Annotated in this window: 41 protein-coding genes, 1 other RNA gene and 4 pseudogenes (2 of these 46 running past the window's edge); 17 read left to right on the top strand and 29 right to left on the bottom strand. The window is 58.9% G+C overall.

Translation table 11 applies throughout. The annotated features are described in order from the left end of the window. The 4 genes in view from K0F88_RS22940 to K0F88_RS22925 are tightly spaced (at most 26 nt apart) and all read right to left on the bottom strand, a layout consistent with a single transcriptional unit that may run on beyond the window. On the bottom strand, window positions 1-2,129 hold the 5' portion of the coding sequence (locus tag K0F88_RS22940; protein ID WP_219096626.1) for an RHS repeat-associated core domain-containing protein. Its footprint begins 664 nt before the window's first position; 2,129 of the gene's 2,793 nt are visible here — the first part of the coding sequence; it begins with the start codon at window positions 2,127-2,129; its stop codon lies off the left edge, out of view. Next, a complete protein-coding gene (locus tag K0F88_RS22935) occupies window positions 2,126-6,583 on the bottom strand; it encodes a SpvB/TcaC N-terminal domain-containing protein (RefSeq protein ID WP_219096625.1) in 4,458 nt (1,485 codons plus the stop codon). Before K0F88_RS22935 ends, K0F88_RS22940 begins: the two co-directional genes overlap by 4 nt. Then, window positions 6,580-10,380, bottom strand: coding sequence for a neuraminidase-like domain-containing protein (locus tag K0F88_RS22930; RefSeq protein ID WP_219096624.1), 3,801 nt, complete (start codon window positions 10,378-10,380; stop codon window positions 6,580-6,582). Before K0F88_RS22930 ends, K0F88_RS22935 begins: the two co-directional genes overlap by 4 nt. Window positions 10,381-10,406: 26 nt before the next feature. Next, a complete protein-coding gene (locus tag K0F88_RS22925; RefSeq protein WP_219096623.1) occupies window positions 10,407-13,232 on the bottom strand; it encodes a Tc toxin subunit A in 2,826 nt (941 codons plus the stop codon). A gap of 337 nt (window positions 13,233-13,569) precedes the next feature. Here K0F88_RS22925 and K0F88_RS32555 point away from each other — a divergent pair. After that, window positions 13,570-13,662, top strand: a pseudogene (locus K0F88_RS32555) (VapC toxin family PIN domain ribonuclease); the annotation flags it as partial. A 19-nt stretch (window positions 13,663-13,681) separates the two neighbouring features. Here the strand turns inward: K0F88_RS32555 and K0F88_RS22920 are convergent. Beyond that, window positions 13,682-13,783, bottom strand: a pseudogene (locus K0F88_RS22920) (DUF3077 domain-containing protein); the annotation flags it as partial. 115 nt (window positions 13,784-13,898) lie between these two features. Then, entirely contained in the window at window positions 13,899-15,818 is a 1,920-nt protein-coding gene (locus tag K0F88_RS22915; protein WP_219096622.1) for a methyl-accepting chemotaxis protein, read from the bottom strand. Between the two features lie 261 nt (window positions 15,819-16,079). Between K0F88_RS22915 and K0F88_RS22910 the strand changes: the two genes are divergently transcribed. Both K0F88_RS22910 and K0F88_RS22905 read left to right on the top strand, forming a co-directional pair. Continuing rightward, on the top strand, window positions 16,080-16,751 hold the full coding sequence (locus K0F88_RS22910) for a histidine phosphatase family protein (RefSeq protein ID WP_094469261.1): 672 nt from the start codon (window positions 16,080-16,082) through the stop codon (window positions 16,749-16,751). A 26-nt stretch (window positions 16,752-16,777) separates the two neighbouring features. After that, window positions 16,778-17,641: a phosphatase PAP2 family protein gene (locus tag K0F88_RS22905; protein WP_094469225.1), complete on the top strand. Its 864-nt coding sequence runs from the start codon at window positions 16,778-16,780 to the stop codon at window positions 17,639-17,641. Here K0F88_RS22905 and K0F88_RS22900 read toward each other — a convergent pair. From K0F88_RS22900 to K0F88_RS22875, 6 genes are all read right to left on the bottom strand, one after another. After that, window positions 17,592-19,031, bottom strand: a complete 1,440-nt coding sequence (locus K0F88_RS22900) for a glycosyltransferase family 39 protein (protein ID WP_094469224.1) — start codon at window positions 19,029-19,031, stop codon at window positions 17,592-17,594. The genes K0F88_RS22905 and K0F88_RS22900 overlap by 50 nt on opposite strands. 84 nt (window positions 19,032-19,115) lie before the next feature. Next, window positions 19,116-19,703: a ribosomal protein S5-alanine N-acetyltransferase gene (gene rimJ, locus K0F88_RS22895; RefSeq protein ID WP_094469223.1), complete on the bottom strand. Its 588-nt coding sequence runs from the start codon at window positions 19,701-19,703 to the stop codon at window positions 19,116-19,118. 57 nt (window positions 19,704-19,760) lie between these two features. Beyond that, window positions 19,761-20,783, bottom strand: a complete 1,023-nt coding sequence (locus tag K0F88_RS22890; RefSeq protein ID WP_219096621.1) for a sensor histidine kinase KdpD — start codon at window positions 20,781-20,783, stop codon at window positions 19,761-19,763. Window positions 20,784-20,792: 9 nt separating this feature from the next. Next, complete coding sequence (locus tag K0F88_RS22885) at window positions 20,793-22,250, bottom strand: ATPase domain-containing protein (RefSeq protein ID WP_219096620.1); 1,458 nt, start codon at window positions 22,248-22,250, stop codon at window positions 20,793-20,795. Continuing rightward, a complete protein-coding gene (locus K0F88_RS22880; protein WP_257605328.1) occupies window positions 22,247-22,681 on the bottom strand; it encodes a hypothetical protein in 435 nt (144 codons plus the stop codon). The genes K0F88_RS22885 and K0F88_RS22880 overlap by 4 nt, the downstream gene beginning before the upstream one ends. Window positions 22,682-22,924: 243 nt before the next feature. Continuing rightward, complete coding sequence (locus K0F88_RS22875; RefSeq protein ID WP_219096619.1) at window positions 22,925-24,331, bottom strand: DUF2252 domain-containing protein; 1,407 nt, start codon at window positions 24,329-24,331, stop codon at window positions 22,925-22,927. A gap of 101 nt (window positions 24,332-24,432) precedes the next feature. Between K0F88_RS22875 and abiEi the strand changes: the two genes are divergently transcribed. Continuing rightward, complete coding sequence (gene abiEi, locus K0F88_RS22870) at window positions 24,433-25,071, top strand: type IV toxin-antitoxin system AbiEi family antitoxin (protein ID WP_255141981.1); 639 nt, start codon at window positions 24,433-24,435, stop codon at window positions 25,069-25,071. Then, a complete protein-coding gene (locus K0F88_RS22865) occupies window positions 25,058-25,960 on the top strand; it encodes a nucleotidyl transferase AbiEii/AbiGii toxin family protein (protein WP_094469219.1) in 903 nt (300 codons plus the stop codon). Before abiEi ends, K0F88_RS22865 begins: the two co-directional genes overlap by 14 nt. 51 nt (window positions 25,961-26,011) lie before the next feature. Here the strand turns inward: K0F88_RS22865 and K0F88_RS22860 are convergent, their stop codons facing one another. The 6 genes and pseudogenes from K0F88_RS22860 to K0F88_RS32550 all read right to left on the bottom strand — a co-directional run. Next, window positions 26,012-26,266 (bottom strand): hypothetical protein, encoded by a 255-nt coding sequence (locus K0F88_RS22860; protein ID WP_090175784.1) that lies wholly within the window; start codon window positions 26,264-26,266, stop codon window positions 26,012-26,014. 35 nt (window positions 26,267-26,301) lie between these two features. Beyond that, on the bottom strand, window positions 26,302-26,685 hold the full coding sequence (locus K0F88_RS22855) for a DUF6124 family protein (RefSeq protein ID WP_094469218.1): 384 nt from the start codon (window positions 26,683-26,685) through the stop codon (window positions 26,302-26,304). Between the two features lie 385 nt (window positions 26,686-27,070). Next, on the bottom strand, window positions 27,071-27,994 hold the full coding sequence (locus K0F88_RS22850) for a hypothetical protein (RefSeq protein ID WP_094469216.1): 924 nt from the start codon (window positions 27,992-27,994) through the stop codon (window positions 27,071-27,073). 63 nt (window positions 27,995-28,057) lie between these two features. Beyond that, window positions 28,058-28,468, bottom strand: coding sequence for a hypothetical protein (locus K0F88_RS22845; RefSeq protein ID WP_219096618.1), 411 nt, complete (start codon window positions 28,466-28,468; stop codon window positions 28,058-28,060). Between the two features lie 12 nt (window positions 28,469-28,480). Beyond that, window positions 28,481-28,924: a Panacea domain-containing protein gene (locus K0F88_RS22840; protein ID WP_219096617.1), complete on the bottom strand. Its 444-nt coding sequence runs from the start codon at window positions 28,922-28,924 to the stop codon at window positions 28,481-28,483. Between the two features lie 186 nt (window positions 28,925-29,110). After that, a pseudogene (locus K0F88_RS32550) lies at window positions 29,111-29,211 on the bottom strand (hydrolase); the annotation flags it as partial. A 332-nt stretch (window positions 29,212-29,543) separates the two neighbouring features. Here K0F88_RS32550 and K0F88_RS22835 point away from each other — a divergent pair. From K0F88_RS22835 to K0F88_RS22790, 10 genes are all read left to right on the top strand, one after another. Continuing rightward, the gene (locus K0F88_RS22835) at window positions 29,544-30,476 is read left to right on the top strand and encodes an NAD-dependent epimerase/dehydratase family protein (protein WP_010463668.1); all 933 of its coding nucleotides are present in this window, start codon (window positions 29,544-29,546) and stop codon (window positions 30,474-30,476) included. A gap of 62 nt (window positions 30,477-30,538) precedes the next feature. Beyond that, window positions 30,539-33,352 carry a bifunctional glycoside hydrolase 114/ polysaccharide deacetylase family protein gene (locus K0F88_RS22830; protein ID WP_219096616.1) on the top strand — a complete coding sequence of 938 codons (2,814 nt, stop codon included), beginning with the start codon at window positions 30,539-30,541 and terminating at the stop codon, window positions 33,350-33,352. Continuing rightward, the gene (locus K0F88_RS22825) at window positions 33,330-36,923 is read left to right on the top strand and encodes a tetratricopeptide repeat protein (RefSeq protein WP_094469214.1); all 3,594 of its coding nucleotides are present in this window, start codon (window positions 33,330-33,332) and stop codon (window positions 36,921-36,923) included. The genes K0F88_RS22830 and K0F88_RS22825 overlap by 23 nt, the downstream gene beginning before the upstream one ends. 28 nt (window positions 36,924-36,951) lie before the next feature. Then, entirely contained in the window at window positions 36,952-37,470 is a 519-nt protein-coding gene (locus K0F88_RS22820) for a penicillin-binding protein activator LpoB (protein WP_094469213.1), read from the top strand. Between the two features lie 20 nt (window positions 37,471-37,490). Next, on the top strand, window positions 37,491-38,843 hold the full coding sequence (locus K0F88_RS22815; RefSeq protein WP_176457702.1) for a PelD GGDEF domain-containing protein: 1,353 nt from the start codon (window positions 37,491-37,493) through the stop codon (window positions 38,841-38,843). After that, the gene (locus K0F88_RS22810) at window positions 38,821-39,810 is read left to right on the top strand and encodes a HEAT repeat domain-containing protein (RefSeq protein ID WP_094469211.1); all 990 of its coding nucleotides are present in this window, start codon (window positions 38,821-38,823) and stop codon (window positions 39,808-39,810) included. Before K0F88_RS22815 ends, K0F88_RS22810 begins: the two co-directional genes overlap by 23 nt. Beyond that, window positions 39,807-41,321: a GT4 family glycosyltransferase PelF gene (pelF, locus tag K0F88_RS22805; RefSeq protein ID WP_094469210.1), complete on the top strand. Its 1,515-nt coding sequence runs from the start codon at window positions 39,807-39,809 to the stop codon at window positions 41,319-41,321. The genes K0F88_RS22810 and pelF overlap by 4 nt, the downstream gene beginning before the upstream one ends. After that, window positions 41,322-42,692, top strand: a complete 1,371-nt coding sequence (pelG, locus tag K0F88_RS22800; RefSeq protein WP_094469209.1) for an exopolysaccharide Pel transporter PelG — start codon at window positions 41,322-41,324, stop codon at window positions 42,690-42,692. A gap of 193 nt (window positions 42,693-42,885) precedes the next feature. Continuing rightward, complete coding sequence (locus K0F88_RS22795; RefSeq protein ID WP_176457701.1) at window positions 42,886-43,845, top strand: enoyl-CoA hydratase/isomerase family protein; 960 nt, start codon at window positions 42,886-42,888, stop codon at window positions 43,843-43,845. Between the two features lie 37 nt (window positions 43,846-43,882). Continuing rightward, a complete protein-coding gene (locus tag K0F88_RS22790; protein WP_094469208.1) occupies window positions 43,883-44,305 on the top strand; it encodes an organic hydroperoxide resistance protein in 423 nt (140 codons plus the stop codon). A 256-nt stretch (window positions 44,306-44,561) separates the two neighbouring features. Here K0F88_RS22790 and K0F88_RS22785 read toward each other — a convergent pair. From K0F88_RS22785 to K0F88_RS22740, 10 genes and pseudogenes are all read right to left on the bottom strand, one after another. Further along, window positions 44,562-44,927: pseudogene (locus K0F88_RS22785) on the bottom strand (DUF6124 family protein); the annotation flags it as partial. Window positions 44,928-45,326: 399 nt separating this feature from the next. Next, entirely contained in the window at window positions 45,327-45,530 is a 204-nt protein-coding gene (locus tag K0F88_RS22780) for a hypothetical protein (protein ID WP_094469207.1), read from the bottom strand. A 115-nt stretch (window positions 45,531-45,645) separates the two neighbouring features. Next, window positions 45,646-46,043: a transfer-messenger RNA gene (gene ssrA, locus K0F88_RS22775) on the bottom strand. Between the two features lie 114 nt (window positions 46,044-46,157). Continuing rightward, on the bottom strand, window positions 46,158-46,409 hold the full coding sequence (locus K0F88_RS22770) for a hypothetical protein (protein ID WP_094469201.1): 252 nt from the start codon (window positions 46,407-46,409) through the stop codon (window positions 46,158-46,160). A gap of 293 nt (window positions 46,410-46,702) precedes the next feature. Beyond that, a complete protein-coding gene (locus K0F88_RS22765; RefSeq protein ID WP_219096615.1) occupies window positions 46,703-46,978 on the bottom strand; it encodes a hypothetical protein in 276 nt (91 codons plus the stop codon). Window positions 46,979-47,097: 119 nt separating this feature from the next. Next, window positions 47,098-49,917, bottom strand: coding sequence for an FAD-binding and (Fe-S)-binding domain-containing protein (locus K0F88_RS22760; protein WP_219096614.1), 2,820 nt, complete (start codon window positions 49,915-49,917; stop codon window positions 47,098-47,100). Beyond that, window positions 49,914-50,585 carry a lactate utilization protein C gene (locus tag K0F88_RS22755; RefSeq protein ID WP_094469199.1) on the bottom strand — a complete coding sequence of 224 codons (672 nt, stop codon included), beginning with the start codon at window positions 50,583-50,585 and terminating at the stop codon, window positions 49,914-49,916. The genes K0F88_RS22760 and K0F88_RS22755 overlap by 4 nt, the downstream gene beginning before the upstream one ends. Further along, window positions 50,585-52,039: a LutB/LldF family L-lactate oxidation iron-sulfur protein gene (locus tag K0F88_RS22750; protein ID WP_094469198.1), complete on the bottom strand. Its 1,455-nt coding sequence runs from the start codon at window positions 52,037-52,039 to the stop codon at window positions 50,585-50,587. The genes K0F88_RS22755 and K0F88_RS22750 overlap by 1 nt, the downstream gene beginning before the upstream one ends. Then, window positions 52,036-52,860 (bottom strand): (Fe-S)-binding protein, encoded by an 825-nt coding sequence (locus K0F88_RS22745; protein ID WP_094469197.1) that lies wholly within the window; start codon window positions 52,858-52,860, stop codon window positions 52,036-52,038. Before K0F88_RS22745 ends, K0F88_RS22750 begins: the two co-directional genes overlap by 4 nt. Before the next feature lie 151 nt (window positions 52,861-53,011). Further along, window positions 53,012-54,706, bottom strand: a complete 1,695-nt coding sequence (locus K0F88_RS22740) for a lactate permease LctP family transporter (protein WP_219096613.1) — start codon at window positions 54,704-54,706, stop codon at window positions 53,012-53,014. Between the two features lie 262 nt (window positions 54,707-54,968). Between K0F88_RS22740 and K0F88_RS22735 the strand changes: the two genes are divergently transcribed. After that, complete coding sequence (locus tag K0F88_RS22735; protein ID WP_219096612.1) at window positions 54,969-55,736, top strand: GntR family transcriptional regulator; 768 nt, start codon at window positions 54,969-54,971, stop codon at window positions 55,734-55,736. Window positions 55,737-55,866: 130 nt separating this feature from the next. Here K0F88_RS22735 and smpB read toward each other — a convergent pair whose 3' ends face one another. Then, complete coding sequence (gene smpB / locus K0F88_RS22730; protein ID WP_123405120.1) at window positions 55,867-56,349, bottom strand: SsrA-binding protein SmpB; 483 nt, start codon at window positions 56,347-56,349, stop codon at window positions 55,867-55,869. A gap of 118 nt (window positions 56,350-56,467) precedes the next feature. On the opposite strand from smpB, the gene K0F88_RS22725 reads away from it, so the two are divergent. After that, window positions 56,468-57,671, top strand: the 5' portion of a protein-coding gene (locus K0F88_RS22725; protein WP_094469193.1) for a sodium-dependent transporter. It continues 200 nt past the right edge of the window; 1,204 of the gene's 1,404 nt are visible here — the first part of the coding sequence; the start codon lies at window positions 56,468-56,470; its stop codon lies off the right edge, out of view.

Below are 57,671 nucleotides of genomic sequence, written 5' to 3'. Positions count from 1 at the left end.
GGATTCGTCCGCTTGGGAAATTGAGCTTTCAGCGCGGCCAGTTTTTCGTCCTTTGCTTCTGCCAATAGCCTTGGGGCGTCTGTCATCGAAACGGTGTTCAGGGAAAACCGGTCGTAGTAATCGAGCACTGTGGGGACGTTGACCAGGTCATCGCGCACCAGCCCCCGCGAATCGGCAAATCGCACCGGGTTGTTCCCGGCCATGCAATACAGGTTCAACCCGTCAGCCGTGCCCGCCGGGTCCGGGCTGATCCATCGTTGCAACCAGGGCGCGTAATACCGCTGGCCGTAGTAATACAGTCCGCTGGCGTCACGCTCCTTGCCCGAGTAGCGAAGGGTTCGGTAGTTCGCTTCCAGCACGTTGCGCGCCGCTCTCCACGCCGTGCCGCCAAAGGGGTAGTAACCTTCCTCGCTGATCAGCTGGCCTTCGGCATCCAGCTCAATTGTGTTGGAACCCAAGTGATCATCGAAACCGAAGCGCAACGCGTTGTTGGTGATGGCCGAAGGGGTTCCCAGGCTCCAGTGCAGGCACTGAACGTTGCAGTGGCCCGCCTGAACCGTGATGACCTCGAGTGTTTCCGAGGTGCTTTCCCGGATCTCCAGGCCGGGCAAATACACGACGTCGCGGCAACGGGTGAGTGCGTGGGCCTTTTGGGTTTGCCGTTTGCGCACGCGCTGGCCGCTGCCGTCGTAGAGGTAACTTTCCGTATCGGCCTCCTGCGCTGCACGCTCCACCAGGGTCACGCTTTGCAATTGGTTGCGCGCGTTCCACAGCAACGGTTGCCCGCTTTGCAGGGCTTGCAGATTGCCGTTGGCATCGAAGCCGGTTGCAAAGTCGGGGGGTGGATCACCTGTTTTCCATGACAACCCACGATTGCTGTCGGGGGCGATACGCAGTTCGCGGGTGTAGTTGTTGCCTTCGCGCTGATGCTGCAATTTAGTCAGGTTGCCGCGTTCATCGTAGGTGTAATGCTGGGTGAAATTGAGCAGTCGACTGCGATCGGCCGGGCTTGATAACCATTCGGGAAGCGCCGCGCGGCTGCTTGCTGCCTGCTCTTCCCGGCCCGTCGCTTTGACCAGTTGATACAGGCTGTCGTAGCCATATGTGCTGACGGGTACGACGCGTTGATTGGAATTGTGCTGCTCGGGTTTGCTGTGATCTTCGACACTCAGCACATTGCCGACAGCATCGTAGGCGTACTGCAGTTTCTGAAGAATATGAGTGTTTGCGCGCGAAATGCTTCGCTGAATCATGCGGCCGTTTTCAGGCGCGTAAACCGCCGCGCTGGTGATCTTGCCGCCCAGCACCTGCGATTCGATCTGACCCAGCGCGTTGTAGCGGACTTGATCGAAAATCAGCCTCTGTTGCGTCGTGCCACTGAGTTGCAGGGTGACATTGTCCAGCTGACCGGCGACATCGAACCCGAAGCGTTGCGTATGCCCTCTGGCGTCCGTTTGTTCGAGGACTTCGCCGGTCGGCGCATAGCGCCAAGTGGTGGTATGGCCGGTGCCGCTTTCGAGCAGACCCTTGCGGTCTTCGAGATCTTCCGGCCAGTGCGCGGCGTGCTGATCGTTCAGCAGATGGCGTATTTGGCCGAGCAGTTTTCCTGTCAGGTCATACCCTGAAAAAAGCACGCTGCCTGCCGGATCATCGCGGCGAATCAGCCGTCCACAGCGGTTGGTTTGCGCATCGTTGGTTGAGCTGCCGGCATAGGTGAAACGTTCGATGACCTGACGGGATTGTCCGGCGGACTTTTCGTGGATCGCCAGTGGGCGGAGCTGGTTGTCATAGTCGGTTTGCCAATGGCTGCCGCGCGAGTCCCACGTGTCCAGCGCCTGGCCGGCCTCGCCCCAAAACGTCAGGCGCCGGCCAGCATCGAGGCTGTCGACCAGCAGCGTAGCCCCCGACAGGCTGCTGACTTGCCTTGAGTCTGCGGTGCTCAAGCCGACCGTCGCAGTGGGCGAGTAGTGCTCAACGGCCTGTCCGCTGATGTCATGCCGGTAACGGGTTATATGGGCTTCTGGCGTGGTGAGCGATTCATTGCACAGATAGCGGACTTCGCGCAGCGCCAGTCCACGGCCGTCGACAACATTCAGGGTCGGGGTGTGGCGATGAACATTGACGCTCATTGCGCACCTCCTTGAACCGGCAGGTCGGGCTGGGTGTCGTTTTCGTCTTCGGTGATGGTGTACCAGGGATGCCAGGTGTGACGGCGTTCGTCTCCCTTGGCATTGATGACGCGAATGAGTCGACCCAAGGGGTCATGGAAATACTGATCACAGAGACTCGATTTACGCAGGGATTCGTCATTGATGTAGCGGTGCCGGTCACTGAAGTACGGCCGATAGGTTCGTGTCACCAGGCCCTTGTTGTCGTATTCGATGCGCTCGCTGACACGCCAGCGAAGGTTGACTTCGTGCTCCTGCGGTTTGTCGTCTGCCCACTTCAATGTGCCGTCTTCGTCGACCGCTAAAGCTGTTCCTTGCCCGGCTTTCTGTTTGCTTTGCAATGACCGGCCAAAGCCATCCCAACTAGCGACAACGATGCGGATCTGCGTGTTTTCAGAATCGTCGGGGTATCGATCCGACTGCAAGGTGGCGCAGTGAACCGGTTCGCGCTGCGCGCTGTCGATCTTCGTCTGGAGTGCTTGTTCATAAGGTGTTTTTTTTCTGCCGCGACGGGCCAGACGCGCGCGGGTGCTGGCGCGGATTTGCCCACCGGGCAGCAGATCCCCTTTCGCAACAGCCTCTTTGCACTCGTCCTGTTCCTGCTGGGTTGTGAGCGCCACCTGTCCCATCCAGCTGAACGCATCATAGAAATAGGCGCTGGCGACTTGCTGTAGTGCCTGCTCCGGGTTGTCGATAGCGAGGTCAGGCCGGCCGTGATAGCGACGGATATAACGTGAGAGCGGCGCGAACCCGATGGTGCCATCGGCGTTGCTTTTGAAATGGCTGATGGCGTGAACCTGTCCGAATGCATCGAACGACGCTTCCTGAACAATGCTATTGGTGTCGGTGATGCGAGTGGGCTGGAGCAGTCGGTAGTCAATGTTGGAGGCGGTGGTCGTGCAGTTGTCCGGCAGCTTGAGGCCAGTGGTCAGGCAGAAATAAGGGTCATGGGTAAAGGTGGTTGGCCCCTGTTGCGAGCTCTGTTTAACGCTCACGGGTTTGAAAAATCCCTCCAGCTTTTTGTACGTCACGAAGTCGCGTCGTACCGACCAGAGTTTGTCCTGCTTGTCCCACTCTGCGTCGCAGGGTAAGGCGATGGGCATTTTTTTATAGCCGGCGAGTTCCAGGCGTTGAGGCAAATCAAAGGACGCATCCTGCGATTTGAGTAAGCCGTAAACGTCCAGCGCCAACTCATTGAGTTCGGCTGTTTCCGTGTGATCGAGCAACGCTTCGATGCTGGCCTGCCCATCCGTAAAGGGACCACTGGCATCCGGTTTTCTATACCGTTGAAGAGACAGCCCGGTCATGACCTGTCGGGCTTTCCATGCCGCCGACGCGCTCAGTATCAGCAGCGCCTCATGGTTGATGGCCGCAGGCGCCAAGCCATCGGCCAGCGGTGCTTTCGGCAGTTTCAACGCATTGCTCCGTTGCAGATAAGGCAGGCCCAGGCGCCTATTCTGCGGGGTGTTGATGTGGATGAATTGGGCTTTATGTTCGGTCACGTAATAGAACTGTTGGGCCTCGTCATGGGCATCGCCCCAGCATTTTTTCTCCCAGGAATCGGTGAAGGGACAGGCATCGTCCGCTGTGGTGCGCCGGGCGTAGCTGATCTCCAGATGGTGAGTCAGGTAACCGTAAGCGTCCCAGTTCAGATTGACGGTGTGGGTGCAATGCGGGTCTTGCGGGAAGCGCTCGTACTGATAGTGAATCGACTCCACCAACACCGGGTGCAGGATCGAATAAGGGCTGTGCCTGCCCATGCCCTTGAGTTCATTGACCTTGTAGCGATGGTGTTGCACCGAATACGGAAACTTTGCCAGGTCTCCCTGATCCTGGCCGTAAACTTCCACCCGCAAGACACGTCCGTTCAGCGCCCGGGCGATTTCGCGCCGTCGGGCGTTCTGCAGGGTTTCTTTGAGCGGCACCGCTTTTTCGTCGCTGAAATCTCGATCATGGATAACGGGATCAACGTCGTTGCCGACGTGGAACCAGGTTTTGGTCAGTGTCGGTGCGGTCTGCGGACTGCTCGCTTTATCACTGCCCATGTCGGTTTGCACGATCAGGCCGAAGCCCCGGAATTCGCGTTCGGTCCCGTCGTAGAAACCGCGCCGATACTTGAATGTCTGGATCAGGCGATTCCCGGTGATTTCGTCGAGTCGAGTCTGCTGTTTGACCAGAAACAACGGAAACGGCAAGCGTGAAACCGCCGGTTTTTTGTTTTTGCGTAGCTGCTTTTTTTCGTCCAGCCACTCTTGTGCCGAACTGCGGTATTTGAGGTTGCCGGCAGCGCCCATGTTGTTGTTGGTCGATTGCAGCAAATAGGGTTTGGTGCTGACGAAATCGCATCGCCAATGCTGTGGCGTTGCCCCGGGTGCGCTGAAAACCAGACTGGAACAACCGAGTCCTTGCAGGTCGGTGGCGCTGACCTGGCAGAAGCGGTCATAGCGCAATCCTGCGGGCCATGGCACGTCGAACGCCGGGCTCAGACCATTGCCGCACAAATTCATGAAAATGCGCGCGCAGTGGGGTTCCAGATAAATAAGGTCGGCGCTTCCCGAACCGTCCAGATCGGCCAGCAGAAGACGTGATGCATCGAATGCTTCCAATGACAGTTCCGGTGTGGCGATCACCCGACCTTTGCCGAAGCGCCCGCGACCGAGGTTGGGCCAGCATTTCACTTCGGTACGGCGGATACGCACCAGCTGCTGTTGCCCGCTGCCCAGAATGTCGCTGAAGGCCACCAGTTCACTGGATAAGTTGCCGGGCAGGGGCAGATCATCCTCATCATCCGCGCGGTCGACTTCGGTTGCACCGGCGAAGCCCGCGCCTTTGCGGTTGGCATACAGGCGAACACTGCGCGGGCCAAGCATCACCAGATCGTTGAGCCCGGCGCCCATCAGATTGGCCAGTTGCCCTTGAGGATGGAAGAACTCGGTCGGAACGGCGTCAAGCGCGGTGAAGTTCGACCAGGTGCCGTTGGGTTTCAATGTGAAGAAACCACTGAGCCCCGGTTGTGCCAGGATCCAGTCCGGGCGACCGTCTGCATTGAGGTTGCCTAGGCACTGGCGGACGGGGCTGCGGCTGTCGGCTGACGGGATTTGCGGCAAATCGCTCAACGCCTTGTACGTGACACGATCTCCGCCGTCGTCATCGCGTATCGGCTGGCTATAGCGCCAGCTTTTGTCAGTACGGTGCAGCACGCCGGGCAGTCCTTCCCCCAGCAGGTCGACGAACTGAAAGCGCTGCTGGTGATTGAGCCCGGACAGCGCCTCGAACGGTTTGAAGCGCTGAATGTCAGGTTCTAGTGTGAAGTCGGTGTAGGTGAATTCGAGGGGCGGATGAAGTTCATCGGTGCTTTCGCCGTAAGCCTGGTTCAGCGCTGCGCTCAGGCAGCTATAGGAAGGGGGGCGGGTCTGATACTCGATCAAGGTGCGGCGAACCAGCACCGGTTCGGACCCCATGGAGGATTCGTCGGGGAAGTGATGAAACATCAGGATCTGTTGGCATAAACGTCGTGTGCTGAGTTCAAACCCATAGGCGAAATCCGAAAACGGATCGCTACGAACCGGCGATGTTTTTGTTGCCCGATACGTCGGTTTTTCATTCAGTGCGGTGCTGCGTTCGCCGTAGTCGAAAAGCAACTCGAAGTGCCAACGTACATCCTTGATTCCGCCGACTTTGCATAGGTACAACTGAGCCTCAGCTTCAAAATTGCCGTAGCTCACTCGCTCAAGGTAACGCTGGGCACGGCTGTCGGCAGGGCCCGGCGTCGAGGCCGGGTCGGCGTTGTACTCATACACAATATGCTCGCCATGAGGGTTCACGCTCTCTTCAAGCAGCCACTCGCCCACACGCGAGAGCGCATCGGGATCCGCGCGACGTGCCGATGGCGTTTTTCCGAACAGATGTTGGCTGCCGTCGGCGTTATGGATCAGCCAGAAGCCCGGTTCGTCTTTTGCGCTGGACCAATGCTCAATCTGATTGAAAGCGGATTCAATGCGCGGGCGATAACGCACGACCGTGTGTACCACCTGCTGTGTGCCGTCGCTGCACAGTGCTTGGCGGGACTGGATTGCGCCGGTTGTCCGGTTCCGTTCAGGCATAAGGACCTCGCCGTCAGGGCCGAGGAGTAAATCATCACGGGTGTAGGCCGGAGCGCCCAGCTGAGTGCGTCGTGAAATGATCGGCAGTGTGAGTTTCCAACCCAGTCCGAAAACCCCGTTGCCTTGAGTGCTGCTGTAACGCAAGGCAAGCGCCGGAGCGTATCCGCGACCGGGTGAAACGGGCAAAGCAATCTCGCAGGAAGCGGTCCCGCTTGAACCGATAGCACCCAGGCCGTTACCGATGCCTTGAATCGCCCCTCCGCCCTTGGGCAAGGTCGGAGGGGTGACAGGGAGGGCGGCGTGTTCGCTCATTGCGCACCTCCATGTACCCTGGCCGTGTACTGCACGTGCACGATGATATCGGTCAGGGATTCGAGCATGCTTTTCTGAGCAGCATGATGGGGGAATGACAACTGCCACTTGGATATCGCACCGGTGTATTCAAACGGCAGGTAGCGCTCGTCCTGGAAAGTCAGGGTGAACAGGCCGCTATCGTCGATGCCCGTCGACAGGGCGATTTGCTGATTGGCCCGCAGGCTTTTCATCGCCGTCTTGTCGGCACCGGGCATGACCACTTCGCTGTCGGTCTGGGTCAGCGTGGCACGGATATCGTCATAAGGGCCGAGGATGGCCGGCAGGGAAATGCTGATGCGCTTGATCCGGCGCAGGCAATGCCCCGGGTAATCGTTTTCAAACAGGCCCGTCGTCAATTCAAACTCGCATGAGCCCGTCTCCAGCAAGGTGGCCTTCATTCCTTTGATGGTCGTGTTGTCGGCTGCGAGCGCATCGTCCCAGGGTTTGTTGATCGATTGCGCAGGCGGAACGGTGATGTTTTCCTTCGGGTGGAGCTGGCGTAACGACACGGTCTTGCGGATTTCAAGTTCACGCTCGTTACCCAGCAACCAGGCATTTTTCATCCTCATCAAGGCCAGCTTCATGCGCTCGCCAGGGCCGAGCCCACGGTAGGTGCTGTTCCAGCTCTGGTTCTGGAAGAACGGTTGGGTGGTGACGTCGGCCGTCTCGTAGCGCCAGCTCCGTTCGGTGAACTGGCACAGGGAGAACGTCGAGTCATACACCTGGTAGTAGAAGCTGGAGAGTTGGTGGGTGAACCACTGGTACAGCTGTGAGTTGGTGAAGCGTTGGCTAAGAAAATCGTAGGAAGCCCGGGCTTGAGCCAGCGACGTCTGCGTCTGTTGCAGCAGCAGGCGTGAAGCGGTCTCTCGTTCAACTTCCACGGCCAGTTGTGCATCAATCTGGGCGATTTCGAGTGTTGCCTGGTCGCGGGCGAGGGTCCAATCCTGATGGCGGCGTCGATACTGTGCGGCACGCTCCAGGGCTTCGCCCGCGCCGTAGGCTGCGGTTGCAACCCCTTGTTGCATGGCCATCATCGCGAGCTCGCCGCCCTCCAGGCGAGCCCCACCCGTTGCCAGGCCAACTATGTTGGGCACCACTTTCAAGCCCTGACCGCCGGCATGAGCCGCATGGGCGCCGGCTTCAGCGATGCGCCCCTCCAGATGGAACGCGGCGGCCGTCACTTCTTCCTGGTTGACGACTTCGTTGACTCGCTGGCTGAAGTCATCACGGCGGTTTTCGACGATGGCTTTACTGGCCAATAACGCTTCGCGGGTTTTCTGATCGATCTTCAGCGCCTGGGTCTGCAGGTCGACCGCCACGGTGGCGATGTCCCAGAGGTGCTGTTGCTGAAGTTCCTGATAGCTGGCCTGCTCGCTGCGTTCGATGAACGACATCAGCGTTTCGCCGAACTGAATCACGGTGTCTACCGCGTTCATGGCATGGGCATGCAGGGCACTGAAACGGTAAGGCGGGATCTCCGTGCCCAGACGTTGGGCCAGGCCGGGCTCCGCAGCGCGAGAAGGATTGGCGCCGAGGTGTTTGTTTGCAACAGCGGGCGATGCGAAGAGCGCAATCCTCAGGGGGCGACCCACAATGTCGAGGTTATGCCGGAGGTTGTGCAGGCGGCTTTCGAGTTTTTCCCAGCGTGGGAGCAGCACAGGGTTGAAGGGCAAGCGTGAATGCGCTGCGTCGATCGCGTGAGCAGAATGTGAGTGGACGTAAGGGCGAACACACACTTGAGGGGCCCGCTGCGGGTCTGTCGTTGTCGGTAGGTGCTTGCCGTCTTCCCCCAGTTTTTTCTCAAACGCACGCAGTTGTGCATTGGGCTCCTCGCTAAATGCTTTCAACGTGAGTGGGGCCCATAGATCGGTTTGCCTGATATCCGGTCGCGGGCCCAACAGATCCTGGGCGCGCAGGTACCAGAGCTTCGCGTCGGTCAGGCTGTCGGGGGACAACTGGCGGTACGCGGTGTCGCCGCGATTGAGCAGAATATCGAGGTAGAGCATGTACAGGGCTTTGCGAAAGTGCACGGGATGACTCAGGGCAATCTGGTGCGGATCTTGTGGTCCCTGGAGCGCGTAGCTGGGTTGGCCGGGCCTGGGAGTGCCGGTGATCAGGGGCACCGCGTTCCAGTAGTCAGGGTTGCTGTCACGGACGGCTTTTCGGGCGGGATTGAACAGGTACTGCAACCAGCGTTCGGCTTCACCGTATTGGCGCTCCTGGTTAAAGCGGTGTGCCACCAGCCAGGGCAAGTAAAGAAACAACTCGACGAAATAGCGGCCGTAGGCGCCGTAGAAGTCCAGTTGCTCAGGTGATTTACCGCTCTCGATGGGTGGCTCTTGCAGGTGCTGGGAGGACCAGCTCAGCAAGGTGTCCATGCTGTCTTCTGCCCGCTCGATCAGGTGTCTGGCGAAGGTGATGTTCATTCGGATGGGTTGGCGCTTTTCGGACGCCGGAAATTCGATGAATTCGCTGGCACCTGATGTGTTGCCCTGGCCGGGTTTAATGCTGGGTGCTGTCGGCGAGCCAGATGCGTACCTGAACTGCAGCATTTTTTCCTTGGAATAAGGCCAGCATTCGAGAAGCTTGAGAAGGGTGCCGTCGTGATCGAGGTCCAATTTGCTACGTGGAATTACTTTTGACGTAATCAATGCATCTTTATCGATAGAGGCCCACAGGCAGAAATCGAAAAAGGGAAGACTCACATCTTCACGTTCAAACTCGCCAAGGTGTAATGCGATGCAGAGCGAGGAAGAGGATTGATCGCTGGTAGCAATGGTTCGTGTGTATGCCTTCAATTTCTGCAGGGGCATGCCAGCGGTTGTTCCGGTCGAACAGTACCCTTGCACACAGGTCTGCGGCGTACTCCAGCTCCCGTCATACTTTTTGAAACACAGGTTCAGACGAAACAAAGGAAAGGTTTTTTGCTGGTTGTCTTCGTTGCTCGCCTGATCCTGAAAGACGCATTCCGCCCAGATCACATACAAGCGCTTGTTGAACATGACCGGGCGAATGGTGTGTTCAATGGCGCTGTCTGAAACCGGCAGGTTGATGCGGTGCCAGTCAGACCACGCTTGCGGTTCCGGCGCATCGTATTGGGCCGTCCGGGAACCGGGCACGAAGGGGCGACAGGCCATGTCCAGCGAGCGCCAATACCACGTATTGGCTGCACGGGCCTTGGCAATGAAGTAATAAGTGCTGTTGGCGAAATCGTTGCCGTCGATGTAGCCGTTGACGATTTGCAGGTTGGCCACTTCCTCCAGTCTGTTCAGATAGGCCAGCACCGCCGTGTCCACGGACTCGGCCGTGAGCTGGTTGCGGTTGAGGTCGTTTTCCAGTTGCTCGAAGCTGTCGGTTCGGGTCTTGCGCAACGTTGGATCAAGGTAGGTTGCCGGGAAGTAATAAAGGCGCTGATTGGCCGCCCACGGCTGGTAGTGATGCATGACGGTGCGCCAGGTGTCGACCTGGTCGGCTGGAATCTGCGCGGTGTGATAGCCCGGTTCCATGTTGGCCAGAATGCTGTTGATGTATTGCTGAAGGCTGGCAATGGCACAGGCCACCGGGCTGGTTGGCACGTCCTGGCTGACCAGTACATCGAGCAACCAATAGTGGTAAAGGTCATCGGCCGTCTTGAGGTGCTTTTCGATCTTCAAGGTTTTCAGCGTCTGGTCTTGCGGAGCAATCGCAGACAGATAAAGCCCCAGCTGCGCATCCCGCAGGCTTTCGTTAAGTTGTTTTTCAATAGCAACAGACATGTTCATTCCTTGAGCATGTATCGGGATTAGTGACTGGCCGCCATGATGGCTTCACCGACTGTCTTCCATTGAGCTGCCGAACTGTCGCTATCGAGAGTCGCAGCGCCAAGCAGCGCGGTCGTGCCAAGCCCGGTGGCTTTGCAGGCGCTGTGACAGCGCATGACCCAATCGATGTCCTTTATTGTCTGGGCCTTCTTGAACGGCAACTGCGAGGTGAGCACGGTGACTTCAGCCGCTGTCCAATTCAGTAACTGGGCCAGACGTTCGTTGACCACGACTGCCTCGCGACCAAAGAAATTGGCGAACTCCAGGTAACTCAGCAGGTTTTCTTCTGGCTGCTGATACGTGCTCATGAAGTGGTTGAAGCGATCGAACAGGTACAAGGTTTTGAACGATAGCTTCAGCTGTCCATCCGGTGTGTCCAGCCAGCGGGCAGTGCTCAGCAGTGCGCGCAATGCCTTGTTGCTCAATTGCAATCGGACAGCGGCCTCGGTGTGGCGCAGAAGCGGATGCAATGTGCGCGCAAGCTCATGGGAGTCTTTTGAGTCCAGCGCTGCGGTGAGAATCTGATGGACTGACAAATTCGTCCATATCACCACGTCTTTGGCACAGTTCATGGGCAGGAGGAAAGTTTCCTGCAGAAACACTTCGATCAGATGCTGCTGACGATCATGGGCCAGCAAGAGAAGCTTTTTGAGTTTCAGCTTGATCTCGTCTTTGAGCTTCCGGTTTTTCTCGGGGTCGGCGTCCAGTTTGATGTGGGTGTCATCGACGACTTGGTTCAGTGCGGCGGTCAACGTCTGCGGTACATCGTGTTTGATTGAGGGGGCGAAATCTTTTACCAGCCCGTTGTCATCAAGCAGCGTATTCGCCAGCTTCGCTCGCCAATCAACTTTTCTCGGCAATGCCAGCGCCGCCCATTCTTGTGCAGTAACCACGCTCGTGCGCGTGTCGGCCCTGAGTTTGGTGAGGTACTGCTGCAAGTCCCCCAACGGATAATCGGTGCTCGACTGCAGTTCAAGAACACGTTGCAGCATGGGGATGTCGTAGGCGGACTCTTTGATCCAGCGAGTTATCCAGTCCAATTGCATCAGGACACCGAGGAGGTGATCGCCGGTTGCCAGGCTTTTGAAAGTGTTTTCCCCTCCCAGCAAATAGGCCAGCGTCGAACTTTCGCTGATCGAGAGACCGAACATTCGCGCGATGCGTGCCTGGCGATAAATGGATGACAGCGTGGGCAAATCACACTTGAGTGAACCCAGGTGTTTCTGCGTATTTTTGACGACCCGCAATAGCGAATCCTCTGTCAAAGGCAAGCCCAGGCTGATGCTCAGGTGTTGGAGAAGGGTGTGAGAAACGGGGTCCGAATTATCCGCCCGAAACGCGCGACCATCGACCATCAGCGGTGTGTCGAAGACCCTGGCCTGATTGAACACCTTGTCGAACAGAGTGATTTTATCGCCGGTCGCGCAGGGGGATACCTGGTACAGCAGCGCGCTGAATTCTTCAGCCGTGATCGAGTACCTGCGATTCAGGTAACGATAAACACCGAGGGCCTGGAGGGCGTCGCTGTCGAGTTGCATCAGGGCATTACGTGGTCGTTTCGATTCAAATGCGCCGCATAGCAGGCTGTCCAGATCAGTGAAAGAAATGTTGAGCCAGCGCTGGAGGCGAATCATTCGATGCAGGCGTTCGAGTTGGTTCTCGGTCACATTCGCGATGACCCCGGGGCTTTTTTCTGTGTCCAGCGACAGGCTTTTTTCAGTGACCGCGAGTGGACCGTTTACGTAACGGGCACCGTAGGGCTGAGAGTAGGGCGCCGCCAATAAGTAATGCGCAGAAGTGTGGGGCGCGTATTTGCCTTGCGCCAGCAATGCCTCCAGTTGCTCGGCTTTAAGTTCGGTTCGGTCAAGGAAGGGTTGTGTTTTTTTCAGGTCGGAAATGGATGTAATGCCGTAGATCTTTTCCCAGTAATAGTCTTTTTGTGTGCGCTGTTCTTCGAGGGGGAGTGTGGCGAGCGCCGCGTCTGACAGCAGTTTTTGGGCCCATGGCCGTTCTGTCAGCAACGCTTGTTGTTTCGGGCTCAGGCCGGACATCAGCCCCTGAGCCTGATCGGAGGAGGTGTTCTGCACCGTGCCAAACCGGGATCCGTAGTATTGCGTGACAGGCAGGTATTCGCTGACGAGGTAATTCAGCTCTCCGAGCATCGGTTTGTCCGCGCCCAGTCCCAGCACGCACTGATGATGGAAAAACTCGTAAGGAAGGGCAAAGGGGTAATACCGTTGCGCCAGAACGTCATAGGTCGATTTGCCTTTGTCATCGGTGGTTTTCAGCGCGTCCTGGATATTCTGGTCCAGGACCGCATTGACGATGCCGAGCATCGGTTGCGCGGTGAAGGTGCTTTGCTGATCAATCGACAGATCAGCGAGATCCGGCCGGCGTTTTCCCAGCGTGATCCGGTTGGCTTTTTCTTCCGCTGATGACGAGGCACTGGATTCCAGCCGCAGGGCAAAACGGTACAGCGCTCTCAGGTAGGCGACCGGTGAATCGATGGCGGCAATCGAATCGTTCTTGCAAGCGTCGTCCCAGTTTTCCTTGAACAGATGGGTGTAGGTGGGGCCCTGTTTTTCGACGGCGCGAATGCCCAACGGATGCCACTGGTCCTGCGCCGTTCCGTCCGACGTCCGCTGCTCCCGGTAAAGGTGGCTGATCTGGGCGGCGTAACATCTGGCGTCGTTGTAGAGCGCTGCGCTGTTGATGGCCTCGTGCGTTTTGAGACTCTCGTGAACGCTGATCGCGACGTCCAGACGATCCTTGAACTCGGCTTCGGTCATCCCGGTGATGTCGAACACCGAGGTGATTGCCGGCGAGGCCTTGAATAGTTCCGCCAGTTCTTTTGATTTGCCGTCCGGGGCGTAGGCCTCGATCAACGTATCGAGCAGAGATTTTTTTGTGTTATCGGCAGGTGTGCTGACGACGGGAGTGTCGACCATGTCGATGGGCCTCCAATGAGTGGAGATATCGACATTACGGTGTGACATGCGGAGGCGCTGTCAGCACATTCATTCGACGAGAGCCGGAAGTTTCGCCACTTGGCAGGGGACTGGGGCGGCACGTATGTAGGACTACGCCGTGGGGCTGCTAGCCTAGGACCTCGCCCCGTTATTTCGATAATCGTCGGGGATATACCAAGGCCTTGAAGCACATGCGATGGCGATGTTTGAAGAGGACTTTGCCGGAAGAATATTGCCTTTTGATGCCGCCGCGAGAGTTCGGGGCGCATATATCTGAATGCTAGCCGCTATTCTGCGACTTTCTTACCAGTCTTGGCTGGTCTCGGCGTAACCGCCTTCACTAAATCATCAAGCAGCGCTTTGCCCATCGCCGTCAAATAGTGTGCAGCCCTGTGGACACTTTGTGGGCGTTACGGGTGGGGAAATGCAGCAATTGTCCTCGTAAAAAATGACGAAGCCCTTTATTTAAAGGGCTTCTGAGGGGGGATGGATAGCTGCGGTGCTTTAGACCCTGAAATGACTCACCATCATCTGCAACTGATTCCCCAACCGCGCCAGTTCAACACTGGATGCCGCGGTTTCGTCGCTGGCGGCGGCGGTCTGTTCTGACACGTCGCGCACGTTGATGATGCTGCGGCTGATCTCTTCGGCCACGGCGCTTTGTTGCTCGGCAGCGGCAGCGATCTGCTGGTTCATCGACTGGATGTTGGACACGGTGCGGGTGATGTTTTCCAGCGACACGCCAGCCTTGCGGGTCAGGGCCACGCTGCTGTCGGTCAGGGCGCGGCTGTTGTTCATCACGTTCGACACTTGTTGAGTGCCATTCTGCAGACCGGCCACCAGGCCTTCGATTTCTTCGGTGGATTTCTGTGTGCGCTGGGCCAGGCCACGGACTTCGTCGGCAACCACCGCAAAACCACGACCGGCTTCACCGGCACGCGCGGCTTCAATGGCGGCGTTGAGGGCCAGCAAGTTGGTCTGTTCGGCAACGGCCTTGATCACGTCCATGACGCTGCCGATCTTGTCGCTTTCCTGTTGCAACACGCTCATGGCTTCGGTGGAGCGTGCCACTTCGCTGGCCAGTCGCTCGATCTGGGCGATGGCTTCGTTGACCACTTTATCGCCTTCGCGAGCCTCGCCGTCAGCGGCGGCTGCGGCCTGGGAGGCTTCTTCCGCGTTGCGCGCGACTTCCTGCACGGTGGCGGTCATCTCGTGCATGGCGGTGGCCACCTGATCGGTCTCGATTTTCTGGCTGTTGACGCCGGCGCTGGTTTGCTCGGTGACGGCGGACAATTCTTCGGCGGCGCTGGCGATCTGGGTGACGCCGTCGCGGATGCCGCTGATCAAGTCACGCAGGGTCACTCCCATGCGCGCGATGCCTTGCTGCAACACGCCGAGTTCGTCGCGGCGCGTCACTTTGACGTCCTGGGACAGGTCGCCGCTGGCGATGCGTTCGACCACGGCCAGGGTGTCGCGCAACGGGCGGGTGATCTGACGGGTGATGATGACCGCAGCAATGATGCCCACCAGCAACGCCAGCAATGTGCTGATCAGCTGCAATGTGCGCGCCTGGGCGCTTTCGGCGTCACGACGATCGAGCTGGATCTGATACAGCTGATCGCTCAGGGTCACGATCGCGGCGCCCTGGTCAGTCATTTCCTTGCGAGCCTGCACGGCATCGGTGTTGGCGGCTTTATAGGCGATCAACGCGTTGCGGTAGTTGCCAAGTGCGGTTTCCAGCTGACGCAGGGCGTCTTGCTGGGTCTCGGCGAAATGCACGTTCAGCGGTTTCAGGCTGGCAATCGCCGCATCCAGTTGGACGACGGCTTTTTGCTCGGTCTCGGCATTGGTGGTGGCGGTGTAGCCGCGCACTTCGTAGCGCGCCAGGATGAACGCTTCCTTGGCGGCGGTGACGGCCTGGAACTGTTCGAAACGCTGATCGCTCAAAGGCATTTGTTGTACGCGGGTGCTGATGACATCGATCAGCGTGCTGGCTGTTTCAGCATTGGCGCCCATGGTGTCGCGAGCGCTGTTGCCGGTGCGGTAGGCGCTGCGCATTTTGTTCAGCGACGTCTTGTAGGCGTCGATGTAAGTGCCTTGCTCTTTGAGCAGCTTGAGGTTTTCCGGGCTCTTGAACTTCGACAGCAGCGATTGTTGCTGAGCGGAAAAGGCGTCAAGGGTGGTCTGGACGTTCTGAGCGGCGGTTTCATCGCCGTTGGTCAGCATGTACTGCAGGCGAACCACACGAAGCTTGGTCAAGCCGGCGTTGAGCTGGGTGATGTCGCTCATCCAGTTGCTGCGGTCAATCAACCCGCCCAGGCTCGTCCAGCCGGTCAGGGCCAGTACGCAGGTCAGTGCCAGGACCAGGCCGAACCCCAGGCCCAGTTTCATGTTCACGCTGATGTTGCCGAACCAGCTATTCATCAAATTCCTCCAGGAACGTTGCGCTTTCGATCGTCGGTTGGCTGGAAGATTGTTGTTTTTTTAGGTGCCAGCAAGGGTGTGTAGCAGGTCTGTATCGGCAGCAATCGCGAGAGCTGAAAGGATTTTGTCGGACAGATCTGTAACAAGATTTCTGGGGCGCCTTAAGCTTTTTTTCACATGGGTTTCACCCGCTGCTGACGCGCGCGACTCTACCCTCGCGGCACCTAATGACAGTGATGCATGCCGGCGAGGCGGCTTGATGTGGAATTGAGACTGAGTCTGTTCGGGATAAAACGCTCAATTAAACTGGGCCGGTTGACCCGCTACCGAAACACGGCCGTGGTGCTGGCATCGGCGCTGCTGGTGATTCCATTGACAATCTGGCTGTTGCAGCCAGCCGCCATACCGGACTTGGCGCATGGCAATGTGGCGGGCGCACGAGCGTTGGCCGCCGACTGGGCCAAAGGCGATGTGATTGTGCTGGTGCGCCATGTCGAGCGCTGTGATCACTCGAAAGCCGCGTGCCTGAGCGGCAACGATGGCATTACCGATCGTTCGCGCAGCGTCGCGGTGAGCGTCGGTGCACGGTTTGAACAGATGGGGCTGGACAAGGCCGATATCTACAACAGTCCGATGATTCGTACGTCGCAGACGGCCAGTTACATGTTCAACAAAGTCGCGCTTGGCGAGGATTGGTTGGTCAGTTGCAAAGGCACGATGCTGCGTGATGCCTTGGCGCATAAAGTGGCGGGTCGCAACCTGATCTTGGTAACCCACAGCGAATGCATGGCGCAACTCGAGAAGGATCTCAATTTGTCCACTTCTACACTCGGCTACGGCGCTTCTCTGTTCATCTCCACCCAAACACCTCAAGCACCGCGTATGCTCGGTTTCATTGAAGCTTCCGACTGGCGCTCGGTGACCACCGAATGAGTTTTCCCTCTGGATCAGGACACACGATGCTGACTTCTTCCCGCAACCGCTTTTACTGGGCGAACTTCGGTATCCCGTTGGCCTGCGCGGCCGTGGTTTTCCTGATGTTCGACATGACCCGGATCGACATCGCCTTCAGTAATCTTCTGTTTGATCCGGTCGCCCAGATCTTCCCGCTCGACAAGGTTCACTTTTTTGAAAAGCTCACCCACAAGTGGGCGCGCATCATTCCGAACTGGACCGCCGAGATTGCCCTGATCGGCGCGGTGCTGTCGTTTGTCTGGCCGCTGATCGACATTTCAAAGCATCCGCGTCTCGGTGGTTTTCTGGAGCGGAGCAAAGCGGCGCCGGTGCTGCGATTTGCCTACGGACATCGTCGGGATTTCCTGTTCGTCGTCTTCGCGTTTGCCATTTGCACCGGTGTGATCCATTTCCTCAAGTCGCACACCAGTGTGTACTGCCCGATTGAAACGACCCTCTACGGTGGGAAGTTGCCTCATGTGGAGTGGTACAACAACTTCCAGTTGTTCAGGGAAGCCGGTGATGGCCGTTGCTGGCCGGGTGGCCATGCTTCCGGCGGCTTCACCATGCTCGCGCTGTACTTCGTGGCTCGCCGCTACCGCTGGCGCTACTCCAAAGCGCTGATGTACGGCGCGTTGCTGCTCGGTTTCGTCTATGGCACGACGCGGGTCCTGCAAGGCTGGCACTACATGTCCCACACCTTCTGGGCCGGGATCTTCGTGTGGCTGGCCTGTTTGCTGACAGCGTTGCCGTTTTACGGCCGAGCGCGACTGGAGATGCCGGTGCTGCAAAAGGCTGAAACGCCAGCCGCTGAGCCGCTTACTGATTTACAAAGTAATAAGCCTGACGCCCCACCTTCATGGTCTTGAGCACTTTCAATGGCGCGGCCGGTTCGGTTTCGCCGGACATGACCGCCACGTTGGCGGGTGAGTCCGCCAGAAACTCATGCAGTTGCGCCTCGGTGTCCAGGCCCTTGAGCACTTGCCGGGTGTAGAACACGCTGGCACCGCCCACCCGTTCGTTGGCCTGGAACAGAGCGATGTGTTGCCCGTTGGCCTGCATCGTCTGGATCTGTGCGGTCAACGGCAGGAACGACAGTTTGCGGTCCGCATGGGGCAGCGCCCATTGAGCGGCGGCCAGGTAGCTGCCAATCATCAACGCGATCACGCCAATGGCTGCGCCGCGCCGATGCCGTGCGATGTGCCCCAACAGGTTCGAGGCACCTTCGCGCATCTTCAGCCGCTCGAACAGAACGCCCGCATACTCCGCCGCAATCACCGCCGCCGCGGGCGTCATCGACATGAGATACACCGTGCGCTTGCTCGACGCCAACGTCAGCATCACAAACTGCGCCACGATCCACAGGGTGAAAAACAGCAAATAACGATTGGCCATCAGGCTTTTTCGAAAATGCCACAACCCCAGGTACACCAGAATATTCCACGGAAGAAACGCTTGGGGTAGCTTGGCCAGGTAGTAGTAGAACGGTTCGTAATGCCCGGCCTCGACGAAGGATCCACTGAAGCGCCCGACACTGTTGGTCAGCAGCACTTCCCCTACGGCCGGCGCGCCACCACGCTGATACAGCACCGCGAGCCAGATCATCAGCGGGATCAATCCAGCAAGCGTCAGTAAACCGGGGCGCAACCAGTCGGAGATTTTCAGACGCCTGTCCATCAAGGTCTCGGCCAGCAGATAGACGAAAATCACCACGCCCGGCATCGCCAGGCCCAGGACGCCTTTGCTCAATGTGGCGATAGCGATTCCCGAGGCGAACAGCAGCGCGTTGCCGGGCGCCGATTGTCGCTGCCCCTGAAAGAACGCCAGCAACGCCATGCTCACGCCGAGGGCGAGCAACGCGTCTTCACCGACGCCGCGGACATTGCTCCAATAACTGGCCATGGTTGCCAGAAAGATTCCCGCCGTCCAGGCAATCGCCCTGGGCCGGCCGAACCGCCGCAGCATCGTGTACAACAGCATCACGCTGAACAACCCGGCGAACGCCGAGGCCAGTCGCACCGCCCACGGCGTGCCGCCAAATGCACGGATGGCGCCGGCATCCAGCCACAAGCTCAAAGGTGGTTTTTCCAGAAACGGTTCGCCGAACAAACGGGGCGTCACCCAGTCGTTGTCCAGGTGCATCTGCATGGCGATCCCGGCAACCCGGGCCTCGGTGGACCCTTGAAGTTGATGATTGCCCAAGGCAAAGAAAAACAGCAGGGCAGCCAGTAGAAACAGTGAAATGGCGGGACGCGACATAGGCTTCTGGCTACCAAGCAGGTGGACCGGGAAGCCCGAGCATACGGGGCGAATGCTTAATGAAGTGTGAACGGCCGCGAAGTATTACGCGAGGCGCCTGGACCAGCGCTGTTCCGGGGTTTCAAAGCGATCGTTGATCAATGCGGTCAACACGTGATCCTGCCAGCGCCCGGCGATACTCAGGTAGGCCTTGGCGTAGCCTTCACGTTCAAATCCCAGGCGCTCCAGCAGCCGCGCGCTGCGTTCATTACCGGGGATGTAATTGGCCATGATCCGGTGCAGTTTCTGCTCATCGAACATGTAGCCGATGCCGGCTTCCAGTGCTTCCTGCATCAAGCCCTGGCCCTGACGGGATTCGTCGATGTGGTAACCGAGATAACACGCCTGAAACGCTCCGCGAGTGATGCCGCTGAAATTGCAGGCGCCGATCATCTGGCCGTTGTCCGGGTCCAGCAGCGCGAAATGCACCGCCAGGCCGGCCTCGAACGCGCTGGCTTGTACCTCAAGGCGCGGACGAATGTTTTCAGGGCTGTGGTAATCGGAGGGACGAATCGGCGACCACCGGGCAAGATGCCTTTGGTTGCGTCGGTAGAAATCGCTTTCCAGTGCCGCCTGTTCGGGGGCGAGCACCGCCAGCGTCAAGCGTTTGCAGGGCAGGGACAACAACGGCATAGGGCGCTCCGGTTCGGGGGGATCGTCGCGCAAGCATCACGTGGCCAACGGAAAAACTCAAACCGCCAGGGGCAATGTCACGATAAAGGTGCTGCCTTTGCCGTCGCCGTCACTGCTGCCGATTACGCTGCCGCCATGGGCTTCCACCAGTTCGCGCACCACCGTCAGGCCAATGCCAAGGCCTGCGCCGTTGAAGCCGACGGCATGCACGTCTTGTACGAACGGTTCGAAAATAAACGGCAGGGCTTGAGCGGAAATACCGATGCCGTCATCGCAAATGATCATCTCCAGCACGTTGTCCCGGGCAGTGACCGCAAGCGTGACATGGCCCCCGGCGGGTGTGTACTTGGCCGCATTGCCCAACAGGTTGCCGAGAATCTGCGTGAGCCGCACCGGGTCGCCGTCCACCGACAGCGCACACGTCGGCAGTTCGGCGGTGAAATGCAGTCGTCGGGTGTTCATCACCGGGCGGCACACTTCGATGGCCTCGTGGATGATCTGCACCATGTCGACGATCCGGCATTCGAGGCGCAGCTTGCCGGTGCTGGCGCGGGACACGTCAAGCAAGTCATCCACCAGCCGTGTCATGTGCTGCACCTGGCCCTCGATCAACGCCTGCATGCGCGGCAACTCTTCAATGGGCACCCGCACCAGTCGACCGGCGATCATGCTGATGGGTGTCAGCGGGTTGCGCAGTTCATGGGCGACCAGTGTGAGGATGTTGCGTTGCTGCGCCAGCGTATGTTCCGCCGAGGCTTGCAGGTTTTGCGCGCTGAGGGCGGCGATCACCAATTGTGCGTTGGCCTCGCGCATCTCCAGGAACAGGCGCTGCTCTTCTTGCGAGCGATGGGGTTTTTCCGCATCCGATTGCGCCAGCAGAATGGCCAGCACCAGTTGCTGATTGGCTTCGACCAATTGTTCGATTTGCTGGGCATCCACCAGCCGATTGTTGGTATCGCTCAATTCTTTTTGCAGCGCCGCCAGTACCGCACGCGCTTCCACGGTTTTCTGGCCAAGCAGGAACAACTCACGAGCGGCGGTGGCCATCGTTTGTGCGTTCGTGCCATTGGCCTCGGTCATGGTCCTGGTTTACACCTTGTCCTTGCTGAGCTGCCGGGTGGGCCGGCCCCCGAGTAAGCCTTCCTGATCCGGCAACATTTCGCCGATCTGCAGGCCGTTATCATCGATGCTGTACAGGCGCAATTCGTCGGAGTGGGCGCTGGCCCGAACCTTGACCACCGCCATGATGCGCAACAAGCGGCTCTGCACTTCGATGTAGCGCTGGACAATGATTGCATCGGTGAGAAACGCCGTGCCGTAAGGGCTGAAACGCAGATCGGTGTAGCGGTCTTCCAGTTCCGAGGTCAGCAACACACTGACACCGATGCTGGTCAGTGCCGTGACCATGCGCGATAGCGATTCGCGAAAGTCTTCGCGGAAGGTCGGCGCCAGCGCCAGTTCGAAACCGGACAGCGAATCGATCACCACACGGGTGGCTTTCAATCGGCGGATCTCGCTGAGCAGCAATTGCACGATTTCGTCGATGGACAGGTCCGGCGCACGGCTGTCCACCAGACCGACCTGACCGCTCTGAATCAGTCCCGCCAGAGTGGAGTTCTGGGAGTGATTCGGCCGTTGTTCAAACACCGCGATCACGCCGGTTTCGCCATTGCGCGCGCCTTCGGCCAGGAAGGTCGCCGCCAGAATGCTTTTGCCCGAACCCGACGGCCCGGCCACCAGCAACGAATAACCCCGGGGCAAGCCGCCGCCGAGCATTTCATCGAGCTGCGGCACACCCATTTTCAGGCGTTTGATCGGGAATTCCAGCGGGGCTTCAACGGGGTTGATGGCGGCGGGTGCAAACACCTTGATCCCCGACGTCGCAATACGGAAGGTATGCAGGCCTGGCAACGTCGGCTGGCCGCGCATCTTCATGATTTCCATCTTGCGCACCATGGAGTTGCGCTGAACGCTCTGACGCAGCCAGATCAGGCCATCGGCCACGGTGAAAATCGGGTTGGTGTCGGTTTCGGTGAAATATTCGCCAATCAGGAAGGTCGTCGCCTGCCAGGTGGTCATCAACATGCCCAGTTGCTGAACGAACTGTGGCAGGTTGTTGTTGGGGTTGTCCTGGGTCTGGCTGGCCAGCACCACGGAGCGGAACGAGTCGACAAATACCAGCCCCGGTGAGTGAGCCTCCACCTCGCTGACGATGCGCCGCAGCACCTCGTCCAGATTCCCCGCCAGGGTGTCGTCGGCCAGATTGATGTAGCGAATCGACTGGTTGATCGCTTCGCTGTCGAAAAAGTCGAATTGCTGCTGATAGCGCAGCATCTTCAGCGGCGGCTCGCCCAGCACGGTAAAGAACAGCGCCGGGCGCTCAGGTGTCGCCAGGGCGAACATCATCTGATGTGCCAGCGTGGTTTTGCCACAGCCAGGCGGGCCGGCGATCAGGTTGAACGAAAACTCCGGTAATCCCCCGCCCAGCACCTCGTCCAGCCCTGGCACGCCGGTGGCCAGGCGGTTGATAGTCACTTTGGTGCTCATGGCGAATTTTCCTGCGAAGGGGTGTCGCTCAAAGAAGGTTCCCACATGCCACGAAGCAAGCGTTCGGTGAGCGAGGGCCCGATGAGCGTGGACAGCAGCTCGTAAAAGGTGGTCAGCAACACTTCACCGAAAAACAGCGCATCGGTGTTGCTTTGCTCAACGATTACGGACTTGAGAGCAGTCAGGTCCATGCCGGCCGGCACTTTGTCGCAGGTGCTGGCTAAACGCGGATGAGTGGAGGCGCACAGGTGGAGGCTGCGGCGATAAAGCGCGGCAACCCCTTGCTGGCCGATGATGGGCGTGAGGGCTACATCCAAATCCCGCAAGGTTGAAATGATCGCTTGGGCGATCCTTGCGATGTCAGCGTCGGGGCCAACACGGTGCGCCAGAGAAGCTACGATCTGGCGGCTCTCTTCGCTTAGCGTGGACATGGCTAACTGATATCTGATGGACAGAGATCGATGGTACACCCAATAAGCTTGCTGGACGTGATTTGCGACAGTTTAAGGGCGGGTATTGGATTACGGGCCGCAGCTAATCAATCAAAAGGCAAAAAAAAGCCCGCGGGAGGGCGGGCAAACCGTAGTTTCTTGAATGAGCGGGAGCACTGTACCGGTTGAGGGGAAGTGGTGGGGTGAAGAAAAGTTCATGTGTGGATGGACTGCGTTACCCGCTTAGGGCAAATGATCTGCCGCAAAGTCTGCCTCGGAGCGAGCTCGTAACTGGCCCTTGCGGCAGGCCTGCTGGAATCGCTCAAAGTCTTGCTCATTGTGCGTTGCATAACTTTTCGCATACTTGAACGGCGCGTCGGCCAGCGCATCGCTCTTGCCGATGTAACCGCTGATCTGCGCGGCCTGCCCGGACGATTTGGCATGTGCGCGGGCGAGGGCGCGACCACAGACGCGGCCATACGCGGCGAAGGTGTCCGCATCGAAAGTCTCGAGTTCGGCCGAGATTTTCATGTCGCGCAATTGCCGCACGTAGAAGTGTCGACCGCTGGGGCCGGTGGTCCAGCCGAGAAACAGGTCACTGGCTGCCTGCATCAATCGTTGACCCTCGACCACCCGCTGACCGTTATGCCGTATTTTTGATTTCGTCTTCACGTAATCGGCCAGCACCGAGCGCCGTGCTTCCTTGAATTGCAGGAACAGCGGGAATTCCTGATCGTCGGTCAGCAAGACCACCAGACAACGGGTGCCAACACTGCCGACGCCCACCACTTTGAACGCCATGTCCTGGACGTGAAAACGTGAATACAACGCCCGTCGGTCAGCCAGCAGCGTGCCGGGATACTCGCGCATGAAGGCGTCGTAGATAGGCCGCCAATCCGAGTGGCGTAGCCAGTCATCATCGGCATCCAGCAATGTGGTGTTTTTGTGCAGGTGGAAAATTTCCGGCAGGTCATCGCGAATGATCAGTCGACCATGGGCGTCACGTTCGCTGATTTTCGGCAACAGTTCGGCGTGGGAACGACCCTCGGCCTTTGCGATGGCGCGTTCGATATGCTCGAGCGTTTTTTTATTCGCCTGCTTACGCAAGTCGTCGTAATGGATGGACTCGTACCAGGTTTCCAGCGAGCTTTGTTCGGCGCACTCGAGCATGGTTTCCTGATACGCGCTGACCACTTCGCGGCAAACCGTTTCTTCGACGGTTTCGCCATGACGCAAATCGCGGGCGGCCACCACGATGCTCGCCACCAGCCGTTTAACATCCCACTCCCAAGGGCCGGGATGGACCTCGTCGAAGTCGTGGACGCCGAACAACAGATTGCGTTCGGGCGTGGCGAACCCGCCGAAATTCATCAGGTGGCAATCGCCGCAGATGGGCGAGGTCAGGCCCATGTTCGGCGTGGAAGACAGGTCGTGGGCCTGCAAAAGCGCGGTGCCGCGATAGAAGCTGAAGGGGGAGACGAGCATTCGGCCGTAGCGGAGTTCGACCAGGGACTTGATTCGGCCTTCGCTTGAGGCTTTGATCAGTGGGAGCGGGTCGCGGTTGGTTTTGCCCGTGGACGCTTGGGAATTACGGGGGCAATTCTTGCGGGCGTCCTTGCCTTGCTTCAAGCGGTCTTTGAGGGTGGTCATGGGGGCTCTTTTGGTGAGAGTGGGTCTTGTGGGGATTGAGTGTAGAAGGGCTGCGAGCATCCATCCCATGCTTTCAGTGTGCTTGACTCATGGAGGCAGAAATGATTTGCCATTCCATCGGACTCAACAGTAAGTTACATAAAGTGAAACCTTCTGTAGAGTCTTTGGCTATGCATCCACACTCAAAATCCACCCAGCCAATGGGACGGCTTCTTCAAAAACTGACCAGTTTGGCCAGCGAAGAACGCTATCTGTTCACTCCGGACGATCTCAGATCATTGGTGCCCGATATTTCCGAAGGTGCTTACAAAACCTTGTTGAGCCGCGCAGCTTCGGAAGGTCATCTGGCTCGGGTGTGCAGAGGGCTTTACCTGTTTGAAGCTGCCAAACCGTCCAGCGGATTGGTGCTGTTTCATGCCGCTGCAAGGCTACGAGCCAAGGAGTTCAACTACATCAGCCTTGAAACGGCATTGAGCGATAGCGGCGTTATTTCTCAGATCCCCATCAACTGGATCACGCTGATGTCTTCCGGTCGCAGCAGCACCATTTCATGCGGGCGCTGGGGCACCATCGAGTTCGTGCACACTCGCCAGAAACCTCAGGACCTGGTTGGCCTGGTTCACTATGACGCGCGTTGCCGCCTATGGCGGGCAACACCGCAACAAGCATTGCGGGACATGAAGGCCGCGAAACGAAATATGGATTTGATCGATTGGAGCGTCGCCAATGAGTTTGTTTGATGAACTGGTAGATGAAGCACTTAAAAACAAACAGGATCTGGCGCCATTGCGGGTCGTGGTGGAAAAGGAATTGCTGCACCACGACATCATGCTTGCACTGAGCTCTGCCGGCATGCTCGCCAAACTCACCTTCATCGGTGGAACCTGCTTGCGTGCCTGCTACGGCTCAAACCGCTTGAGCGAGGATCTGGATTTCACTGGTGGCGCTGACTTCAATCGGGAGAGTCTGACTGAGCTTGCTCACGTTCTTGTCTCAACGCTGAAAACCAAATATGGCCTTGAAGTTGAAGTCGGTGAGCCCGTTCGTGAGGAGGGGAATGTTGATACCTGGAAGCTGAAGGTTCAGACCCGACCCGGGCGCAAAGACCTTCCGGCGCAACGCATCAACATCGATGTGTGCTCCATTCCGAGTTATCAGCCACAACCCATGTTGCTGCTGAATCCGTATGGCGTCGACATGGGCACGAGTGGCCTTATTTTGCAGGCAGAAACGCGCGAAGAAATCTATGCCGACAAAATTGTGGCTTTTGCTCTGCGCCCTAACCGAATCAAGAACCGGGATCTCTGGGACATGGTCTGGCTACGTCAGCAAGGTGTAACGCCGCAGCTGGATTTGATTGGGAAGAAACTCAGCGATCATCGCTGCGGGGAGGATGAATTCTTGAAATTGTTCAAGGAGCGTTCAGAGCAGCTCGATGCAGATCCGAAAGTGGTGCTCGAATTCCGCAAGGAAATGAATCGGTTCCTGCCAGCAGACTTGGTCGCGCAAACCGTTAATGAGCCGGCGTTCTGGACGTTTTTGGTCGGGCATATACGTGAGTTGTATGTGACGACGGAGAAAGCGTTGGCCGGAATTGATAGCGCTCAGGGGTTTGGTTTCAAGATGTAAAGTCCAGTAGTCATAAAAAATGGGCGATCTCAGGGAGATCGCCCATTTTTTTTATGCCGAAACTTGAGCCTGCAATCGACGGCCGACCACATCCATCAAATCGCAGCCATCGCGCAGCGAAGTCACCAACACTCGCGCCAATTCACTGTGAACACCTTCGCTCACAGCAAAACTCTCCAGCAATTGAGTCGCCGTGCGGATGCGGTAAGCCGCAGTTTCGTGCAATACGTCCAGCGGTGCTTCAGTGTCGATCAGCAGCGACGCGATGGTGCAGTCGATGCCGGTGACAGGCATGTATCGATCCATGACAAAACCTCCATTTGATAAAAGAGCGCGACCACTCAGTGGTGGCTGACGGACGAAACTTCCGACACGCCATCGGGCGGGTCGAGATTGTCCAGCGCTCGGTTTACCAACAGTTCGCCCAGCACCGCCAACTGCTGAATCGCCAGTGCCACGTTACGGCGCGAGCCTTCGAGGTCGCAGGCCAGGTCGGTGGTCATGACGTTGAGTGAGGCGAGGGTTTCGCAGGCGTGAGCGAGCAGGGTTGGCGTGTCGACGTCGGGGAGGAGGGTGAAAACGTGGCTGATGGGATCGGGGTGGTTCGGGTTGCGCAGGCGGGCGCTGATGATGCGTTCGGTGGTTTCGGAGAGTTGGCTTAAATCGGGTGCGTCTGCTTCTGAAAGTGCCGCAGATTCGGGCGGATTTGGGGTGATCTTTTTCATGATGGAGCTCCTTGCGTTGGTGGGAGCTGCCAGTCCCCTGCTGTCAAACAGGATTGGGTGGCGGCTGTACGCGGGTTGACAGACCGGAAACGCAAGCATCCAGTGCACCCGAAAGTGCCCCACGCACAGCCACCAGAACGGAACTGCACACGTGAAAGGATGCCGTTTTATCCGGAGGAGTGAAAGCTTGCGGTTCTTCAGCCTGTCAAAGCCGATCGCTGATTTGCAGCGACACCTGAAGGCTATCGACGCAGAACCGCTTCCGCCAGTTCATGAAAGCCGATACGAGTTGCGGGAAGTTTCCTAGGACGAGTACTACGTTCTTACAAAATAAGTAACTGTTCAGGGCTGTAACGATTTTGGTGTTATGCCTGAGCTGGTTTCCTCAATACTCCGTAACCCCATCCCCCCGCAAAACCCACCCAGCCTCCCCAGCCATCAACCGATACCGAACCTCGCGCATCTTCCCCGTCCTCCCGGCCCCGGCGTCCGCACTCTCATAAACCGGAAAGCGCCGCACCAGCACATTTTCCACCACCGCAAACTCATCCTCGCCCTGATAGCCCTCGGCTGCTTTTACGTCCTCACTCACCGGCGGAAGATAAATCTCGCTGAGCGATTTTTTGCGATTCGCTGAATACGCCACGAGCTCACCCGGCAACCCGCGTCCCGGTGATCGGGCAAAGACGTAAAGCTCTGGCGAGCCATCCCGATCAAGGTCCGCCACCTCGGCCCGGACGACGTTTCCCGTCAATGGCCGTGTGATGTCTGAATTATCAGTCTCCAGCCCTTGAGGCGAAATGCGCAGCACGCGGTGGTCATCGATCCCCTCCGTCGTTACATGAAACCGGATGCCCTGCAATTCCAGGGTTTGGTCAAACGGACGAGTGCTGTCCGAGGTATCAGCGGGGCTGAGGTTCAATGAAAGGCTGTAGTTCGCCACTTCATTGCGCCGGGCGGCGTTGCGCATGAGGTACACCTGAACCGTGTATTCGCCGTCGGTGGGTAACGGCCCCATGAAATGGTTGCCCATGATCGAGCCGTTGAACAGCGCGTAGTCTGCGCCTTTGGCGGTGATGTTGAAGTAAGCCGATGCATTGGAGGGCTTGAGGTCGACTGTCAGTATTTGACCTGCCTTTGCACTCACTCGGTATTGAGCGGTGAGCGGGCCCTGGATGGACTGTTTGATCTCGACGGCATTGGTGCCTTTATCGAAAACGACTCGTTCGGCCTGGGGCGCAACTTCGGTGGCGGCCTGTACAGACATAGAAAACATCGCCGTCAAGATGGCTACGATACTGACGTTCATTTCATCCTCCCGAAAGATAGGAGCGAATTACTTTGGTGTGATACTGACCCAATGAAAGGCCAATCAGCCGTGATCGTATAGCGTAAATGCCCGATCTACCCAAAGAACATGGAAGATTCGACCGAATCGAAACCCCACCATCGGCGCCAGTCCAATTGCCCTAAAGGCAATGAGATGCACATCCTCTGTTACGACCAGCGGAATTGCAGATTTGAGGGCGGATCGATCGATTATTTCGTAGCCCAAGCCATGCCTTGGCGCTTGCCTGAGCTGCTGCCAAGTGAGCTGGCTTAGAACTCGAATTTTGCCAAGCACGCCGCCGCGCTCTTCGGCTGAGCAGTCGCTGACGCAATAGCCTTGTTGCAAATATTCAAACGAGAAAACCGGAGGCTTCAAGTCCGGATTGTCGGCAGGCTCGGAGCGGCCCTTCAACACCTGACTTTGTTTTACAGCTCTATCCTTGAGATGCCCCATCAGCCCACTTCCTTATTTGACCAATCCCTTGAAGAACATGCGCATCTCTTCCACTGGAATCTCAAGGCTCACAGCACCAGGCTTGAAATTGTTCTTCCATGGCGACTCTTCATGGGTCAGCTCTCGCAGACGCCACGCAGAGTACTGACCATAAATCTGCTGAACTTCGTTTAGCAGATCCATTTGTTCCGCAGAAAATACGTTTGCATCGAAGTCGGCGGGATAGGGAATGCTGCCACTGCCATGCTGCTTATAGTGATGATAGACAGATGGCACTACCGGGCCATGAGTCCATGCCTCGATTTGATCGTCAAAAAGAGGTCTGTCGAAGACTGCGAGATGAAACCCTTGTGCGTAATACACAAGTTTTTGAAGCTTCAGGTTCGACACAAGATCGCCTGCATCTTCATTCGCTTGGGCGAGGAAAAATTTCGCTGCGTCGATAGAGCTGGCCATATGACCTCCTGGTCAAAGTCCTGTGAATGAGCGTGTATAGCATAGCGATTGCCGCTCGACTTGAGTGAAGTCAATCGAGTGATCGCCTGAGTCACCTTAGCTCTCGATGAACTGTATGTAAACACAGTATTTTGTTTCTGTTTGGGGAGAATCGGGGCCACAAAATCTAAAATCGGGACACCTTAACTCCAGCGATGTCCCCACGGTCAAATCCGTAATCACGTCGGCCGCAATCCCGCATCAAACAGTGCCAACCTGACTGCCAGGCAGCATGTATTGGTCTCCAACGATGATTTTCCGGATCCTGTCGATGAGCCATTGCGGCGGGGCAAAGCTCGGCTGGACGTCGACGAAAAGGAGGGGTTAATGCATGGCCGCGAGTTCCGGTCTAGACGTAGTTTGAGGGCCTGCAGTGGCAATTGTATGACAGCCTGTAACTAATAAATGCCGTCAAATAAGTGGCGTTTTTAGTGGCAAATTACCGCTCAGCGATAAGTCAGACAAAGTATTGACAGTGCCAATCCGATCTCCCATTATCAGCCGCGTTTTGATGGCCTTGCGCCATTGAATCGGCGGACTTAACCACTCGTATCCGCTCTAATGTTCAGGGAGAGATTTCATGTTTGTTGAGCGAATACTGGTGACTGGCGGTGCAGGGTTTATCGGCTCGCACCTCGTAGAAGCGTTGCTTGGCAAAGGCTACAAGGTTCGCGTGCTGGATAATTTGTCGACCGGCAAGGTCAGCAATCTGCCGATGGACAATGCGAATCTGAACCTCGTCATCGGTGATGTCGCGGACGGCGCCGTAGTGGCACAAGCCATGCGCGATTGCGGTGCTGTCGTTCACCTGGCCGCGGTGGCCTCGGTGCAAGCGTCGGTGGATGACCCGGTCAGCACCCATCAAAGCAACTTCGTCGGCACCCTCAATGTGTGCGAAAGCATGGTGAAGGCCGGGATCAAGCGCGTGGTATTCGCTTCCAGCGCGGCCATCTACGGCAACAACGGCGAAGGCACAGCGATTCACGAAGACACGCCAAAATCCCCGCTCACGCCGTACGCCAGCGACAAACTGGCCAGCGAGCAATACCTCGATTTCTATCGCCGCGAACATGGCCTGGAACCGATGATCTTTCGGTTCTTCAACATCTTCGGCCCGCGTCAGGATCCGTCATCGCCGTACTCCGGCGTGATCAGCATCTTTACCAAGCTGGCCTTGGCCGAGCAGTCGGTGGCGATTTTCGGTGACGGTTCGCAGACCCGCGACTTCGTCTATGTCCAGGACCTGGTGAGCATTCTGGTGCAGTCCCTGGAAGTCAGTGAGCCGAGCCCCGGCGCGGTGAACGTTGGCTTGAGTCGTTCCACCAGCCTCAACGATCTGATCGCCGAATTGGGCACCGTCACCGGCAGCCCGTTGAAGGTGATTCATCACGCGCCACGTCAAGGCGACATTCGCCATTCGCGCGCCAACAACAGTCGCCTGCTGGAGCGTTTCAAGCTCCCGGAACCGACCGCCATCGGCAAGGGGCTGTCGCAGCTTATTCGCAGCCTGTAACCCGGCCGGTTCTACTGTCCGACATCCAAGCAGTATCGGTTCAGTCCATTCAAGAGTGAGTTATGGAAATCGTTTTTCGCAGGACGCGTGTCCGCGCGGCCGCTAATCGGCTGCTCGCCGCTTTAGCGTTGTTCGTGAGCGGGCCCACCGTCCAGGCCGCAGCATTACCGCAACCCGCCAGCGTGGTTTTCTGGTATGCCGATCAACCGCCCATTTCCGAGTTGGCTCAGTTCGACTGGTCGGTGGTCGAGCCAGGGCATATGACCGCGGGCGACGTCAAAACCCTGCGTAAATTGGGCAGCCAGCCGTTCGCCTACCTGTCGGTGGGCGAGTTCAATGGCGGCAAGGCGGAGCTCGACAAAGCCTCCCTCACCGGGGCGGTCAGCCCGGTGCGTAATGGCGCGTGGGACAGCCAGGTCATGGACCTCGCGGCGCCCGCCTGGCGTGAACATTTGTTCGGCCGAGCCAAGGCATTGCAGGCCGACGGCTACGCCGGGTTGTTCCTCGATACCCTCGATAGCTTCCAGTTGCTGCCGGAGTCGGCGCGAGAAAAACAGCGTCTGGCCCTCGCCGGTTTCCTGCGGGAATTGCATCAGCGTCAGCCGAACCTGAAGCTGTTTTTCAACCGTGGCTTCGAAGTGTTGCCCGACCTCGATGGCGTGGCCGCCGCGGTGGCGATCGAATCGATTCATGCCGGTTGGGACGCTTCCGCCAAGCGTTATCGCCCGGTGCCTGAAGCCGACCGCGAATGGCTGGAAACCCAGATCCAACCGTTGCGTGCCAAAGGCATTCCGCTGGTAGCCATCGACTACTTGCCGCCGGAGCGTCGCGATGAAGCGCGCAAACTGGCCAAGCGTCTGCGCGAAGAGGGCTTCATTCCTTACATCGGCACGCCTGAGCTGGACTCGATGGGCATCAGCAGCATCGAAATCCAGCCGCGCCGAATCGCGCTGCTTTACGACCCGCGCGAAGGTGATCTGGTGCGCAACGCCGGGCACACCTTGCTCGGCGGTTTGCTTGAATACCTCGGCTACCGGGTCGATTACCTGCCGGTCGACGGCTCGCTGCCGGAGCACCGTTTCAGCGGTTTGTACGCCGGGATCGTGACCTGGATGACCAGCGGCCCGCCGCAGGACGCATCGGCTTTCAATAGCTGGATCGGCAAACGTCTGGACGAACAGGTGCCGGTGGTGTTCTTTTCCGGCCTGCCGATTCAAGACCCGCTGCTGCTCAAGCGCCTGGGCCTGAATCGTTCGGCGCCGATTGGCACGCAGGCCTTGACCATCACCTATCAGGACAAGGCGCTGATCGGCGCTTTCGAAGCGCCGGTGCAGCCCCGATCCCGTGACCTGACCGCGATCTCCCTGCTGCCCAAAGGTCCCAAAGCCGCATTGCTGCTGACCGCTGCCGACGGCCAGACATTCGCTCCGGTGGCGACGGCCGAGTGGGGCGGCGTCGCCCTTGCGCCGTACATTCTCGAAACGAACAACGAGCGCAGCCGCTGGATTCTCGACCCGTTCGCTTTCCTCCAGGCCAGTTTGCGCCTGCCGGTTCAGCCACGCCCCGACACCACCACCGAGAACGGCCGTCGCATCGCCACCGTGCACATCGACGGCGATGGTTTCCCGTCGCGCGCCGAAGTGCGCGGCACGCCGTATGCCGGCAAGCAGGTGCTCGACGATTTCATTCGGCCCAATCCATTCCTGACTTCGGTATCGATTGTCGAAGGCGAGATTTCACCGCGCGGCATGTTCCCGTTCCTGGCCCGCGAACTGGAACCCATTGCCCGTGAGTTGTTTGCCAACCCGAAAGTCGAAGTCGCCACCCATACCTTTAGCCATCCGTTTTTCATGCAGCCGGAACTGGCGCAGAAACGTGAGAATTTCAACCCGGAATACGGCTTGAAAATGGCCATCCCGGGCTACGACAAAATAGATTTCCGTCGCGAAATTTTTGGCTCGCGCGACTACATCAACCAGCATCTCACCACCCCGGAAAAACCGGTGAAGCTGATCTTCTGGCCAGGCGATGCCTTGCCCTCGGCAGAGACCCTGAAGCTGGCCTACGACGCGGGTCTGAAAAACGTCAACGGCGCCGAGACCATGCTGACCAAGGCCAATCCGTCACTGACCGGCCTCAATCCATTACTGCGCCCCACCGAAGGCGGCTTGCAGTACTACGCGCCAATCATCAACGAGAACCTCTACACCAACCTGTGGAAGGGGCCGTATTACGGCTTCCGCGATGTGATCGACACCTTCGAACTCACCGACAGCCCACGGCGCTTGCGCGGTCTGCACCTGTATTACCACTTCTATTCGAGCACCAAGCAGGCCTCGATCAAGGCGATGAACGAGATCTACGGCTACATGAAGGACCAGCAACCGATGTCGCTGTGGATGAGCGACTACCTCGATCGCGTGCACGGTTTGTATCAAGCCAGTCTGGCGCGCACCGCCGAGGGCAACTGGCAGGTTCGCGGCATGGACGCGCTGCGCACCCTTCGACTCGACCCGCAAATGGGCTGGCCGGATCTGCTGCGCTCGCAAGGTGTCGCCGGCGTTCGCGACTTGCCGCAAGGCCGGTATGTGGCGCTGAGCAGCGACCAGGCGTTGCTGGTGTTGCGTCCCGATCGGGATGAACGGCCGGCGCTGGAGGAGGCCAACCTGCCGTTGCTGGACTGGAAATATGTGGATGAAAAACACGTGAGTTTTTCGTTTGCCGGACAGGTCGACCTGACCTTCTCCGTGCGCTCGGCGAGCAGTTGCCGGGTGGAAGTGGATGGGCAAACTTTTGCAGGCAAGGCATCCGCCGGCCTGTGGACTTTTCAATTACCAATGAAGCAGGTGAGTCATGGTCAGCTCTACTGCATCTAACTCCTCGGCAACTAAAAGCAGCCGCCTGCTCAATCCCTGGGCATTGGCGGTGGTGGCGGTGGCCGTGGGCGGCCTGTTGTGGCTGACGTTCCAGCGCGAAGAAGTGTTCCAGCCGGACGGCCGTGAGCCGGATGCGGTCTCGGCCAATTACGCCGAATTGCTGCTGGCCGCGCACCCGGATGACGATCACCTGCGCTTGCAACTGGTCGATCTGTTGATTCGTCTCGGCGACTACCCGAAGGCGCGTCAGCACCTTGAGAACTGGCCGAAACCGGTCGTCGAGTTGCAGGCCTATTACCGGCTGGAACTCGACGCATTGGAGGCGGCGAAAGCCGATGATCCGATCGCGCAGAAAGCCTTGATCGAACGCCTGCAAAGCTTCGACCACCGTTTGTTGCCGCTGCCGCAATTGCACAACCTGGCCAAGCTGGCGTTGACGCTACAAGCGCCGGCCTTCGCTGCCAGCGTCTACGAAGAAATCGCCGATCGCGACCCGGCACAGCGCATCGCTTCGCTCAAGTCCGCCGCGCAGTGGTACCTGGCCGGCGAGCAACCTGGCCGCGCCGCCGACATTTATCTGCTGCTCAAACAAGACAGCCAACAAGCGTCCGAGCGTCGCGAATACGCGCAACTGGCGTTCAACAGTCTGTTGGCCGCCGGTCGCGGTGAACAGGCTGCGCGCGTACTGGCCGATGAACTGGATTTACTCAAGGATCCGCAAACCGATTCGGCGTGGCTGGAACAGGGCGTTGACGTTGCCGTTGGCAGCAAGCGCTTTGATCTGGCCCAGCGCTTTCTGGATCAGTGGCGCGTGTTGCAGCCGGACAACCCACAAATCCTGCGCAAGGAATTCAGCATGCGCCTGGCCCTCGGCGATTTGGCCGGTGCGTGGGACAGTGGTCAGCAGCTGGTGGCTGAACACCCGGATGACTTGGCGTTGCTCGAACAAATGGGGCATCTGGGCGAATGGCGTGGTGACAGTCAGGCTGCACTCGGCTACTGGATTCGCCTGCTGAAACTGCGCGAAGACCCGCAAACCCGTGAACACGCCTGGCGTCTGGCGAGCCAGCAGTACGACTTTGACCATGCGATTCCCTTGCTCGCCGAGATCATGGAACAGCGTGCGCTGACCGACGTTGAACTCGATGCGTTGATCTACGCTCACGAATCACGTGGCACTCCGACCCAAGCCGAAGCCTGGTTGCACGCTTACTTGCGCAAGTACCCGGCGCATCGTTTGGCCTGGACACGTCTGGTGCAAAACCTCGAAAACACCGGGCAGTTCGCGCAGAAAACCGAGGTCTACCAGCGCTACTCGAAACGCTTCACGCTGACCACGACCGAGCGCATCGACTGGGCTAACACCGACCTGAAGCTGTTTGATAATCAGGCGGCGTGGGACGTATTGCAGGTTGATAACCGCAAGATCACCGATGCGGGTTACTGGCGCTTGCGCGCTGCGCTGGCCTGGGATCTGGAGCTCGATGACGAGCTACAGGTTTCCCTGGAACGACTGCTCGCGCTCAAAGGTTCGCTCAACAGCGGCGACGAGAGTCAGCTGATCACGATGTACCGCACCAGCGACCCGAAGCGCGCCCTGACCATGATGATCGGCAGCTGGAAGCGCACCCGGGATCCGCAGCGTCTGGTTGAATCGTTGCAGCAAGCCCAGGAATTGCAGGACTGGCCGCAAGTGGTCGCGCTGCTCAAAGACGCCGAGCAATACCCGGACGCCAACGAGCAAGCACAAGTGCTGGCGATTCGCGGTGCCTTGGCGGTGCAGCAGGGCAATATCGACGAGGCGCAGCGTTTGTACCTGTTGGGCCTGTCGCGTTTCCCGGACGACAACCTGTTCCGCGAGCGCCTGATGTGGCTGTACGTCGATCAAGGCAACACCGCCGCGCTCAAGCCCTTGCTGACTGAATGGAAACCCCAGGCGCGTCAGGACCGAATCCTCTGGCTGCCGTTCGCCAGTGCCAGCCAGATGCTCGGGCGTGATGCCGAAGCGTTGGCCTGGTATCGGATGTACCTCAAGACCAGTCCGCAGGATTGGCTGGTGCGTGCGGCCTACGCCGATGCCCTCGAAAGCGCTGGTTATCAGGACGCGGCGCAACGCTTGCGCTTGAAGCTGCTACGCAGCCCAGAAGGCGAAAACATTCAGCCATCGTCCCAGCGTTATGCGATCTGGTTGCGCTTGATGGCCAGCAGTTATTCGCCGGCCAAGGCACAGCAGGAAGTGGCGAAGTGGAAAGACGGCTCGCCGGCGATGCTGCAATTGTGGTTCGAGCGGTTGATGGCGCGTCTCGACGCGACGAATCAGGAGTCGCAGAAAGACCAGTGGCTGGAGTGGGCGCGGAGCCAGGGCTTGAAAGTCCAGCGTTACGAAGAAATCCAGCAAGCCTTGCGCAGCCGTAACAAGGCGCAAGTCGAAACGCTGTTGGCCAGTAGCGACCTCAACCCGGCGCAACGCGCTCAGGCCTTGAGTCGTCTCGGCCGCTTCGACGAAGCCCTCGACCTCAGCCAGTCCGCACTGGGTGACGATCAGCCAGCCGCCGTGCGCGAACAGTTGCGCCGTCAGGCTGTCGAGTTGCAGGAAATGACGCCGCAGGGCGCGCAGCTGTCCTGGCATCAACAGGATTTCGGTGGCCTGGAATTCAACGCTCCGCGCCTGCAAATCGCGCACAACCTTGGCGCTCAGTGGTACGCCAATCTTGAGCTGGAAAATGGCACCTACAACAGCGATCAGCTGATCGAATCGCGCATGGGCGATGAGCGCAACGCTGCGCTGACCCTGCAACGTTCGGTGGAGGACGGCGGCTACAAACTGTTCGCCGACACCAGCCAGCGCAAGGACGACGACCGGAATGGCCTGGGCCTGTCCCGGACCTGGCAGTTGAGCGCCAGTGACCAGATCGAGACCGGTCTGGACTGGCATCGCAAAAGCGAAGACAGCGGCCTGATGCGCGCTTTCGGCCAGCACGACAGTGTGTGGGCCGGCGGTCGTCACGGGCTCTCGGCGCGGGATCAGATCAGCTGGGAAGTGGCGCAGAAATCGTTCTCGACGCGTGCGGGCGATTCCCTGGGCAACGGCCAGGCGTTGAAGATGGAATACAACCACACGCTGGAATTCGCCGGACCTAACTGGACCGTGCGCAGCGGTGTCGATTATCAGCACAACAACGTCAAGGACCGCACGCTGGACTACCTGTCCAGCGCCAACGGCGGTCCGGTGAAAAGCGTTGACGACTCGGACGACCCTGCGGTCGTGACGGCCAACGATCTGCTGCAAAGCCGTTACGGCCAACTGTATGTCGGCAGCTCATGGCGTCGCGGTGTGCCGGGCGCCCTGGTGCGCACTCGCCCGCAATACACCTGGCTGGTGGACGTGACGGCGGGCTGGCAATGGCTGGATCAAACCTTCAACTACGGCATCAACACCGGGATCGGCGTCGAAGTGCTGGGCGGTGACGAATTGGCCCTCACCGTCGGCTACCAATCCGCGCCACAAGGCGGGGACGGTCAGGCGGGCGGAACACTGGGTGTGAGCTACGGCGTGCGATTCGGACGCTGATCATGAAATGTTTACGGGAGAAAAACTGATGCAAGCAATTCGTAATCTGAGCCTGGCTCTGGCAGTCCTGTTCGTCGCCGGTTGCGCCAGCTTCACCGGCGACACCAGCCCTAATTTTTCGCGTACTGCGAAGTGGGGCACCGTGCCGATGATCAACTACTCGCAAACCCCGCAAGCCGGCGAACGCGCCGAGCAGATCCTGCTCAGCGTGCTCAGCAGCCACGGTCTGCAACCACGGGTTTACCCGGTCAGTACTCAGGGCGAACAAGCACTGATGGACGACAACGAACGCCTGGCCGGAGCCCTAGATTGGGCACGGGATCAGAAGCTCGATTACGTGGTCGCCGGCAGCGTTGAAGAGTGGCAGTACAAGAACGGTCTGGACGGTGAGCCGGCAGTGGGCATCAGCCTGCGCGTGCTCGAAGCCAGCAGCGGTCGTGTGCTCTGGAGCAAAAGCGGCGCGCGTGCGGGCTGGTCCCGTGAAAGCCTCGCCGGCACCGCGCAAACGGTGCTCGACACACTTGTTGGCGCCCTTCGGTTCGAGTGAATGCAATGAATTCTCCTCACATGGATTACACCCTAGCGCCGCGTGCCAGCGGCCCGGTGTCTTGGCTGGAAACGCTGTTGGTCACCGGCGCGGCGATTGGCCTGGGCTTGTGGCTGACCCCGCAAGACCCGTTGCAAATGCACGCCGGATTTCCCTGGCCGGTGCTGGCGCCGCTGCTGTTGGGCGTGCGTTATGGTTTCGTGCGCGGCTTGCTCAGCGCCAGCCTGTTGGTGGCGGCACTGTTTGCGCTTCGGTATATCGGGCATGAAGCCTACGCGCAGCTTGATCCGTCGTTCATTGTCGGCGTGCTGGTCAGCGGCATGCTGGTGGGCGAGGTTCGCGATCTGTGGGAGCGGCGCTTGCAGCGTCTGCAGATGGCCAACGATTACCGCCAGTATCGACTCGACGAATTCACCCGCGCGCACCAGATTCTGCGGGTCTCCCACGACCTGCTGGAGCAGCGCGTCGCGGGCAGCGATCAAAGCCTGCGCAGTTCGTTGCTGGGCTTGCGCGACAAATTGCGGGTGATGCCGGACGAAGGCGATGCATTGGCCGCGCTGGCCGACCCGATCGTGGCCATGCTCGGTCAGTACGGTGCGTTGCGCGTGGCCGGGTTGTATCGCGTCGATGAGCGCGAAGAGAACGTGTTGCCAGAAGCCTTGGCGACCATCGGCGTCATGGGGCCTTTGGGCACCGAAGACGGACTGGTCAAGCTGTGCCTGGAACGTGGTGAACTGGTCAGCGTACGTCAGGAACTGATCGATGCCGGCAGCTCGGCGCAGTTCTCGTCGTTACAGGCGTGTATTCCGCTGATCGATGCCGAAGGTCGTTTGCTGGCCATTCTGGCGGTGCGGCAGATGCCGTTCTTCGCGTTCCAGGATCGCACCCTGAGCCTGTTGGCGTTGCTCGCTGGGCACATCGCCGACTTGCTGCGCCGCGACCCGCAAGTGCTGCAACTGGCCGACGCCGATGCGCAGCAGTTCACGCTGCAACTCAAGCGTTCGCTGGTGGATGTCGAGCAGCACAAGTTGGCGGCCGGTCTTTTTGCCTTCGAAATGACCCGTCCCAACGATGAGCTTTCGCGTCTGTTCGAACGCAGTCAGCGAGGCCTCGACCTGCAATTGCCGCTGCGTAACAACCGCGATCACCAGCTGTTGCTGGTGTTGTTGCCGTTGACCAGTCCGCAAGGCACCGAAGGCTATCTGGCGCGGATGAACCTGATGCTGCACGAGCACTTTGGCATTGAAAGCAGCCTCGACAGCCTCGGCGTGCGTGTGTTGCCGTTCAACCTGGAGCCTGGCTGTGAACGCAACGGGCTGCGTAATTTCCTGTTCAACGAGTGTGGCCTGAATGATCAGCAAGTGGCTGTTTAGCGGAGCCTTGTTGTTAGAGGCAGGCAGTTGGGCCAGTTTGTGGCTCGCGGCGCCCGAGTTACAACAATTGCTGGTGTTCACCCTCAGCCACGGCCTGGCGTGCGTGATGTTGTGCGCGGCGGTGTGGCTGTTGCTGCCGGCGCGCTACCGTTCGCCGCTGCCGTGGAGCCCGCTGTTTATCTTCAGCCTGGCGTTCTTTGTGCCGGTGCTCGGTGCGGTTGGCGTGGTGGCGGCGATCTTCCCGGCGCTGTACCTGCCGCGCAAACGCGACAAGCAAGCGTGGCAAGCGGTGGGCATCCCGAAACTGCCATTCCGGGCGCAGTTGCAACTGCACTCGCCGATCTTTGCCGATGGCGGTTTGCAGGACGTGTTGCGTCATGCGCCGGACCCGGATCAGCGTCTGGCCGCCCTGTTGGCCACGCGGCGCATGCCCGGCAAAGAAGCGGTGCCGATTCTCAAACTGGCCCTCGGTGACCCGAGTGACGATGTGCGGCTGTTGGCGTATTCGATGCTCGACAAGCAGGAAAGCGACATCAACCTGCACATCCAGAATGCGCTCGGCGAACTGGCCGGCGCCAATGCCAAAGCGGCGGGTGCGCTGCACGGCCGGCTGGCGCGCTGGTATTGGGAACTGGCCTACCTGGGCCTGGCGCAAGGCAGTGTGCTCGATCACGTGCTGACCCAGGCCAGCGAACATGCCGAGCTTGGCCTGGAAGCGGGCGAGGGCGGTGAGCTGTTTCTGCTGGCCGGGCGCATTGCGCTGGAGCGTGGCGACGTTGAGCGTGCCGAAGTGCTGCTGAGTCAGGCTCAAGAGAACGGCATGGGCGCCGCGCAGGTGCTGCCGTTTCGTGCCGAGCTGGCGTTCGAGGCCGGTCGTTACCACGAAATTCCCGGTTTGCTCGCACGCCTTCCCGAGGAAACCCGTCAGCGGCCGCCGTTCGCCGCATTGGTCAGGAGCTGGACATGAGTCACAAGGAACAGGCACCGGTTGCCGACATCTGTCTGCTGCTCGAAGGCACCTGGCCTTACGTGCGTGGCGGCGTTTCCAGCTGGATTCACCAGATGATCCTCGGCCTGCCGGAACTGACCTTTTCGGTGATGTTCATCGGCGGCCAGCGTCAGGCTTATCCAACCCGGCGCTACGAAGTCCCGGCCAACGTGCTGCACATCGAAGAAGTGTTCCTCGAAGATGCGACCCATCCAACCGACAGGCTGGTGGTGCCTCGCGAGGCCGACGAACAGCAATTGCAGGATTTGTATCGCTTCCTGCATCACCCGGATGCGCCAGACCCGGCCCTGGGCGAACGCTTGCTCGACTGCATCGCCCAGGGCCGCATGACCCTCGACGACGTGCTGCGCAGCCGCGCCAGTTGGGAGTCGTTGAGCGAAGGCTATCGCCAGCATTGCGCCGACCCGTCCTTCGTCAATTATTTCTGGACCCTGCGCGCGATGCAGTCGCCGTTGCTGATGCTCGCCGAAGCCGCGCAACGGATGCCGAAGGCGCGAGTGCTGCATTCGATTTCCACCGGGTACGCGGGCTTTTTGGGTTGCATCCTCAAGCAGCGCTGGAACTGCACCTACTTGCTCAGCGAGCATGGGATCTACACCAAGGAACGCAAGATCGACCTGGCCCAGGCCAGCTGGATCGCCGAGAGTTCCGGCCAGGCGCTGAACCGCAGCCTGGATGCCGGCTCGGGTTACATCCGAACCTTGTGGGTGCGTTTCTTCGAGCGCATCGGGCAGCTGACGTACAACAGCGCCGACAACATCATCGCGCTCTACGACGGTAACCGTCAGCGCCAGATCAAGGACGGCGCCCTGGCGGCCCGCACCCAGGTCATTCCGAACGGCATCGACCTGCCGGTATGGACCGCAGCCCTGGAATCGCGCGCCCACGGCATCGCGCCGGTGGTCGGTTTGATCGGCCGTGTAGTGCCGATCAAGGACGTGAAAACCTTTCTGCGGGCGATGCGCGGCGTGATCAGCGCCATGCCGCAAGCCGAAGGCTGGATCGTCGGCCCGGAAGAGGAAGACCCGGAATACGTCAGCGAATGCCGCAGCCTGATGGCCAGTCTGGGCCTGGAGGGCAAGGTGCATTTCCTAGGCTTCCAGCGCATTCAGGACATCCTGCCGAAACTCGGCCTGATGGTGCTGACCTCGATCAGTGAAGCGCAGCCGCTGGTGATCCTCGAAGCCTGGGCCGCCGGTACGCCGGTGGTCAGCAGTGACGTGGGGTCGTGTCGCGAGTTGATCGAAGGCGGCAGCGCCGAAGACCGTGACCTCGGGCACGCCGGCAAAGTGGTGGCGATTGCCGACCCACAAGCCACGTGCGCCGCGATCCTTGAACTGTTGCGCAGCCCGCGACGCTGGCAGGCCGCCCAGGCCAGCGGCTTGTTGCGGGTCAATCGTTATTACACCGAAGCCTTGATGCTGCAGCGTTACCGCGACCTGTATCAAGCCGCCATGGAGAACAGCTAAATGGCCGGTATTGGCTTTGAACTGCGAAAAATCCTTTCGCGCGATTCCTACACGGCGACCTTGCACGCCTACGTCTACGCCGGGCTGATCAGCTCCGGGCCGTGGGTGTTGTCGATCATCAGCGTGATGCTGGTGGGCATCATCAGCATCGGCCTGTTGCTGCCGAACATGCTGGTCGGGCAGTTCCTGGTGACGGTGACGTACCTGATGGCCACCTCGTTGATCCTGACGGGCGGTTTGCAGCTGTTCTTCACGCGCTTCGTCTCCGACCGTTTGTTCGAGCACAAGTACGATCAGATTCTGCCCAACCTCTTGGGCGTGTTGTTGCTGGTGACCCTCGGCGCCGGGTTGTTGGGGATTGTCGTGTTGGGCCTCTTATTCGATGAGCCGCTGATTTACCGCGTGCTGGTCCTGGCGAACTTCGTAGTGCTGTGCAACTTGTGGCTGGTGATCATCTTCCTCTCGGGGATGAAGGCCTATAACCGCATTCTGCTGGTGATGCTGGTGGGTTACACGCTGATGGTCGCGAGTGCCTACGTACTGAGCTTTTTGCAGATGCCGGGCCTGCTGCTGGCGCTGTTGATCGGGCACAGCACACTGCTGTTTCTGTTCCTCTACGACATCCTGCGCGAGTACCGCGCCGAGAAACTGATCGCCTTCGATTTCCTAGATCGTCGCAACGTGTTCCTCAGCCTGCTGGCCACCGGATTCTTCTACAACCTGGGGATCTGGATCGATAAGTTCATGTTCTGGTTCAACCCCGGCACCTCCAACGAAATCGTCGGCCCGCTGCGCGCCTCGATCCTGTACGACTTGCCGATCTTCCTCGCGTACCTGGCGATCATCCCCGGCATGGCGGTGTTTCTGGTGCGCATCGAGACTGACTTTGCCGAGTGGTACGACCGCCTGTTCCGGGCGATCCGCGAAGGCGAAACCCTGCAGCATATCGGGCAGCTGAAAACCGAAATGACCTTGTCGATCCGCCAGGGTCTGCTGGAAATCTGCAAGGTTCAGGGCCTCACGGCGGTGCTGTTGTTCCTGTTCGCGCCGCGCTTGCTGGACTGGTTGGGCATCTCCAGTTATTACCTGCCGCTGTTCTACATCGACCTGATCGGCGTGAGCATTCAAGTGGTGTTCATGGCGTTGCTCAACGTGTTCTTCTACCTCGACAAACGCACCGTGGTGCTGGAACTGTGCGTGTTGTTTGCGGTGTTGAACGCCATGCTGACGCTGTTCAGCATGTACCTGGGGCCAAGCTTCTTCGGGTACGGGTTTACGCTGTCGTTGCTGATCTGTGTATTGCTGGGTTTACACAGGCTTTCAACGGCGCTGGAAGATCTGGAGTACGACACGTTTATGTTGTCTCGCTGACGTTACGGTTCAGGCAAAAAAGGCACTGGCGATCATCGCCAGTGCCTTTTTTTTGTCCGACTGACGTCACTTGTCAGCCGAGGTTGCGCTGCTAGGCTTGTTCAGCCGGACCCGTCCGGCATGCCCATAATCTGTTTCAAACTGTAGAACGTTGTTCGCGGGAACCACATGTTTTCCAACTGGAGGTTTTCCCATGAGACTGCAGCTATTAAACGCTGCGATCATCGTCGCCTGCATGGCGGCCACCGGCTCGTCTCTCGCCGGTGAAGCATCGGCAGCATCGACTTCACAAACCGACAAGACCCCGTCCACCACTGCGGTAAAACAGGAGATCAAGCTCACCCGCATCACCCCCGAGTACTGGCGTGTCACGTTTCACAATCCGCCGTACAACATCTACGGCCCCGAGACCATGCCGCAACTGAACGAGGTCGTCACGGCCATAGAGACCGATCCGAAAGTGGTGGTCGTGGTTTTTGACAGTGACGTCCCGGACTTCTTCCTCACGCACTACGACTTCGTCCCGCCGCTGACCGACACTACCAGCCTGCCCAACGGCCCCACCGGCCTGCCGCCGCTGCCCGATATGCTGGTTCGGCTAAGCAAGGCGCCAGTGGTCTCGATTGTGTCGATTCGCGGTCGCGCCACCGGCGTCGGCAGCGAACTGGCCCTGGCCAGCGACATGCGCTTTGCCAGCCGCGAAAAAGCCATCCTCTCGCAATGGGAAATCGGCGCCGCCCTGGTGCCCGGCGGCGGCCCGATGGCACGCCTGCCACGGCTGATGGGGCGTGGGCGCGCGCTGGAAGTGCTGCTCACCGGCAACGACATCAATGGCGAACTCGCCGAACGCTACGGCTACGTCAATCGGGCGCTGCCCGATGCCGAACTCGATACATTCGTCGACACCATGGCCCGGCGCATCGCCCGGTTCGATAAACAGTCGATCACCGACATCAAACGCCTGGTCGACGCCGCCAGCCTGCCACCCAACGAAGCCATCGCCGCCGAATGGGACGGTTTCATCGGCTCGGTCAAACGCCCGGCGGCGCAGCAACGCATCACCCAACTGATGGAGCTTGGCCTGCAGAAAAAAGCCGACGTCGAAAAACGCCTGGCGCACTACACCGGCACCCTGGGCGAGGCCTCGAAATAACCTCGCGGTTGTTCAATCCTGATCAGGAGTCACTGTCATGAGTGCAGCACTGGAAACCGTTCTCTACACCGCAAAAACCCACACCGTCGGTGGCCGCACCGGCACCGGCAAGTCGAGTGATGGCGAGCTGGACGTCAAATTCAGCTCACCCGGTTCGGGTAAACCGGGCACCAATCCGGAGCAACTGTTTGCGCTGGGGTATTCTGCGTGTTTCATCGGCGCGATACAGGTGGCGGCGGGCAAGATGAAAATCAAATTGCCAGAAGACACGTCGGTGGATGCCGAGGTGGATCTGGGCAAAACCGCCAGCGGGGACTTTCAATTGGCGGTCAGATTGAACGTCAACTTTCCTGGATTGGAGGAGGGCGTGAAACGGGAACTGGCCGACGCGGCGCATCAGCTCTGCCCGTATTCGCGGATGACGCGGGGGCATGTGTCGGTGGATTTGAAAGTGCTTTGAATCCCAGCCACCTATTGGGTTGCTTTTTTGGGAGTGAGCTTGCTCGCGATAGCAATTGTTCATTCAACATGGATGTCGACTGATCCGCCGCCATCGCGAGCAGGCTCACTCCTACAGGTGATCTCCAGCGAACTCAAAATCTGAGTAAGACAAAAATCCACTGTGGGAGCGGGCTTGCCCGCGATAGCTGTAGATCAGCCGATAAATATGTCGTATGACGCACCGCCATCGCGGGCAAGCCCACTCCCACAATGAATCAACTGCGTGGCGCAGATTTTGGCACGACAACGTTGTCCAGCATCCGATTCACCGCCAGCTCCGCCAACATCACAATCTGCTGAATCGCCATCGCGGTGTGTCGATGCGGACCTTCCAGATACCCCGCAAAATCACCCGCCATCACACTGGCCTGGGCCAACGATTCACAGGTATGGGCGAGCAGGTCTTCGTCCTTGATATCCGGGGCAACGAGAAACATCGTGCTTGGCTTGCGGGAAATGGGGGATTTGAGGGCGGAGGGATTGAGGTAGTGATCGAGCGCACGGTCGGCGGCGTCATTGAGTTTTTTTGGATCGAGGGGATCGTAGGGGGAAACGTCGTCCGGGGCGGGCGGGTTTGGGGTTCTTTGATCATGGCAATCGTCCTTTTAAGTCATTGGAGCTGCCACTCTTCCGATTCCACTCGAATAGGTGGCAACTGTGCGCGGGGTGGAAAAACCGAGATAAACGGACAAAACCCGGCAGACCCGAAGGTCTCCCACGCACAGCCGCCATAACTTGAACCTGCGGCCGAAAAAAAGCGCCACAGTATGCCATGGGGGCATGTTTGTTTATCTTCGGGTTTCCACACCCGATCGCTGATGTGCAGCGACGGACAAAGCCTATCCACTCCGCTTCCTACCCGACAACCGCCGCGACCTGTCGGAAAGCTCCCCGAAAATCACAGCATCTGTAGGATCAGGTCGAGATTCAATGTTTAAAAAAACGCCTTCAATACCGGCGGTTTCCTACAAGACCAGCACCTAGTTCGAAGCCCCAACCCCAAACTTCAACCCACCCCAATTCCAGCCCTTCGACTGCTTCGTATAGCAGCCAGCCTGATTCTTGGGCTCGGCATCACAGGCAATCCGCCCGTTCTTGTTGGTGTCGGTGGTACGGTCGTTGTAGTGCGCACAACCGGACGTCAGGGAAAGGGTTAACGCGGCAATCAGTACTTTGAATTTCATAGCGGCATCCTTGCGGGTAGGACGCCAGCATAGGCCCGGTTGTGTTTAACCACAAATCACCACCCCCCAGATGCAACAAAACCCGCACTTGGCGGGTTTTGTCTTGCTTCGTATTTGGTGGAGCCGGGGGGATTTGAACCCCCGTCCGCCAGTACTCCGCTGTCGGTACTACATGCGTAGCCGTTTCTATTAAGTTAACCCTCAGCGACCCGAAGGGCAGGGTGCTTTGGGCGAGTTGTGTAAGTTTTAGCCGCTTCGTCCACAACGTACTGCACGGCGATTCTGTTCTATATGACAATCACTTTGGGTTTACAGACATCCCCTGGTGATTGCTGGACCCGAAGGTACCAGAAGCTCAGGATCTAAAGCTGCTTACGCAGCGAGAGAGAATTCCTGGCCGTAGGTTTCGTCATTGGCAACTATAAGTAGTTGCAACAGTGGATTTACGAGTTCTGTTACCAACTCGGCATGCACCTAAAGTTTCGCAACCGGCGTCGAATCCTAAACGGCCCCGAGCCTGTTGCTCTGTGAATCATGGTGAGCAACAAGCCTGCGCAGTGTACGCCAAACGCGTGAGAAGGCCAACCCGAAGGTTGGCCGCGAGTGATTATGGGTTGGGTTCGTTGCTCAGTTTGTCAGCGCCAATGCCTGGATGGCCTCGGTGGCGCATTTTTTGTCGTCCCCGGCGGCTTTTGAAGTTTTGGCGCTGGCCAGCAGCCTTTTGATCTCCGGTGCGTTGGTGGAGGTCGCTGGTAGCGTATTCACTTTGGCTTCGAGCTCCTGCAGTTTGCTCGTACAAAGGTCGTTGTCCGCAGCAAATACGGGAGAGGCCAGCATTGCAGCAGAAATGAACAGACCAGCGAGTGCGGTACGTTTCATGGATATCTCCTAGAACTGATGGTCTCGGTGCTGCCATATAAGCGGGCGGCTCCGCCGAGGTCGCAACATAAGCCACGATTGATGGGGCCTACTTAAAAGACTGCGGCAATGCTCAAGAATTCGGTTGTTGCATAAAAGGCTATGAAAAAATATTTGATAGGTGTAATGGCAATAAAGAGGGTTGCCAAACCCCAGATACAACAAAACCCGCAATTGGCGGGTTTTGATTTGCTTCATATTGAGTGCCGCCGCAGGCGCAAAAGGCCAACCTCGAAGGTTGGCCCCGAGCGGGGTTATTTCCCGCCCTTGCTCGCGTTCTTGAGATCCTGGATGGTTTGGTTGGTCTCGGCGATGCAATCGTCAGTCCCTGCCTTGGTGCCTTTTGCCTGATCGGCTTGGGCTTTCTTGACGCTGTCCATGACCTGATCAGTCATATCCGGTGGAATCTGTGCCTTGGCATTTTCAATGGTTTGCAGGTTGACCGCACAGAGGTCTTTTTCAGCGGCAAACGAGGTGGACGCCATCAGCGAGGCAGTAACGAACAGACCTAACAGTACAGAACGTTTCATGTGTATCTCCTTGAACTGAGGGTCCAGGCATCGCTGGCCGTCAGGACGGGCTGCCGAGTTTTGGTAAAGCCCGGCAATGTCCGGGCTTAATGAGTGGACTGTGGCAGCGCGTCAGGGTTCTATTTTTGTTGCGTAACCCTTGCCTGCGTTACCCGGTCCACCAAATAGACTAGTCCGTGATAATCGATTCCGCCGTATTGCGTCAGTCCGATCTCACAAGTGCGACTGGTGGAAATCCCCTCGCTGCACTGCTGCACCGCGTCCTTGAGCGTGCGCAGCGAATGAGCATTCAACTCCGGCGTGGTGAAACCCTTGTCCCCTGCAAAACCACAGCAATGAATGCCCTCGGGAATGACCACGTTTTTGCTGCATCTGCGCGCCAGATCGATCAACGCCTGGCTCTCGCCAAGGTGCTGGGTGCTGCAAGTGACGTGCACCGCGATCGGCGCTTCCTGCGGTGTGAAATCCAGGCGATCCATCAAATGCGTACGGATGAATCGCACCGGGTCGTACAGGTCCAGTCGGACTTCGCCCAGATCCTGAACCAGGCGCAGCGTGCAAGGACTGGTGTCGCAATAGATCGGATCGAGCCCGCCGCGACTGGCGTGCAGCAGCGCGCCGATCAGTTCCTGGCGTTTGTGTTCAGCCTGTTCGGCGTAACCTTTTGACGCAAACGGCTGACCGCAGCAGAGGCTGTCCTGATTGTCGGGAAAGACGACCTGGTAACCGGCCTTTTCCAGCAGCCCACGGGTTTTGTCGTACAGCGACATCTGCTCTTTATCACCCGCCGCCGGGCCCATGACCCGCGAAACGCACGCCGCCAGATACACCACGCGAGGGCGCTCGTCCGATACAACGGGGCTGAAGCGAATGGCTTTTTCTGGCTGCGGCATAGCGTTGGTCCATTGCGGGACCTGACCTTTGGACAGCTTGGTCAACGTCGCCGACAACTTGGCCAGACGCGGTGCGCCCAGCAGCATCCGCGCACCGTTGGCCACGTGCAGGGTGAAGCGCGCGCCTTGCAGCGCGGTGGCGAAATTTCCTTCAAGCCAGTTGGCGGTTTTCGTATGCGTCGCTTTGCGGCTGCGAAGCTTTTTCACCAGCTCACCGGTGTTGATGCCTACAGGGCAACGTTGCGCGCACAAGCCGGTGGCGGCGCAGGTGTCGATGCCTTGGTATTCGTAGGCGGCTTCAAGTTCGGAGGTGTCGACGCCTGCGCGTTTCTTCGCCTGAATGTCCCGCCAGATCACGATGCGCTGGCGCGGGCTCAGGGTCAGGCCTTTCGACGGGCAGACCGGTTCGCAGAAACCGCACTCGATGCATTTATCCACAATCTCGTCGGCGGCCGGCAGCGGTTTCAGGTGCTTGAGGTGGATCTGCGAATCTTCGCTGAGCACCACGTCCGGGTTGAGGATGCCGTTGGGATCGAGCAGCCGTTTGAGTTGCCACATCAACTGGTAAGCATCGCTGCCCCATTCCAGCTCGACAAAAGGCGCCATGTTGCGACCGGTGCCGTGCTCGGCCTTCAGCGAGCCGCCGAATTCCACCGCCACCAATTGCGCCACGTCGTCCATGAACGCCTGATAGCGTGCGACTTCTTCCGGGTTGTTGAAGCCTTGGGTGAAGACGAAGTGCAGATTACCTTCCAGGGCATGGCCGAAGAGGATCGCTTCGTCGTAGTGATGTTTGTCGAACAGCTCGATCAGACGGTTCACGCCGATGGCCAGTTGTTCAACCGGGAAGGTCACGTCTTCGATGATCACCGTGGTACCGGTTTTGCGCACGGCGCCGACCGCAGGGAAGGTGTCCTTGCGGATTGCCCAGAGTCGGGCGTTTTCCACTGGGTCTTCGGTGAAATCGACTTGTTTTTCCACAGGGAAAGAGGTCAGCGACGCCATGATCTGCGCCAGTTGTTCCTGTAGCAACGTGGACGAGGCGGCGCGGGATTCAATCAGCAGCGCGCAGGCATTGTTCGACAGCTGTTGTACGAAAGCCGGCATGCCGGGTTTGTCCTGCACCGAACGCAGGCTGCGACGGTCCAACAGTTCGACTGCCGATACTGGTTGGCTTTTCAGCACGGTGACGGCGTTGCAGCAGGTTTCCACGTCCGGGAACACGATCAGCGCCGAGGCCTTGTTCGGGTGGTCGATGACCGTGTCGTAGGTCACCGCGCTGATGAAACCGAGCGTGCCTTCGGAACCCACCAGCAAGTGACTCAAGATATCCACAGGCTCGTCGAAATCCACCAGCGCATTGAGTGACAGGCCAGTGGTGTTTTTCAGACGGTATTTGTGGCGGATTCTCGCAGCCAGTTCGGCATTGGCGCGGGTCTCGCGGCCCAATGTTGCCAGACGTTCAAGCAGCGCGGCGTGGCTCTGGCGAAACGCCGCAACGCTCGCCGCATCTTCGGTATCGAGACGGCTGCCGTCGGCCAGCACCAGACGAATACCGGCCAGCGTGTGGTAGGTGTTCTGCGCCGTGCCGCAGCACATGCCGCTGGCGTTGTTGGCGACGATGCCGCCGATTTTGCAGGCGTTGATCGAGGCCGGGTCCGGGCCGATCTTGCGCCCGAACGGCGCCAGCCAGGCGTTGGCTTGCGCGCCGATCACACCCGGTTGCAGGCGGATTTGCGTGCCTTGGCCGCGGATCTCGCGACCGTTCCAGTTATCCCCAAGCACGATCAGCACCGAATCGCTGATGGCCTGGCCGGACAGGCTGGTGCCGGCCGCGCGGAAGGTCACCGGGACCTGATCACGTTGCGCCAGTTTGAGCAGCGCGACGACTTCGTCTTCGGACTCGACCCGGATCACCAGTTTCGGAATCAGCCGGTAGAAACTGGCGTCGGTGCCGAAGGCCAGTGTCGACAGCGGGTCGTCGAAGCGCCGCTCTTGGGGGATCAGTTGCTGCGCATCTCGCAGGAAAGCCGCCGGTAGAGTCATTGGTCCTCCAGAATCAAAACCACCAGGTCTTTCGGACCGTGCGCGCCGTAGGCCAGGACTTGCTCGATATCAGCGGTTTTCGACGGGCCGGACACCAGCAGGGCGTTGGTCGGCATGCCTTGCGCCCAGTTGAATTCCTGCTGGACCTGATAGAAGTTGTCGCGGATTTCACTGGCCTTTAGCAGGGCAAAATGCACCGGCGGCACCAGGCTCATCAGGCGCGGTTCTTCCGGTGTCGGCCAGAGAATCAGGCTACCGGTGGCGGCGATTGCGCCGAGGGTGGTGGTCAGGCTGGCAGGGGTGTCGTTGAACAACTCGGCTTTCCACTCTTCCACCGGGCGGTCGTAGGACTTGAGAGTCGGCAGACCTGGATTGTTCGCCCAGTGTTGAGTGACGCGTTGCCCATGAGGCGTAGTCGGCGCGATCAACAAGCTCGGCAACTGACGGTCTCGCAGCAACTGTGCGAGCAGCGCCGGCCAACCTTTGCCGGACGTCAGGTGGATTTCGGTGTGCACCGCTTCCATCAGTTTGCGCAGTTGCGGGATACGTTGTTCGGCGGTGTAGGTGTAAGGCGCAGTCACCAGGTCGACGTCGAACGTGTCAGGCACCGGCGTTGTGCCTGTCAGACTTTTCCGCAGCTTGGCGAGGATGTTTTGCTTGGCGCTCATCAACGATCTCCCTGTTTGGCCAGATGCTCGCGGGCCATGTCATGCAGTGAGCGGGCGGCGGGTTTTGGTGCGCTGTGGTTTTGCGTCCACGGGCCAACATTGTTCGGTGCCAGGGCACGCAGTCGTGTGGCGAAAAAGCCGAACAGACGATACAGCGTTGGCGAACTGTTGAGTCTGGCCCAAGCGTTCCAGATAAAACGTTCCTTGCGCGAATATTTGCTGCCCTGGCCACGCATCACTTGATGCGGACTGTCCGGGGCTTTGACGTTTTCTTCCCGCAGGCGACGCAGCAGCGCCGGGATCGGAATTTTTACCGGGCAGACCTCCCCGCAAGCACCACACAACGACGACGCGCTCGGGTGGTCCGGGACGTTCGCCAGACCGACCATGTGCGGGGTGATGATTTTTCCGATAGGCCCGGGGTAAACCTCCCCATAGGCGTGGCCGCCGATTCGGGTGTAGACCGGGCAATGATTCATACAGGCGCCGCAGCGAATGCAGTTCAGGGTCTGGCGCAATTCGCTGTCGGCGAAGGCCTGGCTGCGACCGTTGTCGAGCAAGACCAGGTGCACTTCCTGCGGACCGTCGAGTTCATGTTCCTTGCGCGGGCCGGAGATCATGTTGACGTAAGTGGTGATCGGCTGGCCGAGAGCCGAGCGCGTCAGCAGCGACAACAGCGGCACCACGTCGCGCAGGTTTTCCACGACTTTTTCGATGCCGGTGACGGCGATGTGCACGGGCGGCACCGTGGTGGTCATGCGGCCGTTGCCTTCGTTCTCCACCAGCAGCAAGGTGCCGGTTTCGGCCACGGCGAAGTTGACGCCGGAGACGCCGATGTCCGCTTCGAAGAATTTCTGTCGCAAGACTTTGCGACCGATCTGAATGAGTTGGTCAACGTCCTTGGTGTACTCCACGCCAAGTTTGTCGTGGAACAAGGACGCGACCTGACCGGCGTTCTTGTGGATCGCCGGCATAATAATGTGTGAAGGCTTCTCGTGGTCGAGCTGGACGATGTACTCGCCCATGTCCGATTCCAGGCATTCAATGCCCCGATCAGCGAGGAAGTGATTCATCTCCATCTCTTCGCTGACCATCGATTTGCCCTTGATCACTTGCCGCCCCTCGTGAGCGCGGATGATCGAGAGGACGATGCCATTGGCTTCGTCCACCGTTTCCGCCCAGTGCACTGTCACACCGTTGCGGGTCAGGTTCTGTTCAAGCTGCTCGAGCAGGTCGGGCAACTTGGATAACGCACGGGCGCGGACAGCATTGCCCAGCGCTCGCAAATGTTCTCTTTCATGGGCATCGCTGAAAGACGCTGCCCGTTTTGTCATCAGAGAATCCATCGCAGTGCGAAAGTTGTTTCGCAGCTGCTTGTCACCCAATGCTTTGTGAGCCCGGGTGCGAAAATCTTCTTCCACGGCAACCGTAGGAATAATCGCGGAAGCGTTCATAGAACACCTCCGGTTCGCTGCCAAAGGAAACTGGCCAGGTGTTGGCCGCGCAACGCTTCCTTCTGTTTCTCCAGCGAGCCGTTGATGTTCATCAGGCAACCGCAATCGGCACTGAGGACCTTGTGTGCGCCGGATTCCTTCAACGACCTTGTCTTGTCAGCCACCATCGCGCCGGAAATATCTGGCATACGGACGCTGAAAGTCCCACCGAAGCCACAGCATTCACTTTCGTGGCTGTGATCGACGCGTTCCACGTTGCCCAACTGCGCCAACAACTCGCGGCCATGCAAGTGGGTGTTCATCTCACGGCGTGCCGAACACGAGGTGTGCAACGCCACTTTTACCGGCTCACCGCTGTCCTTGAGCTGCACCTTGCAGACGAACAACAGGAACTCGGCCAGTTCGTAAGTCCGGGCCGCCAGCGCCTGAACCTGTTTCAACGTCTGCGGCTCGTCCTTGAACAAGTCGGCGTAGTGTTCGCGCAACATCCCGGCACAGGATCCCGACGGCACCACCACCGGGTAATCCCCGGCGAACAGCGCCAGTTGCGAGCGCGCCACGGTCCTTGCCTGCTCGGTGTAACCCGAGGTGTAGGCCGGTTGTCCGCAGCAGCTCTGCCCTTGCGGGTACTCGACACGAATGCCTTCACGTTCTAGCAAGTGAATCGCGTCCATCCCGGCTTCGGGGTAGAACAAGTCCACCACGCAGGTCCCGAACAGGTAGACCCGAGACGGTTTCTCGCTGGGGTATTGTCGAGGTTCGGGCAGTGGCGGGGCGACGCGGGTCGCGTTCGGCACGGCGTTGTAAAAAAGCTCGCTCATCAGGCGTGTCTCCGGGTGGGCCCGGTTATCCGTCCGCTGAGGCTGCTGAATATAGAGAGGGAAGCTTTCAGCAGCCTTACAGACCGGGTTGTGAATAGCTGACGCCGGAATCGTGGTCCGGCGTCGGTTTTTTCGATGTGGCTTGTAGTCCCTAGTGCACCAACATGCCAGTGAGCCAGTAGGCCTGGACGTAGGTGATCAGGCCGACGATGGTGGCGAAGAACAGGCTGTGCTTGAGGGTGAAGCGGAACAGGTCCGATTCCTTGCCTACCAGACCGGTCGCGGCGCAGGCCACGGCGATCGACTGCGGCGAGATCATCTTGCCAGTCACGCCGCCGCTGGTGTTTGCCGCCACCAACAGCACATCGCTCACACCGATCTGGTGCGCGGTGGTCGCTTGCAGCGAACTGAACAGCGCGTTGGACGACGTATCGGAACCGGTCAGGAACACGCCCAGCCAGCCGAGGAACGGCGAGAAGAACGGGAACGCCGCGCCAGTGCCTGCCAATACCAGTGCCATGGTCGAAGACATGCCCGAGTAGTTGGTGACGAAGGCGAACGCCAACACCATGCCGATCGACAGAATCGGCCAGCGCAGTTCGTAGAAGGTCTCTCTCAAAGTGGTAAGACCAGTTTTGAAGTTGATCTTCAGCACCAGCATCGAGATCAGCGCGGAGAAGAAAATCGCCGTGCCGGTCGCGGAAATCGGGTCGAGTTTGAACACCGCTGGAATGGCGGTCGGCGCAGTCACGATCGGCGCGACCTTGATCACCATCTGATCCAGGTGCGGGATGGCGAAGTTGAACACCCAGCTGTACATCGAACCGCCGGCGGCGAACATGGCCTTGAACGGTTTCAGGGTCCAGATGGTGACCAGCACGGTGAGGATCAGGAACGGCGACCAGGCTTTGACGATTTCGAACAGGCTGTAAGGCGACGCGACGCTGGTGCGCGGCTGACCGAAACCGCCGGCGCTGGCGGTCACCACGGACGCCGAGACGGCACCGGCGATGTGTTGGCCGGCGGCGCGTTTTGGCTGCCAGACTTTCAGGAACAGCGTCAGGGAAATCAGGCTGGCCAGGGCCGAGGTGATGTCCGGCAACTCAGGGCCGATGAAGTTCGACGTGAAGTATTGGGTGATGGCGAAGCTCAAGCCAGCCACCAGCGCAGCAGGCCAGGTCTCCCGAACGCCGCGCAGGCCGTCCATCATGAACACCAGCCAGAACGGCACGAACAGCGACAGCAACGGCAGTTGGCGGCCGGTCATGGCGCCGATCTTGAACGCGTCGATACCGGTCACTTGCCCGGCCACGATGATTGGAATCCCCAGGGCACCGAAGGCCACTGGCGCGGTGTTGGCGATCAGGCACAGGCCGGCCGCGTACAGTGGGTTGAAGCCCAGTCCTACAAGCAGCGCGGCGGTAATCGCTACCGGCGCACCGAAACCGGCGGCACCTTCCAGGAACGCACCGAAGCAGAAACCGATCAGCAGCACCTGCAAACGCTGGTCGTCGGTGATCGACAACACCGAGCTGCGAATCACTTCGAACTGACCACTCTTGACCGTCAGTTTGTAGAGGAACACGGCCGCGACAATGATCCAGGCAATCGGCCACAGACCGTAGGCAAAGCCATAGCCTGCGGCGGCGAAGGCCATATCGACCGGCATCTGGAAGGCAAAGATTGCAACGGCGATGGACAACGCCAGGGTGATGCTGCCGGCCACATGGCCTTTGAGGCGGAACACCGCCAACGCCAGGAAGAAAAACACGATGGGGATAACGGCCGCGAGCGCGGAGACGCCAAGGCTGCCGAGCGGGGTATAGAGCTGTTGCCAGGTTTGCATATGGGGTGGCCCCTAATTGTTGTTGGTCAGGCACTGGTCAGCGTTCTTGGATAATTGGTAATACCAATTTACAATCGCTGTTGGCTAGGGTAAAAGCCTTGTATGCGGTGTGTCAATTTGTCGCCCTAAAACTTTTGTCGAATAAGCGCCAAAACGTGGGCGTGATCCGCTTTAACAAATGCCGTCTGGTAGGTGCTGGCACAGCGCCGATAGGCCAGAATAGAGGGCCCGGCGAGCCGTCGGGACCGTGGAGAATTGAGTTATGGGGTTTGATCAGATTCGTCAGCGCCGTTTGTCTGACGATATTGTCGAGCGGCTCGAGGGGATGATCCTCGAAGGCACACTGAAGTCTGGCGAACGCTTGCCGGCCGAGCGCGCGTTGGCTGAGCAGTTCGGCGTGTCACGCCCTTCGTTGCGCGAGGCAATTCAGAAACTGGCGGCAAAGGGCTTGCTGGTCAGCCGCCAGGGGGGCGGCAATTATGTGGTGGAGTCGCTGGGTTCGACCTTCAGCGATCCGCTGTTGCATCTGCTGGAAAGCAACCCGGAAGCCCAGCGCGATCTGCTGGAGTTTCGCCATACGCTGGAGGCGTCCTGCGCGTATTACGCGGCACTGCGCGCCACGGATGTCGATCGCGAGCGACTGACGGCGGCTTTCAATCAGTTGCAGGACTGCTACACGCGTCACGATGAGGTGAGTCGGGCGGAAGAGGGCGCGGCGGATGCGAAATTTCATTTGGCGATTGCCGAAGCCAGTCACAACGCTGTGTTGTTGCACACCATTCGCGGGCTCTTCGACCTGCTCAAGCGCAACGTGGTGACCAACATTGGCGGCATGTACAAGCAGCGCACGGAAACCCGCGACATGCTGATCACGCAGCACCGGGAGTTGTACCTGGCGATTATCGAAGGGCGGGCGGAACAGGCACGGGAAGTCTCCAGTCGACACATCCTGTATGTGCAGGAAGTGCTGGAAGAAGTGCGTCAGGAAGTTCAGCGCATGGCCCGGGCGGAGCGGCGCAAGGGGATGTAGTTAGCGAGATTTGTAGTGAGTGTGCTATCGCCATCGCGAGCAGGCTCGCTCCCACACTGGATTTGTGAACGACACAAAACAAATGTGGGAGCGAGCCTGCTCGCGATGGCGGTCTTGGGCGAAAAGAGAGTTAGTCTTCCTTGCCCTTGTTACGCACCGCACGCTGCAATTCGCGACCGGCATCGCGTTCGCGTTCGGTATCACGCTTGTCGTATTCCTTCTTGCCCTTGCCCAGTGCGATCTCGCACTTGACCATGTGCTTGCTCCAGTACCAGGACAGGCACACGCAGGCATAGCCTTTTTGCTGCACGGCGGAGGCCAGCTTTTCCAGCTCGCGGCGGTTGAGCAGCAATTTGCGGGTGCGGGTCGGATCGGCGATGACGTGGGTGCTGGCGGTCATCAGTGGCGTAATGTGGCTGCCGAGCAGCCAGGCTTCGCCATCCTTGAGCAGCACGTAACTGTCAACCAGTTGCAGCTTGCTCGCCCGCAGACTTTTTACTTCCCAGCCGGCCAGGACCAGACCAGCCTCGAACTTATGCTCGATGAAGTAATCGTGTCGCGCCTTTTTGTTTTGCGCGATGGTCCCTGTTGGGTGTTTCTTCTGTTTAGCCATAGGGGCGGCATTATAGGGAGTTGCACGCAAGTCGGCTACGGTATCGCTACGTGCTTGAGCAGGTTGATTGAATCCCGGACAATGCGGCCTCTTTTTTGAACGCTTGGGCGTGATAACGATGTCGACAGACAAGGTTTCTGTCCACGGCAGTTGGGCTAGCCGCTGGGTCTTCATACTCGCCGCGACCGGTTCGGCCGTGGGCCTGGGTAGTATCTGGAAATTCCCGTACATGGTCGGCGTCTACGGCGGCGGCGCCTTCGTGCTGATGTTCCTGGCCTGTATCGCGCTGATCGGTGTGCCGGTCATGCTGGCCGAAACCCTGATAGGCCGCCGCGCGCGGCAGAGCCCGGCCAACGCCTTGAAGGTGCTGGCGGTGGAGGCAGGACACTCGGGCAAGTGGTCCTGGGGCGCATTCGCCGGGATGATTACGGCGTTGCTGATCCTGTCTTTCTATAGTGTGGTTGGCGGCTGGTCGCTGGATTACATCATCGACATGGGCCGTGGCGACTTTCAGGGAGCAACGCCCGATCAGGTCGGCGCGTACTTTGGCAATGTGATCGCCGATCCATGGCGCCTGACACTTTGGCATACGATTTTCATGCTGCTGTCTGCCGTCGTCATCGCCAAAGGCGTAGTCGCCGGGCTTGAACGCAGCCTGCGGATCATGATGCCGCTGCTCTTTGTGATGATTCTGGTGCTGCTGGGCTACAGCATGACCACCGGGCATTTCATGGAAGGCGTGCATTTCATGTTCGACTTCCACCCGGAAAAAGTACTCGATGGCTTGCTGCCGGCCATGGGGCACGCGTTCTTCTCCCTGAGCGTGGGCGTCGGTTCGATCATGATTTACGGCGCTTACATGCCCAAGCATTCGTCGATCTCCGGCACCGTGGTCGGCGTGGCGCTGCTCGACACCTTCGTTTCGCTGGTGGCTGGTCTGGCATTGTTTCCGATTGTGTTCGCTGCGGGCTTGAACCCGAGCGAAGGCCCGGGCCTGATGTTTGTCAGCCTGCCATTTGCCTTCGGTAACGTAGCGTTCGGCCAGTTGATGGGCGTAGTGTTCTTCGTACTGGTCGCGGTGGCTGCCTGGAGCTCGGCGATTTCCCTGCTCGAGCCGATGGTGGCTTACCTGGTTGAGCGCACCAAAGTCAGCCGCGCTTGGGTGACTTTCTGGTTGGCATTTATCTGCTGGTTCGTGGGCCTGGGCACGGTGTTTTCCTTCAATATCTGGAAGGAAGCCAAATTTTTCGTGAACGAAGGCGGGATGTTCCATCTCTATCAATGGGGTGCCGCAGGCGGCCTGGACTTCTTTGGCGTGATCG

Source organism: Pseudomonas sp. UMAB-40 (assembly GCF_900095275.1).
Lineage (GTDB): Bacteria > Pseudomonadota > Gammaproteobacteria > Pseudomonadales > Pseudomonadaceae > Aquipseudomonas > Aquipseudomonas mandelii_B.
The sequence above is the reverse complement of the archived record's forward strand: the minus strand, read 5'-3'. Positions and strand labels throughout refer to the sequence as shown.

Excerpts from the sequence above, each read along its gene's own strand:
- K0F88_RS22935 (WP_219096625.1), bottom strand. The coding sequence starts at position 6,583 with ATGAGCGAACACGCCGCCCTCCCTGTCACCCCTCCGACCTTGCCCAAG.
- K0F88_RS22930 (WP_219096624.1), bottom strand. The coding sequence starts at position 10,380 with ATGTCTGTTGCTATTGAAAAACAACTTAACGAAAGCCTGCGGGATGCG.
- K0F88_RS22915 (WP_219096622.1), bottom strand. The coding sequence starts at position 15,818 with ATGAATAGCTGGTTCGGCAACATCAGCGTGAACATGAAACTGGGCCTG.
- K0F88_RS22905 (WP_094469225.1), top strand. The coding sequence starts at position 16,778 with ATGCTGACTTCTTCCCGCAACCGCTTTTACTGGGCGAACTTCGGTATC.
- K0F88_RS22900 (WP_094469224.1), bottom strand. The coding sequence starts at position 19,031 with ATGTCGCGTCCCGCCATTTCACTGTTTCTACTGGCTGCCCTGCTGTTT.
- rimJ (WP_094469223.1), bottom strand. The coding sequence starts at position 19,703 with ATGCCGTTGTTGTCCCTGCCCTGCAAACGCTTGACGCTGGCGGTGCTC.
- K0F88_RS22890 (WP_219096621.1), bottom strand. The coding sequence starts at position 20,783 with ATGACCGAGGCCAATGGCACGAACGCACAAACGATGGCCACCGCCGCT.
- K0F88_RS22885 (WP_219096620.1), bottom strand. The coding sequence starts at position 22,250 with ATGAGCACCAAAGTGACTATCAACCGCCTGGCCACCGGCGTGCCAGGG.
- K0F88_RS22880 (WP_257605328.1), bottom strand. The coding sequence starts at position 22,681 with ATGTCCACGCTAAGCGAAGAGAGCCGCCAGATCGTAGCTTCTCTGGCG.
- K0F88_RS22875 (WP_219096619.1), bottom strand. The coding sequence starts at position 24,331 with ATGACCACCCTCAAAGACCGCTTGAAGCAAGGCAAGGACGCCCGCAAG.
- abiEi (WP_255141981.1), top strand. The coding sequence starts at position 24,433 with ATGATTTGCCATTCCATCGGACTCAACAGTAAGTTACATAAAGTGAAA.
- K0F88_RS22865 (WP_094469219.1), top strand. The coding sequence starts at position 25,058 with ATGAGTTTGTTTGATGAACTGGTAGATGAAGCACTTAAAAACAAACAG.
- K0F88_RS22860 (WP_090175784.1), bottom strand. The coding sequence starts at position 26,266 with ATGGATCGATACATGCCTGTCACCGGCATCGACTGCACCATCGCGTCG.
- K0F88_RS22855 (WP_094469218.1), bottom strand. The coding sequence starts at position 26,685 with ATGAAAAAGATCACCCCAAATCCGCCCGAATCTGCGGCACTTTCAGAA.
- K0F88_RS22850 (WP_094469216.1), bottom strand. The coding sequence starts at position 27,994 with ATGAACGTCAGTATCGTAGCCATCTTGACGGCGATGTTTTCTATGTCT.
- K0F88_RS22845 (WP_219096618.1), bottom strand. The coding sequence starts at position 28,468 with ATGGGGCATCTCAAGGATAGAGCTGTAAAACAAAGTCAGGTGTTGAAG.
- K0F88_RS22840 (WP_219096617.1), bottom strand. The coding sequence starts at position 28,924 with ATGGCCAGCTCTATCGACGCAGCGAAATTTTTCCTCGCCCAAGCGAAT.
- K0F88_RS22835 (WP_010463668.1), top strand. The coding sequence starts at position 29,544 with ATGTTTGTTGAGCGAATACTGGTGACTGGCGGTGCAGGGTTTATCGGC.
- K0F88_RS22830 (WP_219096616.1), top strand. The coding sequence starts at position 30,539 with ATGGAAATCGTTTTTCGCAGGACGCGTGTCCGCGCGGCCGCTAATCGG.
- K0F88_RS22825 (WP_094469214.1), top strand. The coding sequence starts at position 33,330 with ATGGTCAGCTCTACTGCATCTAACTCCTCGGCAACTAAAAGCAGCCGC.
- K0F88_RS22820 (WP_094469213.1), top strand. The coding sequence starts at position 36,952 with ATGCAAGCAATTCGTAATCTGAGCCTGGCTCTGGCAGTCCTGTTCGTC.
- K0F88_RS22815 (WP_176457702.1), top strand. The coding sequence starts at position 37,491 with ATGGATTACACCCTAGCGCCGCGTGCCAGCGGCCCGGTGTCTTGGCTG.
- K0F88_RS22810 (WP_094469211.1), top strand. The coding sequence starts at position 38,821 with ATGATCAGCAAGTGGCTGTTTAGCGGAGCCTTGTTGTTAGAGGCAGGC.
- pelF (WP_094469210.1), top strand. The coding sequence starts at position 39,807 with ATGAGTCACAAGGAACAGGCACCGGTTGCCGACATCTGTCTGCTGCTC.
- pelG (WP_094469209.1), top strand. The coding sequence starts at position 41,322 with ATGGCCGGTATTGGCTTTGAACTGCGAAAAATCCTTTCGCGCGATTCC.
- K0F88_RS22795 (WP_176457701.1), top strand. The coding sequence starts at position 42,886 with ATGAGACTGCAGCTATTAAACGCTGCGATCATCGTCGCCTGCATGGCG.
- K0F88_RS22790 (WP_094469208.1), top strand. The coding sequence starts at position 43,883 with ATGAGTGCAGCACTGGAAACCGTTCTCTACACCGCAAAAACCCACACC.
- K0F88_RS22780 (WP_094469207.1), bottom strand. The coding sequence starts at position 45,530 with ATGAAATTCAAAGTACTGATTGCCGCGTTAACCCTTTCCCTGACGTCC.
- K0F88_RS22770 (WP_094469201.1), bottom strand. The coding sequence starts at position 46,409 with ATGAAACGTACCGCACTCGCTGGTCTGTTCATTTCTGCTGCAATGCTG.
- K0F88_RS22765 (WP_219096615.1), bottom strand. The coding sequence starts at position 46,978 with ATGAAACGTTCTGTACTGTTAGGTCTGTTCGTTACTGCCTCGCTGATG.
- K0F88_RS22760 (WP_219096614.1), bottom strand. The coding sequence starts at position 49,917 with ATGACTCTACCGGCGGCTTTCCTGCGAGATGCGCAGCAACTGATCCCC.
- K0F88_RS22755 (WP_094469199.1), bottom strand. The coding sequence starts at position 50,585 with ATGAGCGCCAAGCAAAACATCCTCGCCAAGCTGCGGAAAAGTCTGACA.
- K0F88_RS22750 (WP_094469198.1), bottom strand. The coding sequence starts at position 52,039 with ATGAACGCTTCCGCGATTATTCCTACGGTTGCCGTGGAAGAAGATTTT.
- K0F88_RS22745 (WP_094469197.1), bottom strand. The coding sequence starts at position 52,860 with ATGAGCGAGCTTTTTTACAACGCCGTGCCGAACGCGACCCGCGTCGCC.
- K0F88_RS22740 (WP_219096613.1), bottom strand. The coding sequence starts at position 54,706 with ATGCAAACCTGGCAACAGCTCTATACCCCGCTCGGCAGCCTTGGCGTC.
- K0F88_RS22735 (WP_219096612.1), top strand. The coding sequence starts at position 54,969 with ATGGGGTTTGATCAGATTCGTCAGCGCCGTTTGTCTGACGATATTGTC.
- smpB (WP_123405120.1), bottom strand. The coding sequence starts at position 56,349 with ATGGCTAAACAGAAGAAACACCCAACAGGGACCATCGCGCAAAACAAA.